The 46,358-nt window shown below is 64.3% G+C and carries 33 protein-coding genes and 1 tRNA gene; 18 read left to right on the top strand and 16 right to left on the bottom strand.

Annotated features, from left to right (window positions below; translation table 11 throughout):
* Positions 1-117: 117 nt before the first annotated feature.
* The 4 genes from NFV80_RS01455 to NFV80_RS01440 all read right to left on the bottom strand — a co-directional run bounded on the left by NFV80_RS01455 (position 118) and on the right by NFV80_RS01440 (position 4,638).
* The gene (locus tag NFV80_RS01455) at positions 118-909 is read right to left on the bottom strand and encodes a PEP-CTERM sorting domain-containing protein (RefSeq protein ID WP_296757600.1); all 792 of its coding nucleotides are present in this window, start codon (positions 907-909) and stop codon (positions 118-120) included.
* 332 nt (positions 910-1,241) lie between these two features.
* On the bottom strand, positions 1,242-2,621 hold the full coding sequence (radA, locus tag NFV80_RS01450) for a DNA repair protein RadA (protein WP_296757599.1): 1,380 nt from the start codon (positions 2,619-2,621) through the stop codon (positions 1,242-1,244).
* Between the two features lie 2 nt (positions 2,622-2,623).
* A complete protein-coding gene (alr, locus tag NFV80_RS01445) occupies positions 2,624-3,736 on the bottom strand; it encodes an alanine racemase (protein ID WP_295325223.1) in 1,113 nt (370 codons plus the stop codon).
* Positions 3,736-4,638, bottom strand: a complete 903-nt coding sequence (locus NFV80_RS01440) for a LysR family transcriptional regulator (protein WP_295325220.1) — start codon at positions 4,636-4,638, stop codon at positions 3,736-3,738. The genes alr and NFV80_RS01440 overlap by 1 nt, the downstream gene beginning before the upstream one ends.
* A 195-nt stretch (positions 4,639-4,833) precedes the next feature.
* Between NFV80_RS01440 and lplT the strand changes: the two genes are divergently transcribed.
* Positions 4,834-6,096, top strand: coding sequence for a lysophospholipid transporter LplT (gene lplT / locus NFV80_RS01435; RefSeq protein WP_295325218.1), 1,263 nt, complete (start codon positions 4,834-4,836; stop codon positions 6,094-6,096).
* A 24-nt stretch (positions 6,097-6,120) separates the two neighbouring features.
* On the opposite strand, the gene ipdC is transcribed toward lplT, so the two are convergent.
* Positions 6,121-7,743 (bottom strand): indolepyruvate/phenylpyruvate decarboxylase, encoded by a 1,623-nt coding sequence (ipdC, locus tag NFV80_RS01430; protein WP_295325214.1) that lies wholly within the window; start codon positions 7,741-7,743, stop codon positions 6,121-6,123.
* Positions 7,744-7,865: 122 nt separating this feature from the next.
* Here ipdC and NFV80_RS01425 point away from each other — a divergent pair, with 122 nt between their 5' ends.
* On the top strand, positions 7,866-8,387 hold the full coding sequence (locus tag NFV80_RS01425) for an Lrp/AsnC family transcriptional regulator (protein WP_295325213.1): 522 nt from the start codon (positions 7,866-7,868) through the stop codon (positions 8,385-8,387).
* A 36-nt stretch (positions 8,388-8,423) separates the two neighbouring features.
* On the opposite strand, the gene NFV80_RS01420 is transcribed toward NFV80_RS01425, so the two are convergent.
* The 6 genes from NFV80_RS01420 to tsaB all read right to left on the bottom strand — a co-directional run bounded on the left by NFV80_RS01420 (position 8,424) and on the right by tsaB (position 12,505).
* On the bottom strand, positions 8,424-8,921 hold the full coding sequence (locus tag NFV80_RS01420; RefSeq protein WP_295325210.1) for a TPM domain-containing protein: 498 nt from the start codon (positions 8,919-8,921) through the stop codon (positions 8,424-8,426).
* Positions 8,921-9,805 (bottom strand): TPM domain-containing protein, encoded by an 885-nt coding sequence (locus tag NFV80_RS01415; protein WP_295325231.1) that lies wholly within the window; start codon positions 9,803-9,805, stop codon positions 8,921-8,923. Before NFV80_RS01415 ends, NFV80_RS01420 begins: the two co-directional genes overlap by 1 nt.
* Positions 9,805-10,461: a LemA family protein gene (locus NFV80_RS01410; RefSeq protein ID WP_295325207.1), complete on the bottom strand. Its 657-nt coding sequence runs from the start codon at positions 10,459-10,461 to the stop codon at positions 9,805-9,807. Before NFV80_RS01410 ends, NFV80_RS01415 begins: the two co-directional genes overlap by 1 nt.
* A gap of 96 nt (positions 10,462-10,557) precedes the next feature.
* On the bottom strand, positions 10,558-11,358 hold the full coding sequence (locus tag NFV80_RS01405) for a uracil-DNA glycosylase (RefSeq protein ID WP_295325205.1): 801 nt from the start codon (positions 11,356-11,358) through the stop codon (positions 10,558-10,560).
* Positions 11,355-11,831: a ribosomal protein S18-alanine N-acetyltransferase gene (gene rimI / locus NFV80_RS01400; protein ID WP_295325201.1), complete on the bottom strand. Its 477-nt coding sequence runs from the start codon at positions 11,829-11,831 to the stop codon at positions 11,355-11,357. Before rimI ends, NFV80_RS01405 begins: the two co-directional genes overlap by 4 nt.
* Positions 11,828-12,505: a tRNA (adenosine(37)-N6)-threonylcarbamoyltransferase complex dimerization subunit type 1 TsaB gene (gene tsaB, locus NFV80_RS01395; protein WP_296757593.1), complete on the bottom strand. Its 678-nt coding sequence runs from the start codon at positions 12,503-12,505 to the stop codon at positions 11,828-11,830. Before tsaB ends, rimI begins: the two co-directional genes overlap by 4 nt.
* Positions 12,506-12,697: 192 nt before the next feature.
* On the opposite strand from tsaB, the gene glgA reads away from it, so the two are divergent.
* Both glgA and NFV80_RS01385 read left to right on the top strand, forming a co-directional pair.
* Positions 12,698-13,906: a glycogen synthase gene (gene glgA, locus NFV80_RS01390; protein WP_295325196.1), complete on the top strand. Its 1,209-nt coding sequence runs from the start codon at positions 12,698-12,700 to the stop codon at positions 13,904-13,906.
* Between the two features lie 132 nt (positions 13,907-14,038).
* Positions 14,039-15,997, top strand: a complete 1,959-nt coding sequence (locus NFV80_RS01385; RefSeq protein WP_295325194.1) for an alpha-1,4-glucan--maltose-1-phosphate maltosyltransferase — start codon at positions 14,039-14,041, stop codon at positions 15,995-15,997.
* An 87-nt stretch (positions 15,998-16,084) separates the two neighbouring features.
* Here NFV80_RS01385 and NFV80_RS01380 read toward each other — a convergent pair whose 3' ends face one another.
* Positions 16,085-18,676 carry a glycogen/starch/alpha-glucan phosphorylase gene (locus NFV80_RS01380; RefSeq protein WP_296757589.1) on the bottom strand — a complete coding sequence of 864 codons (2,592 nt, stop codon included), beginning with the start codon at positions 18,674-18,676 and terminating at the stop codon, positions 16,085-16,087.
* A 371-nt stretch (positions 18,677-19,047) separates the two neighbouring features.
* Here NFV80_RS01380 and NFV80_RS01375 point away from each other — a divergent pair, with 371 nt between their 5' ends.
* Positions 19,048-20,274 carry a benzoate/H(+) symporter BenE family transporter gene (locus NFV80_RS01375; protein ID WP_295325191.1) on the top strand — a complete coding sequence of 409 codons (1,227 nt, stop codon included), beginning with the start codon at positions 19,048-19,050 and terminating at the stop codon, positions 20,272-20,274.
* On the opposite strand, the gene NFV80_RS01370 is transcribed toward NFV80_RS01375, so the two are convergent.
* Positions 20,271-22,187: an ATP-binding cassette domain-containing protein gene (locus tag NFV80_RS01370; protein ID WP_295325190.1), complete on the bottom strand. Its 1,917-nt coding sequence runs from the start codon at positions 22,185-22,187 to the stop codon at positions 20,271-20,273. The two genes, NFV80_RS01375 and NFV80_RS01370, sit on opposite strands and share 4 nt — an antisense overlap.
* Positions 22,188-22,440: 253 nt before the next feature.
* Between NFV80_RS01370 and NFV80_RS01365 the strand changes: the two genes are divergently transcribed.
* The 3 genes from NFV80_RS01365 (at position 22,441) to NFV80_RS01355 (ending at position 23,776) form a co-directional block, all read left to right on the top strand.
* A tRNA-Arg gene (locus NFV80_RS01365) sits at positions 22,441-22,512 on the top strand.
* Between the two features lie 57 nt (positions 22,513-22,569).
* Positions 22,570-22,833: a hypothetical protein gene (locus NFV80_RS01360; RefSeq protein WP_295325188.1), complete on the top strand. Its 264-nt coding sequence runs from the start codon at positions 22,570-22,572 to the stop codon at positions 22,831-22,833.
* A gap of 421 nt (positions 22,834-23,254) precedes the next feature.
* Complete coding sequence (locus NFV80_RS01355) at positions 23,255-23,776, top strand: PEP-CTERM sorting domain-containing protein (RefSeq protein ID WP_295325186.1); 522 nt, start codon at positions 23,255-23,257, stop codon at positions 23,774-23,776.
* Between the two features lie 188 nt (positions 23,777-23,964).
* Here NFV80_RS01355 and NFV80_RS01350 read toward each other — a convergent pair whose 3' ends face one another.
* The gene (locus tag NFV80_RS01350) at positions 23,965-27,279 is read right to left on the bottom strand and encodes a VanZ family protein (RefSeq protein WP_295325184.1); all 3,315 of its coding nucleotides are present in this window, start codon (positions 27,277-27,279) and stop codon (positions 23,965-23,967) included.
* Between the two features lie 408 nt (positions 27,280-27,687).
* On the opposite strand from NFV80_RS01350, the gene NFV80_RS01345 reads away from it, so the two are divergent.
* Complete coding sequence (locus tag NFV80_RS01345) at positions 27,688-29,478, top strand: asparagine synthase-related protein (RefSeq protein WP_296757585.1); 1,791 nt, start codon at positions 27,688-27,690, stop codon at positions 29,476-29,478.
* 16 nt (positions 29,479-29,494) lie between these two features.
* Here NFV80_RS01345 and NFV80_RS01340 read toward each other — a convergent pair whose 3' ends face one another.
* Complete coding sequence (locus tag NFV80_RS01340; RefSeq protein WP_295325180.1) at positions 29,495-35,392, bottom strand: CHAT domain-containing protein; 5,898 nt, start codon at positions 35,390-35,392, stop codon at positions 29,495-29,497.
* Positions 35,393-35,760: 368 nt separating this feature from the next.
* On the opposite strand from NFV80_RS01340, the gene NFV80_RS01335 reads away from it, so the two are divergent.
* The 6 genes from NFV80_RS01335 (at position 35,761) to NFV80_RS17410 (ending at position 41,435) form a co-directional block, all read left to right on the top strand.
* On the top strand, positions 35,761-38,496 hold the full coding sequence (locus NFV80_RS01335) for a nitrate reductase (RefSeq protein WP_295325177.1): 2,736 nt from the start codon (positions 35,761-35,763) through the stop codon (positions 38,494-38,496).
* Between the two features lie 17 nt (positions 38,497-38,513).
* A complete protein-coding gene (ybiB, locus tag NFV80_RS01330) occupies positions 38,514-39,497 on the top strand; it encodes a DNA-binding protein YbiB (RefSeq protein ID WP_295325174.1) in 984 nt (327 codons plus the stop codon).
* Positions 39,498-39,644: 147 nt separating this feature from the next.
* Positions 39,645-40,067: an NUDIX domain-containing protein gene (locus NFV80_RS01325; RefSeq protein ID WP_295325172.1), complete on the top strand. Its 423-nt coding sequence runs from the start codon at positions 39,645-39,647 to the stop codon at positions 40,065-40,067.
* 130 nt (positions 40,068-40,197) lie between these two features.
* Positions 40,198-40,719, top strand: a complete 522-nt coding sequence (locus NFV80_RS01320; protein WP_295325170.1) for an META domain-containing protein — start codon at positions 40,198-40,200, stop codon at positions 40,717-40,719.
* Positions 40,653-41,012 (top strand): META domain-containing protein, encoded by a 360-nt coding sequence (locus tag NFV80_RS01315; protein WP_366143385.1) that lies wholly within the window; start codon positions 40,653-40,655, stop codon positions 41,010-41,012. Before NFV80_RS01320 ends, NFV80_RS01315 begins: the two co-directional genes overlap by 67 nt.
* Before the next feature lie 75 nt (positions 41,013-41,087).
* On the top strand, positions 41,088-41,435 hold the full coding sequence (locus tag NFV80_RS17410; protein ID WP_366143383.1) for an META domain-containing protein: 348 nt from the start codon (positions 41,088-41,090) through the stop codon (positions 41,433-41,435).
* On the opposite strand, the gene NFV80_RS01310 is transcribed toward NFV80_RS17410, so the two are convergent.
* Positions 41,417-41,974 (bottom strand): YbhB/YbcL family Raf kinase inhibitor-like protein, encoded by a 558-nt coding sequence (locus NFV80_RS01310; RefSeq protein ID WP_296757581.1) that lies wholly within the window; start codon positions 41,972-41,974, stop codon positions 41,417-41,419. The genes NFV80_RS17410 and NFV80_RS01310 overlap by 19 nt on opposite strands.
* Positions 41,975-42,338: 364 nt before the next feature.
* Here NFV80_RS01310 and nirB point away from each other — a divergent pair, with 364 nt between their 5' ends.
* From nirB to NFV80_RS01295, 3 genes are all read left to right on the top strand, one after another.
* The gene (gene nirB / locus NFV80_RS01305) at positions 42,339-44,768 is read left to right on the top strand and encodes a nitrite reductase large subunit NirB (protein WP_295325165.1); all 2,430 of its coding nucleotides are present in this window, start codon (positions 42,339-42,341) and stop codon (positions 44,766-44,768) included.
* Positions 44,769-44,785: 17 nt separating this feature from the next.
* Positions 44,786-45,094, top strand: coding sequence for a nitrite reductase small subunit NirD (gene nirD, locus NFV80_RS01300; RefSeq protein ID WP_295325162.1), 309 nt, complete (start codon positions 44,786-44,788; stop codon positions 45,092-45,094).
* A 140-nt stretch (positions 45,095-45,234) separates the two neighbouring features.
* Positions 45,235-46,358 (top strand): nitrate/nitrite transporter (locus tag NFV80_RS01295; RefSeq protein WP_296757578.1); only part of this gene is annotated, 1,124 nt, incomplete at its 3' end.

Raw genomic sequence — 46,358 nt, 5'->3', positions numbered from 1 at the left:
GGGAACAGCCGGGCCAGCAGCCGGCCCTGGCGCCTGCTCCGACAATGGAAACCAAAGTGCCCCGGCACGCGACGTGCGCGGGGCACTCCGATTCCCGAAAGTGTAGCGCCGAGACGATCAGGCCGCCTTGCGACGACGAACCATCGCCAGCGCACCAATGCCGAGCAGCGCCAGAGTGCCCGGCTCCGGTACGGCCGAGATCGCCATTTCGCCAGACAGGGGATTGTTGAAACCGCCGGCGACCACGTCGTGCTCGAGGATGGCGCCGGCCGTGCTGAACTGGTAGAGATCCAGGCTGCCGCCAGGAAATGCTTTGTAGCCCCAGAGCGTATCGGTCGCCTGCTCATAGGCCAGGCCCGCAATGTCGAGACCAACGGCGTAGCTGTTCAGCAGGTTGCCAGCCAGATCGTACTCGTTGATGACGCCGCCGGAACGCAGCGTGGAAACGAACAGATGCCCGGTCTTGGTGTCGTAGGCGATGCCGGCTGCTTCAACACCGATGTTGAACAACGCTGCCTGATTCGACCAGTCGGCGTTGGCAGATGTGACCACATTCTGACCGGCGCAGCAGGTCGCGCCGTAGTTCGTTCCCTTGCCGTTGGTCGTTCCGTCTAGCAGTTCCGAGATTCGAGCGCCGCCAGGGGAGGTATTGCCGGTCGCCGTGCCGTTCAGATTGTATTCCCTGGCACCCCGGTTGTCGCGATCACCCAGCCAGATGGTGCTGCCAATCGCCACCGGGTAACCGATGCTGAATGTCGAAAACGTATTCACCAGCGTCGCATTGAGAATTTCATACCCGGTCTGACGGTCGCCATCGAAAATGTAATAGGGAGTGGAATTGCCCGCGGCAACGGCCGAGCCGGCAGCGAATGAGCCGACCAGGGCGGCGCAGAGGATTTTCTTCAACATTTGTTACGTCTCCAGAATGGTTAGAGAAAAAGATACAGGTAAGCGGATCATCGCCGTTAACCCGTGCCGCGCTAGAAGCGAAATCCATGCCATACATTCAACTCCCTGTTACGTAGACGTTTTCCTGAACCTTCCCGTACCCCCTGTAAAAAAATTCGACAAGCGGCACGGCTGCGCACGACGTGCGGGAGGCGTCGCATCGGGGATCGTTGCGACTACCAGCAAACTCCGTCTCTTGGGCAGCAGCGCGCACTGCCGCCGCGCCACCGAGCAGCACACGCGGCAAGCATCGCGCCGGCAGACCGCTCGGCAGACGCCGACGCGGGCAAATCTCATTCGATCTCGCGCAGCTTCGCGACCGCTTCGTCGACCCGCCGCACGGCGATCGCCTCGATGCCGGCAATCGGCTGCCTCGGCTGGTTGGCTTCGGGAATCAGCGCACGCGTGAAACCGAGCTTGGCGGCTTCGCGCAGGCGTTCCTGGCCACGCGGCGCCGGGCGGATTTCACCGGCCAGCCCGACTTCGCCAAAGACCACGAGCTTGCCCGGCAGCGCCCGGTTCTTCAGCGACGAGACGATCGCGAGCACCACGGCCAGGTCGGCCGCCGGTTCAACGACCTTGACGCCGCCGACGGCGTTCACGAAGACGTCCTGATCGAAACAGACGATGCCGGCGTGGCGGTGCACCACCGCCAGCAGCATCGCCAGGCGCTGTGCATCGAGCCCGACCGTCAGCCGACGCGGGTTGCCGTGCGCCTGATCGACCAGCGCCTGAATCTCGACCAGCAGAGGGCGCGTCCCTTCCTGGCTGACCAGCACGCAGGAGCCGGGGACATCGGCGCCGTGCTGCGAGAGAAAGATCGCCGACGGATTGCTGACTCCCTTCAGACCACGATCGGTCATCGCAAAGACGCCGATTTCATTGACCGCGCCGTAGCGGTTCTTGACCGCGCGAATCAGGCGATAGCTCGAATGCGTGTCGCCCTCGAAGTAGAGCACGGTGTCCACGATGTGTTCGAGCACGCGCGGCCCGGCCAGCGCCCCTTCCTTGGTGACGTGACCAACCAGGATCACCGTGATGCCTGACGCCTTGGCCAGGCGCGTGAGCTGTGCCGCGCACTCGCGTACCTGCGCGACCGAGCCGGGCGCCGGACTCAATTGATCCGACCACAGGGTCTGGATCGAGTCGATCACCGCCACCCGCGGCTGCACCGACTGCAACGTCGCGAGGATCCTTTCCAGATTGATTTCGGCGAGCAGCTTGAGCCCGCCGGTGACGAGCGAGAGCCGTCGCGCGCGCAGGGCAATCTGCTGGCCGGATTCTTCGCCGCTGACGTACAGTACCTCGTGCGTTGACGACAGGATCGCCAGTGCCTGCAGCAGCAGCGTGCTCTTGCCGATTCCCGGGTCACCGCCAAGCAGCACGACACCGCCGCGGACCAGGCCACCGCCGAGCGCCCGATCGAACTCGCCGATGCCGGTCGGCAAGCGGTCCTCTTCGCGCGCTTCGATGTCCGACAGCGTCTGCAATCCGGCTGCTCCGGCGAGCGCCGCGAAACGTCGCTGGCTGCCGACCGCAGGCGCTTCGGCAACCGTCTCGACCAGCGTGTTCCACAAGCCGCAACCCGGACATTGTCCCTGCCACTTGGCGGCGCTGGCGCCGCACTCGCCGCAGGTGAAGATCGTCTTCGCAGTACCGCCGGCGCGAGCCATGCTCAGACTTCGACGACCGGGACGCGTCGCGCCAGCGCGCAGAACAACTCGTAGCTGATGGTCCCGGCAGCGGCCGCCACTTCGTCGGCCGGCAGGCCCGCGCCCCAGAGGACGACCGGACTGTCCACCGCCGCCGCCGGCAGGTCGGTCAGATCGCAGGCGAGCATGTCCATCGACACCCGACCGAGCGTGCGCGTGCGCTGACCGGCGACGAGAATCGGCGTACCGGTCGGCGCGTGCCGCGGATAGCCGTCGGCATAGCCACAGGCGACGACACCGACGCGCGTCGGCCGTGGTGCGACGAAGGTGCCGCCGTAACCGACCCGTTCGCCGACCTCGATTTCCTGCACCGCCAGGATGCGGCTGTACAAGGTCATCACCGGCTGCAGGCCGAGGCTCGCCGCGTCCTGATCGGCGAAAGGGCTGCCACCGTAGAGCATGATCCCCGGACGTACCCAGGCGTGCGCCGTCTGCGGATATCGCAGGATGGCCGCCGAATTGGCGAACGAAAGCGGCAAGTCTGCCGCTTCCGGCCAGTCGGCGATAATGCGGGCGAAACGATCGAGTTGCCAGGCGATGCAACTCGCACCGCCGGCAGCATCGGCTTCGGCGAAATGCGTCATCAGCGTCACCGGTCCGAGCAGCGAGGCAGCCGTCAGTTCTGCCAGTTCGCGGCGAACGGCAGGCAACTGCTGCCGGTTCAGGCCGAGGCGATGCATGCCGCTATCGAACTTCAGGTAGATCGGCAAGCGCACTGGCAAGGCAGTGCGGCGCAGCATCTGTAGCTGCTCGATCCGGTGGATGACGACGCTGAGCCGGTGCGCGGCACAGACCGCCAGATCATCAGCTTCGAAAAAACCTTCGAGCAGCAGAATCGGCTGGCGAATGCCGGCTTCGCGCAGGGTCACCGCGTCGTCGAGATCAAGCAGCGCGAAGCCATCGGCGACTTCGCCGAGGACGGCCGCGGCGCGCAGCAAACCGTGGCCGTAGGCGTTGGCCTTGACCACCGCCCAGGCCCGTGCACCAGGCTCCTGCGCGCGCGCGCGTCGTCGGGCAAGCAGGTAGTTGTGACGCAGCGCGGCGAGATCGATGCGCGCTCCGATCGGACGCGGCATCAGGCGGAAAGCTCGTGCAGCTTGTTCCTGGCGAAATCGACGAAGGTGAGGACCACCCGCGAGCGGAAGCGCTCCTTCGGGTAGACCAGCGACAGGGTGCGCTTCAGGCGTGGCCGCAGCGGAATGGCAACCAGCGTTCCCAACTGGCGTTCTTTCTCGAAACTCGCCCGCGACATGATCGAGCAGCCCAAGCCTGTCGCAACGACGCCTTTCAGGGCTTCCGGGCTGGACAATTCCATGAGGATCTTGAGCTTTTCCGGCTCCACACCGCACGCGCGCAGGTAATCGTCGGTGACTTCGCGCGTTCCCGAACCCTGTTCGCGGCCGATGAATTCATGCGCCAACAGGCTGCGCGCGTCCACCTCGGTACGCTTGGCGAGCGGGTGGCTCGGCGTGCACGCCACCTGCAATTCATCGTCACCGCACACCTCGCACTGCAGGTTTGGATGATCGGTGGGCGATTCGACCAGGCCGATGTCCAGCGCATGCGCGGCGATTGCATTGCTGATGGTTTCCGAATTGCCGACGGTCAGCCGCGCGCGCACCTGCGGATAACGCACGTTGAATTCGCCGAGGATCGGCGGCAGCATGAACTCGGCGATCGTCGTGCTGGCGCCGACCAGCAGGCCGCCGCTCATCTGCCCGGTCATCTCCGCAACGCGAATGTCGAGTTCCTTCGCCAGCCCGAGAATGCGCTCGGCGTAGTCCAGCACGATCTCGCCGGCCGCGGTGAGCGAGATACGCCCGCCGCCGCGCTCGAACAGGCGCGTGTTGAAGTGCTCCTCGAGTTGCTTGATCTGAAAGGTCACCGCCGGCTGCGTCATGTACAGAGCCTCGCCCGCCTTGGTGAACGAAAGGTGTCTGGCCACCGCATGAAATACCTGTAATCTTCGATCAGCCACCAGATCACTCCCTTCTCGATGCAGCCTTAATTCAACCACAAAACCGTTGTGCCGACCAGAGTGCAGGCGGCGAAGTGCAGGCCGCCAAGCCGCGCCCGCCGAATTGGGCATGTGGAAATGCCGCCGGCTAACAACTTGCTGCCTTTCATGGTATAAGGCCAACACGCATAGAACGGCTGTATTCATAACTATCCAATGCCTTTCGGCTTCTACATCATCATGGCGGCGCAGTTCTTTTCCGCGCTGGCCGACAACGCCCTGCTCATCGTCGCCATCTCGGTTCTGCGTGAAATGCACGCGCCGAGCGCTTACGAGCCGCTTCTGAAGACCTTCTTCACGGTATCCTACGTGGTGCTCGCGGCCTTCGTCGGCGCATTTGCCGATTCGATGGCGAAGGGACGGGTGATGTTCATCAGCAACGGTATCAAGATCGCCGGCTGCGCGATGATGTACTGGAACGTCCACCCGCTGCTGGCGTACGCCGTGGTCGGGCTCGGTGCCGCTGCCTATTCGCCGGCCAAGTATGGCATCCTCACCGAATACCTGCCGCACCGTCTGCTGGTCGTCGCCAACGGCTGGATCGAGGGGCTCACGGTCGGCGCGATCATCCTCGGGGTGGTCCTTGGCGGCACGCTGATCGAGCCCGAGATTGCCCGCGCCCTGCTCGAATTCGATTTCCCGTTCATCGACACAGGGGTGGACACCACGCACGAAATGGCCCTGTGCTTCGTCGCCGGTTCGTATTTTCTGGCCGCACTGTTCAATCTTTATGTTCCGGACACCGGCGTCGATCACCGCGCCCTGCACAAGAACCCCTGGTACCTGTTGCGCGAATTCGGTCACTGCCTGACGCTCCTCTGGCGTGACCGTCTGGGCCAGGTGTCGCTGGCGGTGACCACGCTGTTCTGGGGCGCCGGCGCCACCCTGCAATTCATCGTCATCAAGTGGGCGGAAAGCTCGCTGCACCTCGACCTCTCGAAGTCGAGCATGCTGCAGGGCGTGGTCGCGATCGGCGTGGCGCTGGGAGCGGCCGGTGCGGCGAGAATGGTCACCCTGCGCAAGTCGGTGCGCGTGATCCCGCTCGGCATCGCCATGGGGATCATCGTCCTGGTGATGAACTTCGTGCACTACCTGTGGCTGGCGGTGCCGCTGCTGGTCCTGATCGGCGCTCTCTCCGGTTTCTTCGTCGTCCCCATGAATGCCTTGCTGCAGCACCGCGGCCACATCCTGATGGGTGCCGGTCACTCGATCGCCGTGCAGAATTTCAACGAAAACCTGTCCATCCTGGCAATGACCGGACTCTACTTCCTGATGATCCGCGCCAATGTCTCGATCCCGTTGGTGATCACGCTGTTCGGCATGTTCGTCAGCGCCACGATGTGGCTGGTCAAGGGCCGCCACGAGGCCAATCAGGAATTGCGCGACGACGTGAGCCAGCTCGACGACCAGGCGCGCTGAAGCGCCTCCCCTCGCGAGAAGGGGCTACTTCGCTGCGCTGAGCTGCTTGATGCCAGCCACGAAGCGCGTCAGGGTGTCGGAAATGACGCCACGCGGAATCGTCAGCTCGATCAGCTGGAAGCGGCCACGCGTTGCCACGGCGCGATCGAGCGCCGCCTTCAGTTCGCCGCGCGTCGCCACCCGGATTCCGTCCCCGCCCAGGCCAGAAGCCATTTCGGCAAAGCCCCAATGACCGAGGTCGTTGAACGACGACTGCGGCTGGAATACGCGCAGCATTTCCCAGCTGGCGTTATTGAAGAGCAGGACGATCGGATCCCAGCCGTAGCGCCGACAGTTCCCCAGCTCCCAACCGGTCATCTGGAAAGCGCCGTCACCGACCAGGATCAGCGGCCGCTGTCCGGTTGCGGCTTGCAGGCCGAGGCCCGCCGGCACGCCGAAGCCCATCGTCGCGTAATAGCCGGGAGCGACCAGCGCCGTGTGCTCGACATCCATCGCAGTAAACAGACAGTCGCCGACGTCGGAGGCAATCGGCAGTTTGCCGTGTTCGGCCATCAGATCGTTGATCGCGGCCGCGATGTCGGACGGCGACAGCTTCTCCTGATCGGCAATCATTCCGCGCGGGAACGGCGGGCCCGCCAGCGGCTCGCTGCGCGAACCGACGGGGACGCTTTCCAGCAGGCCCTCCACCAGTGCCGCCAAGGGAATCCGCGGGTAGCTGTGATAGCCCATCGTCACCTGGCCGTCGAGCGCCTGAATCGTCTTGCGCAGGTCGATCTTGCTGGCCGAGACGCCGAAATTGGTGTCGCACACGATCACCCCGAGCAGGAACAGGCCGTCCGAATTTTCGACCGTTTCCGTCACCTCGGGCAGACCGGCAGCCCCCATGTAGGTACCGAGCAGCGGAACGTCGGCGTCGGCGAGCAGGCCACGACCCATGAAGCTCGTGACCACCGGCATCCCGAGCCGGCGCGCCAGTTCGGCCACCCTCGCCTCCAGCCCGTAGCGGCGAACCTCGACGCCGACCATCAGCACCGGCCTCCGCGCTCGTGCCAGGCGCTGACGGATTTCCTCGACGCAGGCGGCGAGCGCTTCCGCATCAACCACCGACGGCTGTTCGGCGCGTACCGGCTGACACGGCACGCCGACCATGTCGCGCGGCAGTTCGATGTACACGGGCCGTGAGTGGCGCCGGCAATTGCCGAGAACGCGCGCGATGTCGGCTGGCGCGCGGGCGGCGTCGTCGAGGCGGACCTGATCGCAACTGATCTCCTTGAAGATCTGGAACTGCGAGTCGAGCGTCTTGGCCTGGTGGTGCAGGAGCAATCCGCTCTTCCCTTCGTTCCTGCCCGGCCCACCCGAGAGGACCACGAGCGGCGATTTCTCGGCATAGGCGGCGGCGACCGGGTTGATCATGTTGAGCGCGCCAGCGCCGTAGGTCACCGCAGCGACGCCGACGCCGCCGAGCATGCGGGCCGCGGCATCGGCGGCAAAGCCGACGGCCGGCTCGTGCGACAGCGTGAATAGCGGCAGTATCTGCGATTCCTCGATGACCCGGAAATACGGCAGCGCGAAGTCGCCGGGAATGCCGAAGATTTGTCGGGCCCCGTGTTCGCGGAGTGCCAGCAGCAGCGATTCGGTAAGATTCATGGTGCGCACCTCCCATTGCTTGGGAAAATACACATGATGCCACCTATGGCGCACAAGAGGTGTTTGAAATGACCGCGAAAAGCCCTAAACTACGCACATTTCATGCACAAAAACGGCGATAAATGTCCAAAATCACCATTGATCGCTACGATCTTGCATTGCTCGACGCGCTCCAGCGCAAGGGTAACGCGACCAACGCAACGCTCGGCGAACAGATCCGCCTCTCTGCGTCGCAAATCAGCCGCCGCATCCAGCGACTGGAGGAAGATGGCATCATCACCGGCTACGTCGCGCAGCTCGCTCCGGCGGCACTCGGCCTGGGCGTTACCGCATTTGCCCAGGTGATCCTCGAACGCCATGGCGATTCGACGAGCGATGCATTCGAAAGCGCGGTGGCGACGATGCCCGAAGTCACCGACTGCTTTTCCGTCAGTGGCGATGCCGACTACATGCTGCGTATCGTCGCTCCCGATCTGGCTGCGTTTTCGCAATTGATGATGAAGCAGCTGCTCCGCCTGCCGGGGGTTGCCCGCATCAAGACCAGCATTGCCCTGCAGACGGTGAAGCAGACGCACGCCCTGCCCCTCGACCACCTGACACAGCCGAGCAAGCCGCGTCAGCGCGTGCGCTACGCGGAAGGCTGACACTGCTCTCCGGCAGGACGCCGGAGCCTGACCGGCTCACAGCAGCAGCGGCGCGTCGGGTAGCTCGTCGTCGCGCTGCGCGTCCGCCGGAAAGTGTTCGCTCAGCGCCTGCGTGATCGTACTCAGCGCGAACAGCGTGCCGCCCTCAAAATCCCCGGTGCGGAAAGCCGTTTCCATGCGTCGGCAGACATCTTCCCAGAACTCCTGGCCGACGCGCGCACTGACCCCGCGATCGGCGACGATTTCAACGCGCCGGTCGATCAGCTGCAGATAGATCAGCACGCCGCTGTTGCGCTCAGTGTCCCACACCCGCAACTGTGCAAACAGGTCGATGGCCCGGGCGCGTGCCGATTGACCGTGCAGCAAGGCGGGCAGCGGCAGGTTGGCTTCGACCACGACGCGCAATTCCCCCTGATGTGTCGACTCCGATGCCGCGATCGCCCGCTCGATCCGCCGCAGCGACGCGACGGGAAACGCGCGCAGCACCCACCAATGCGGCAGAAGCAGATGGCGCAAGAGTCTCGCCAGGCGCATCACCAGTCTCCCGAAGCGCCGCCGCCGCCGAAGCCGCCACCACCGCCGGAAAAGCCGCCCGAGATACCTCCCGAGCCGCCGCCACGGCCCCACGAAATTCCGCTCGAGGACCAGCCGGAACCGCCCGCCATGCCCAGAAACAGCGAGATGACCGCGGCCACGATGCCGAGAACGACGGCGATCAGCAGCGATGAAACGAGCAGGGAAGCGATCACGCCGGCGGTCACGCCGACCACGCCGGCCGCCAGAAATCGCCCGAGAATCGCCCGCAGGACGCCACCCACGACGAAAACCAGAATGAAGCCAATGAACAGAACGGTCTCGAAGCGATCTTCGCCATCCGCCTGCCTGCCGCCCTCGGCACGCGGCGCCGGCAGCGACTCGCCCCGGATCACCTGGAGCATCGTGTCGACGCCGGCGTCGATGCCGCCGGCGAAGTCTCCCTGCCGGAAGCGGGGACTGATCACCTCGCTGATGATCCGCTTGGCGACGGCATCGTTGAGCGCGCCCTCGAGACCGTAGCCGACCTCGATGCGCAGCTTCCGATCGTCCTTGGCAACCAGCAGCAGGGCGCCATCATCGACTCCCTGGCGACCCAGCTTCCACGATTCGACGACGCGCAGCGCGTACTGCTCGATACCCCCGGGCTGGACCGTCGGCACGATCAGCACCGCGATCTGTGACCCCTTGCTGCGCTCAAACGCCGCCAGCTTCGCCTCAAGTGCGGCTTTCCGTTCGTTGCCAAGCGTACCGGTGAGATCCGTCACCCGCGCCGTCAGGGCGGGCACCGCCGGTTGCCGTTCGGCGTCGGCGAAGCCAGCCCCGCAGAACAGCAGCGGGAGCAACAGCCAGGCTGCCAGGCGAACGGCAAGGCGCTGCACGATCAGTAGCTGGGCGCTGGCGAAGCTTTGTTGGAAGCGGTCGCTGCCGCAGGCGCCGGGTGGGTGAAATCGACCCTCGGTGCGTTTGCAATCGCCTTCTCGTTGTCGACGCTGAAATTCGGCTTCGCCGAATAGCCAAAGATCATCGCCGTCAGATTGTTCGGGAAAGTGCGCACCGAAACGTTGTAGCCCTCGACAGCCTTGATGTAACGATTGCGGGCGACGGTGATCCGGTTCTCGGTGCCTTCCAGTTGTGCCTGCAGATCGCGGAATGCCGCGTCGGCCTTGAGCTGCGGATAGTTTTCGGAGACCACCAACAGGCGCGCCAGCGCACTCGACAGACCCGCCTGCGCCTGCTGGAAGCGCGCGAATGCCTCGGCATTGTTGACCAGTTCCGGCGTCGCCTGGATCGCGCCAACCTGCGCACGCGCCTGCGTAACCTGGGTCAGCACGTCCTTTTCGTGACTGGCATAGCCCTGGACCGTGGCCACCAGATTCGGCACCAGATCGGCCCGCCGCTGATACTGGTTGAGCACTTCCGACCACGCCGCCTTGATCGCCTCGTCGCCGGTCTGAAAAGTGTTGTAGCCACAGCCGGAAAGGAGGCTGGCAAGCACGGCCACGATGGCCACGATTCGTCGTTGGATGGGTAAGAGCATGACTTCTTTCCTCGTTTGCAGGTGGAGTGGCTCACCTCACATGGCGACTCTCGCCGATTTATCAAGCAGGCGCAAGCAGGTGCGCAGCGCGTATCGCTAGGAACTCCGCATCAGCGTGCGGGCGCGACACAGATCCTCCCAAGCCTTCGCCTTGTCCGGATGCGTGCGCAGGAGATAGGCAGGATGATAGGTGACCAGCACCGGTATCGCGCGCCCGCCCGCCACCCCGGCATACTCGAACCGGCGGCCGCGCAGGCTGGCCAGCGAGCCGACGTCGCCGAGCAGTGCATGCGCTGCCGCACGCCCCAGCAGAACGATCAACCGTGGCTGCAGCAGCGCGATCTGCCGCTGCAGATACGGTGCGCAGGCCGCGATCTCGGCGGCATCGGGCGTGCGATTGTTCGGTGGACGACACTTGACCGCGTTGGCGATGTACACGTTCTCGCCGCGCCGCAGGTCGATGGCCGCCAGCATCGCATCGAGCAGCTTTCCCGCAGGGCCGACGAAGGGTTCTCCGCGCGCGTCTTCCTCGGCCCCCGGACCTTCGCCAATGAACAGCCAGTCGGCGGCGACGTCACCGACCCCGAGCACCGCCTGCCGGCGCTGTTCGCAGAGCCCGCAGGCACGGCACGCGCAGGCACTCTGGCGCAGTTCCTCCCAGCCCATGCCGGCGATTTCCTCGCAGCGCGCCAGCGCCGGTGTCGGTCCGCTGGTAGCGGCGGACGCTGCCGACACTTCTTCCGCCGGCGCGCAACGCCGCTCGGCCGCCACCGCCGATGACGGCAACGGACGCGCCAGCGAACGCCGCTCGCGAAGCTGCCATTGCGGCGTCAGGCCAATCTCGTGCAGTACCTGCGCCCGCGTCAATGGCAGGGCGCGTGCCTGGCGCTCGCTCATTGCTCCACCCCGGCGAGAGCATGCCGCAGCACCAGCGCGTCCTCGGCCCCCTGTGCGCCAGGATAGTAGGCGCGCCGCAAACCAATCGGGCGAAATCCGAAACGCGCGTACAGACCGAGCGCGGCAACGTTCGAGGGACGCACTTCCAGCAGCACGCTGCTCGCCCCGGAGTTGTGCGCCACCTGCATCGCGTGGCGCAGGAGATGGCCACCAAGTCCCATTCGCTGGCGCTTTTCGGCAACGCTGATATTGAGCAGGTGCGCCTCGTCGATGACCAGCATCAGCACGAAGTAGCCCGACAGCTCTTCGCCGAAGCGGCAGCCCCACACGCTATAGCCGGCAGCGATCGAATCGACGAAATTCCCGCGCGTCCAGGGAAGCCGGTGGACCTGGTTTTCGATCGCGAGCATCTCGTCGAGGTCGCCATGACCCAGCGGCACGAGTTCGAACCGCGGCGCCAGCACGGCGCTCACGCCTTGCCGCCGACGGCGAGGCGTTCGGCGACGGTCAGCGCGACCTTGTTGCGCACGTACAGCGGTATCGCCCCGGCTGCGTCGACCCCCTCGCCACGCGCCAGACGAGGCGCCGCGAGACGCGCCACGGCTGCGGCGTCTGGCATCAGTTCCGGCTGCCACGACTGCACGCAGGCGGCCAAGCGCTGGCGGAGCACCGGATACGCCGCGAGACCATTGCCACAGGCCAGCCAGCCGGCCGCTTCGGGAAGCGGTAGCGCCGCCGGCTGGCAGAGCTCCGGAGCGGCGAGCGGTACGGCGGCAGCGAACTGTCCGCAATAGACCTCGCCCATGCGCGCGTCGAGCAGCACCAGCACCCGTTCGCCACCGCTGGCCAACGCCATCGCGTCCAGCGTGCCGACCGGAACGAGCGGCAGGTCGTGGGCGAACGCCAGTCCCTGCGCGACCCCGCAGGCAATGCGCAGGCCGGTAAACGAGCCTGGACCGGCGGCGAAAGCGATGCCGTCGAGCGCGGCGAAGGCAAGTCCCGCTTCCGACATCGTCGCGCAGAGCAAGGGCAGCAGGGTCTGCGAGTGCGCCACGCCCGGCGGGCAGGCGCGCCGCAGTACCACACCGTCGCTCCAGACGGCGATCGAGCCCTGTTCGGTGGAGGTTTCGATGGCGACCAGATTCATCGGCCGCATTCTACCCGTGCGCCGCGCCGACGTCGTCAAATGTCGCCGGCAGCGGCCTTCGCGAGCCGGCGGTGCCCCCCGGACGCGCCGCCAGCATGGCCGGCAAATGGCTTTCCCGATACAATGTGAGTGCCTTCCCACGACGCGTCGACGACGCCTCCACCTCACAACCAAAGCTTAGAAAGTGCCGCGATGAAAGTAATGCTATTGACGCGCGAATACCCTCCCTACGTCTACGGCGGAGCCGGTGTTCACGTCGAGTATCTGTCTGGCGAGCTCGCCAAACTGATGCACGTCGAAGTCCGTTCCTTTGGCGACCAGGACACCGTAACCGATGGGGTACGGGTCAAGGGCTTCCCGTTCGGCAAGGGCAGTTTCGCGCACGTGGACAAGAAACTGAGCGGCGCCCTGGATACCTTCGAGACCAACCTCGAGACCCTCAGCGAGCAGGTCGATGCCGATCTGGTACACGTGCATACCTGGTACGCACACCTCGGCGGAATCCTCGCGAAAACCCTCTATGGAATCCCGCTGGTCCATACGGTGCACTCACTGGAACCGCTGCGCCCGTGGAAACGCGAACAACTGGGCTGCGGCTATGACATGTCATCGTGGATCGAACGGACCTCGCTGAGCATGGCCGACGCCGTGATCGCGGTCTCGCAGGGAACCAAGCGGGACATCCTGGAACATTTCGACATCGATCCGGACAAGATCACGGTGATCTACAACGGCATCAACGTCGACCAGTACCACCCGACCGACGAGACCACGGCACTCGAGAAATACGGGGTCGATCCGGAGCGACCGATCGTCCTCTTCGTCGGCCGGATCACGCGGCAAAAGGGCATCGTTCACCTGGTCAATGCAGTCAAGTACATCAACCGCGACGCGCAGGTCGTGCTCTGCGCCGGCGCGCCCGACACCAAGGAAGTGCTCGCCGAAATGGAGGCGGCGGTCAAGCACGTTCGCCACGACGGTTTCCAGAACCTGATCTGGATTCGCGAGATGGTGACCAAGGAAGAGGCCATCGAACTCTACTCACACGCCACCGTCTTCTGCTGTCCGTCGATCTACGAACCCTTCGGAATCATCAATCTCGAAGCCATGGCCTGCCGTACCGCCGTCGTCGCGAGTGCCGTCGGCGGCATCAAGGAGGTCGTGGTGGATGGCGTGACCGGTTTCCTGGTGCCGCTCGAGCAATTGCACGTCGCACCGTTCGAGCCGGTCCATCCGGACGTTTTCTCGCGCGACCTGGCGGCGGCGATCAACAAGGTGCTCGACGATCCGGAACTCGCCGATTCGATGGCGGCAGCCGGTCAAGAGCGTGCGCGTGAAGTCTTCAGTTGGCCGAGCATCGCGCAGCAGACCAAGCGACTCTACGATTCGCTGGTGAAGTAGCAGGCGCTACGGTCGATCGAACTGGGCACGAGCCTCTTCGGTCGATCGCTCAGTGACGGCCCGCACGGACCGTCCGGTTCAGGACTTGACTGTCTCCGGGATTTGCCCGGGGCAGGATTTAGGAGCAGGATCATGGTTCCCCAAGAATATCCCCGTCTGATCATCGAAGCCGTCGAGCCGCAGGTAGACGGTGGCCGTTTCCCGATCAAGCGCGTCGTCGGCGAGAAGGTCACGGTCAGTGCCGACATCTACAAGGAAGGGCACGACAAGCTGGCGGCCGTGCTCAAGGCGCGCCCGGTCGGTGACCGGCAATGGCGGGAGAGCCCGATGACGCAGGGCGACAACGACCGCTGGTTCGGCGAATTCATGGTCGACGCGATCGGACGCTGGGAATACACCATCGAGGCATATGCCGAGCGCTATCTGTCGTGGGTAGACGAGATCGGCAAGAAGAGCGTGCCGGGAGCCGACCTCCGGAGCGAGTTGCTCGAAGGTCTGGCGGTTCTGAAGAAATCTGCGACGCTGGCGGAAGGGGAAGACCGCGACCGCATGGCGAGCATCATCAATGCGATCGAAACGGCGTTGGCCGCCGGAGAACAGCGTGGCGCGATCGATCTCGGCATCGGCAAGGTGATGAACACGATGATGGCCACTTACCCGGATCGCAGCGAGGGATATCAACTGGCGCCGGCACTGACCATCATGGTGAATCGGCCGATCACCCGCTTCGCCGCCTGGTACGAGTTCTTTCCGCGCTCGCAGGGCGCCGTTCCCTATCGGCACGGCACGCTGCAGGACAGCATCCGGCGCCTGCCAGCGATCAAGGCAATGGGTTTCAACGTTGTCTACCTGCCGCCGATCCACCCGATCGGGCACCGCTTCCGGAAGGGCAAGAACAACAGCCTCGTCACCGTCCCCGGCGACGTCGGCAGTCCCTGGGCAATCGGCAACAAGCACGGCGGCCACATGGCGCTCGAACCGCAGCTCGGAACCTGGGACGACTGGGACCAGTTCGTCGCCACCTGCCGCCAACTGGAGATCGAAATCGCTCTCGACTACGTGATGAACTGTTCGCCCGACCACCCGTATGTCGCGGAACATCCCGAGTGGTTCTTCCACCGCCCCGATGGTTCGATCAAGTACGCCGAGAACCCGCCCAAGAAATATCAGGACGTCTACCCGCTCAACTTCGGAACCAGCGACCGCGCCGGACTGTGGCAGGAAATGTTGCGCATCTTCCTGTTCTGGATTGACAAGGGGGTCACCACCTTCCGTGTCGACAACCCCCACACCAAGCCTGTGCCGTTCTGGGAATGGGTGATCGGCGAAGTGCACCGCAAACACCCGGAAGTCATCTTCCTGGCCGAAGCCTTCACCAAGCCTAAGATGATGCGGCTGCTGGCCAAGGTCGGTTTTGCCCAGTCCTACACCTATTTCACCTGGCGCAACCACAAGCACGATCTCAGCGACTACGTCGGCGAGCTGACCTGTGGCGAAATGAAGGAATACTTCACCGGCAACTTCTTCGCCAACACGCCGGACATTCTGCCGCCGATCCTGCAGTTCGGCGGTCGTCCGGCGTTCATCATGCGCGCCGTGCTCGCCGCCACACTGTCCAGCGTATACGGCATCTACAGTGGCTACGAGCTGTGCGAAAACGAGGCGATCCCGGGCAAGGAGGAATATCTCGACTCCGAGAAATACGAAATCCGGGTACGCGACTGGAACGTACCGGGAAACATCGTCGACGTCATCACGCGGATCAACGCCATCCGCCAGGAATGCCCGGCCCTCCACTCTTACAACAACGTCGTCTTCCTGGCGACCGACGACCCGAACATACTCGCCTACGCCAAGATGACCGAAGACCGTTCGGACATCGTCATCTGCGTGGTCAACCTCGACCCCTTCCACAAGCACTGGTCGCTGCTGCACATCCCTCTCGACACCTTCGGCATCGGCCACGACGAGCAGTACCAGGCGCATGACCTGCTCTCGGACGAACGCTACCGCTGGAGCGGGCCATCGGTCTACGTCGAACTGACCCCGCCGGACAAGATGGCGCACATCATCAAGGTTCGCCGCTGGTAATCGACGCGCCCGGGCGGGCGGCCACGGCCTGCCCCGATTTGCCGCGCTCCGGTCACCCGCTGGCAACCGGAGCGCAGTCGCCACGACTTAGTCGACTCCGCTGACCGCGCGGCTGAACTTCATGTCTTCACCCGAGAGATTGGTGAGCTCGATGCGAACCGGCCTGACCTTCCAGATCTCTTCGCAATACTCGCGAATCGCCCGGTCGGAAGAGAAGAAGCCGGAACGAGCGACGTTCAGGATCGACATCCGGCACCAGCGATCGCTGTCGAGGTACGCCGCCGAGACCGCTTGCTGACACTCGATGTACGACTGGAAGTCGGCCAGCACCATGTATTCGTCATGGTTGAGCAGGTGGTCGACCAGCGGCCGGAAGACCTCGCGGTCGCCGCGTGAGAAAAAGCCACTGGCGATCAGGTCGATCACCTCGCGCAGGTGCGGGTTGGCCTCGTAGTAGTCGCGCGGCCGGTAGCCCTTCTGCCGCAATCGAACGACCTCGGGCGTCGTCAGACCAAAGAGGAAGAAATTGTCTGCACCGACTTCCTCGCGAATCTCGACGTTGGCACCGTCCAGCGTGCCGATGGTGACGGCTCCGTTCATCTGGAACTTCATGTTCCCTGTCCCCGAGGCCTCCTTGCCAGCCAGGGAGATCTGTTCGGAAAGATCGGCTGCGGGGAAAATATTGTGTGCGCTCTTGACGTTGTAGTTGGGGTAGAAGACGACCTGTAGTCGGCCTCGCATGGCGGGATCGCGCCCGATCAGATCGCCGACGGCATTGATCAGGCGGACGATGAGCTTGGCCATGTAGTAGCCAGGGGCTGCCTTGCCACCGAAGATCACGGTGCGCGGCGCGACGTCCAGATGGGGATTTTCCTTCAGGTGGAGATACAGCGATACCACGTGCAGCAGGTTGAGGTGCTGTCGCTTGTACTCATGCATGCGCTTCACCTGCACGTCGAACATCGTCGCCGGGTCGACATCGAGGTGTGCATGCCGCTTGATCTCGTGCAGCAGCCTGAGCTTGTTGCCTGCCTTGACCCGCCGCCACTCGGCATGGAAGGAGGGATCGTCGGCGTAGGGTTCAAGCTCCCGCAAGCGGGTCATGTCGGTCACCCAGCCCGGCCCGATCGTGTCATCGATCAGTTTCGACATCGTCGGGTTCGCGAGCAGGACGAAACGCCGCGGCGTCACGCCGTTCGTCTTGTTGGTGAACTTCTCCGGCCACATCTCGTGGAAATCGGTGAGCACGTCGGACTTGAGCAGCTGCGTATGCAGCGCTGCCACGCCATTCACCGCGAAACTGCCGACGACCGCCAGATTCGCCATGCGCACGTAGCGAGAACCCGACTCGTCGATCAGCGACATGCGGGAGAGGCGCGCTTCGTCGCCGGGGAAACGAATGCGCACCTCGTCCAAGAATCGGATGTTGATCTCGCAAATGATCTCGAAATGCCGCGGCAGCACGCGCTTGAACAGTTCCAGCCGCCACTTCTCGAGCGCTTCCGGCAGCAGAGTATGGTTGGTATAGGCAAAAGTCCGTCGCGTGATCGACCAGGCGTCGTCCCATTCCATTGAATATTCGTCGACCAGCAGGCGCATCAGTTCGGCGACGGCAATCGACGGATGCGTATCGTTGAGCTGGACGACGAACTTTTCGTGGAAGCGTTCGAGCGAATTCTCGCGCTGCAATTGCAGGCGGATCATGTCGCGCAGGGAGCAACTCACGAAGAAATACTGCTGTTCGAGCCGGAGTTCCTGACCGGCTTCGGTTTCGTCGTTCGGGTAGAGCACCTTGGTGATCGTTTCCGAGCGAATCTGCGCGTCCACCGCCTGATAATAATTGCCGGCGTTGAATGCCGCGAAATCGAAGGATTCCGGCGCCTCGGCGCTCCACAGCCGCAGCCGGTTGGGGGTGTTGACGCCGTAACCAAGCACCGGCATGTCCCAGGCGGTACCGCGCACGACCTTGGCCGGCACCCACTGCACCCGCAGACGGCGATGGCCGTTCGCCTCGTACTGAAATTCGGTATGGCCACCGAGCTTGACATCGAAAGCGATGTTCGGACGATGGATCAGCCAGGGGCTGCCGGCACGCAACCACTTGTCGGTCAGTTCGACCTGCATCCCGTCACGGATCGCCTGCGTGAAAATTCCGAATTCATAAAGGATGCCGTAGCCGATGGCTGGGATTTCGAGCGTCGCCAGCGAATCGAGATAACAGGCAGCGAGCCGCCCGAGGCCGCCGTTGCCGAGCCCGGGTTCCTCTTCCTGATCGATCAGCACGTCCAGGTCGAGACCGAGTTCCTCGACCGCCTGCCGGGCATTCTCGTAGATGCCGAGGTTGATCAGATTGTTGCCCAGTTGCGGGCCGATCAGGAATTCCGCAGACATATAGCAGACGGTGCGGCTGCCCTGGTCCCGGTACGTGCGCGCGGTTTGCACCCAGCGTTGCAGCAGGCGGTCGCGCACCGCCTGCGCGAGTGCCACGAAACAGTCACGCCGCGTCGCAACCTGCGGGAAGCGCGCCTGCACATACACCAGCTTGTCGATCAATGCGCGCTTCAGCGCGTCGACTCCGAGCCCGGTACGGCGGTCCTCGATTCCCGTCAGGAGGTCTCCCTCCGGCTCCGCCTTCGCTTTCCCGAGCTTGGCCGTCGCAGCTCTCGTTTCATCGTTCATGTCAGCACCCTCGCGATCTTCGTGTTCGTGTGAGAAATCGTGAATCAACAGGCACCGATTCACGTCGCCAAGCAGTCTATAGCAATGTACGAATCGGCGCACGCGCACCCGCGGGAGGCCTCGTCCTGCCCGTCGCAAGGCGTCTGCGCCGCTTGTCCGAAGGCCGCTACGGGTTGCCAAGCACTCCCCGCGGAGAGGCGCCTGCTGACCGGTGGCAGCGCCATCGAGGTGCGGTGGACGGCGTTCGTTCGCCAGCCGCGAAGGCATCTGCAGGCGTTGCGAAGCTGGTCGGCTTCCCTGCGAAGTCTTACCATGCGTCCTTGCAAGGAAAACCTGCAAGACCGAAACAACCACCCGGGCAAAGACGATTGATGCGACTACTCGATGATTTCTCGGCTTCCGCACTGATCGCCGGCTTTGTCGCCGTCCTCGTCGGCTTCACCAGTTCGGCGGTGATCGTCCTGCAGGCCGCGCAGACGCTGCAGGCAACGCCGGTCGAGATCGCCTCGTGGATGTGCGCGCTCGGATTGGGAATGGGGCTGACCAGCATCGCGCTGTCACTGCGCTACCGGGTACCGGTGCTGACGGCCTGGTCCACACCCGGCGCGGCCATGCTGATCACCAGTGCAGCCGGCGTTTCGCTGCCCGAGGCAATCGGCGCCTTCCTGGTTTCGGCCACACTGATCACGGTTTCCGGTTGCAGCGGCTGGTTCGAACGAATGATCGACAGGCTCCCCCTCTCGCTGGCCGCCGGCATGCTCGCGGGGGTGCTGCTGCGCTTCGGCGTCGACGCCTTCGTGGCGATGCACAAGCAGTTTGTCCTGGTCTTCCCGATGTTCTGCGCCTACCTGATCTGCCGCCGCCTGCTGCCACGCTACGCTGTCGTCGTCACCCTGCTGCTCGGCACCGTCCTCGCCGCCGCGGCGGGACAGCTGCACCTCGAAGGGCTGCAACTGGAACTCGCGATACCGGTATTCACCGCCCCGCAATTCTCCTGGCGGGCGCTGGTCGGCGTCGCGCTGCCCCTCTACGTGGTCACCATGGCCTCGCAAAATGTTCCTGGCGTCGCCGTCATCCGCGCTTCCGGCTACCGCCTGCCGATCTCCCCACTGATCGGCTGGACCGGCGCAGCCAATCTGCTCCTCGCCCCGTTCGGCGGCTTCGCGCTGAACCTGGCGGCGATCACGGCTGCCATCTGCATGGGCCGCGAAGCGCACGAGGATCCCGGTCGGCGTTACTTCGCGGCGATCGCCGCCGGCGGCTTCTATCTGCTGATCGGCCTTTTCGGGGCGACGGTCGGCGCGATCTTCCTCGCCTTTCCCAAGGAACTGGTTGTGGCAATCGCCGGTTTCGCGCTGCTCGGCACCTTCGGCGGCGCGCTCGCCACGGCTACTGGCCGGGAAGCCGAACGCGAGCCCGCCCTGCTGACCTTCCTGGTCACTGCCTCGGGTATCGCGCCGGGCGGGGTTGGCTCCGCATTCTGGGGACTGCTGGCCGGACTCGCCGGGCTGCTGATCCTGCGCGCGACACCACCGCAGTTCCATCGTCCGACAGCAACGCCGGACCCGGATCCATCGACGCCACGTCGCACCGGTTAACCTTCGAGCGCCTCCCAGCGTTCGAGCAGCGCCAGCAACTGTTCGTCGATTTCGCTCAGGCGTCGCGCCAGCCGTTGCGCTTCCTGCGCCTGCGACTGGTACAACGCCGGATCGGCGAGGCGCTCGCCGATCGTCTTCTGCTCGGCCTCGAGGGCGGCGATGCGTCCCGGCAGTTCGGCCAGTTCCTGCGTCTCCTTCCAGGACAGCTTGCCGCCGGTCGCCGGCTTCGGGTGGGCCGGCCTGGTCTGCGACGCCTGGCGCGCTTCGCCGCGGCGGACGGCACTCGTCGGAGCAAGCTCCTCACGGCGGCGAGCTGCGTGATACTCGACCCAGTCCTGGTAACCGCCGGCATATTCGCGCCAGACACCGTCGCCCTCGGCGGCGATGGTCTGCGTGACGACGTTGTCGAGGAAAGCGCGGTCGTGGCTGACGAGAAACAGAGTGCCGTCATAATCCTGCAACAGCTCCTCGAGCAGTTCGAGCGTCTCGATGTCGAGGTCGTTGGTCGGTTCGTCGAGCACCAGCACATTCGCCGGCCGGGCGAACAGACGCGCCAACAGGAGACGGTTGCGCTCACCGCCGGAGAGCGAGCTGACCAGCGAACGTGCGCGCTGCGGGGCAAACAGAAAGTCGCCGAGATAGCTGATCACATGCTTGCGCTGGTTGCCGATGTCGACGAAATCGGATCCCGGAGAGATGACATCGATCAGGGTCGCCTGTTCGTCGAGCCGACTGCGGAACTGGTCGAAGTACGCCACCTGCACTTTCGTTCCGAGTTGCACCTTGCCCTGGTCGGGCGGCAATTCCCCCAGGATCAGGCGCAGCAGCGTCGTCTTGCCGGCACCGTTGGGACCGATGACGCCGATCTTGTCGCCGCGCTGGATGCGACACGAGAAATCCCGCACCACGAACTTGTCGCCAAAGCGTTTGCCGACGTGCTCGATCGCCGCGACCAGCCTGCCACTGCGCTCGCCGGCGTCGAGCGCCATTTCCACCCTGCCCTGACGCTCGCGTCGCGCCGCACGCTCCCGGCGCAGGCGTTCGAGGCGCAATACGCGGCCTTCGTTGCGCGTCCGCCGCGCCTTGATCCCCTGCCGAATCCACACTTCCTCCTGGGCAAGGAACTTGTCGGCCCGCGCATTGCTCAACGCCTCTTCGTGCAGCATCGCCTCCTTGCGCGCCTGATACTCGCGGAAGCTGCCGGGACACGAAAGCAGCCGGCCGCGGTCGAGCTCGACGATGCGCGTGGCGACGCGTTCAAGGAAGCGACGGTCATGAGTGATGAACACCAGCGTCACACCCGACGCAACCAGCATTTCCTCCAGCCACTCGATGGCGCCAACGTCAAGATGGTTGGTCGGCTCGTCGAGCAGCAACAACTCCGGAGAAACGGCCAGCGCCTGCGCCAGCGCCAGACGCTTCTTCTGGCCACCCGAGAGCGTTCCGACCAGCGCATCGGCATCCAGCGAAAAACGCTGAATCACCCGTTCCGCCTGCGCCTCGAAAGACCAGGCGTCACGCGATTCGAGTTCGCTCTGCAGCGCATGCATGCGCTGCAACAGGTCTTCCTGGTCGGCCCCGGCTTCGCCAAGAGCGTGCGAGACAGCGTGGTAGTCGCGGAGCAGGGTCGACACCTCGCCCATGCCGGCGACGACCGCGTCAAATACCGTGACTTGCGGAGCAAAGGGCGGCTCCTGCGGAACGTAGCCGATGCGCAGGCCGGGCTGGATCCATACCTTGCCCTCGTCGAGCCCGCCACAACCGGCGAGAGCGCTCAACAGCGACGACTTGCCGGTGCCGTTGCGACCGATAAGCGCAACCCGTTCTCCCGGATCGAGCTGAAAATCCGCATGATCGAGCAAAGGCACATGACCGAAGGCGAGGGAAGCATCGGAAAGCATGAGGTACGGCATGGTTGTGCGTGCGCATGAAGGTTGGGCAAGGCGTCGCCGCGAATCGCGCCGATTGTGCTGCTGCGGCAGTCGCGGACGACCGCAGAAGGGCGATTCTACCGCGCGCAACGGACGCACGGATCGACACGTGAGCGAACTTCGATCGGCGCTCACTCCCGGCGTCGCCCCGGAGATGCCGGCAAGTTTGCTTGGCGGCTACGGCCAATCGCCCAATTGGCGCATTCGCGAGGCAGCGGCTACAATACGCCCCCGGCTCCTCGTAGCATAATGGATAGTGCACGCGCCTCCTAAGCGTGAGATACAGGTTCGATTCCTGTCGAGGGGACGAAGAACCTCTGGTTCCTCGACAATTCCGGCGTCGAGCGGCGAGACGGGCAGTCCGATGGATGAGGGCATGTTGCCGAAGCACGTAGCGATCCCGGAATGCCAGAAGTCGGCAGTCGAGCGGAAAACCAGCCGGTTCCGGCATCTGGAAACCACCATTGAGAAGGGAATGCGCGGCCACCTTGTGAACCGTCCTGGCGAACTGCAGCCGTCGCAGCGCCGCTCGGCACCCGTGTGCGCCGCATCATTCGCACCAGCGCGGAATCCGGCTTTCCTGTCGAAAATTTTTACATTTTCCTTCAAAATCGCCGCACGACAATAGGAAATATTTCACAACAATCTGTTCTTATTGAAAAAAACAGTTTCCGGCATAAAATTTGCTTGTAGACTTTTGGCTTGCTTTTCCCATGGTAGTTTTGGCAATCGACGCTGTTGTGCAGACTACGAAATCTCCACAAGAGGACCACGATGATACATATGACTGCACGTTGCTTGTTGGCTGGGCTGCTGCTCACGGCGCCAGCATGGGGGTTTGCTGACCCCATTACGTTTACGATGACAATTGATGGAGTTGATCCGACCACCCCTCCGGCCGAGAGCGACCCACATCCGGTTCGTCCCGGAATGTTCGTAGGGCTGGGCGACTGCAGCGCTGATACCGCCGCCGACAACCATTGCACCGGCAGCCCGCCAGTCAGCAAAAACCGCTTGGCACGCCCGATAAAGTGAGCTCAGCCAACGCCATGAACGGGACGAATCTCTCGAACGCCGCGATATACGGATACGGGCTGCCTCTGGACCAGGTAATTTTTCACGCGTTCTCGGCGCAATTCACCGTCACGGGTGGCGCGATCGACGGCCCCAACATCTTTTCGCAAGCGTTCGATTTCATCGTAGGCAATACTGGCGGTGGTTCGAACGGATTGGGAAACTACACGGCAGGCCTGTTTCTGGCTCGCACCGTACGCATTGTCGGTACCAATGGAGTCGATGTCTCGGCAGTCATAGCGCAGGAGGCAGATCTGACCATCGGGACATTTGTCGATACACTGAAGATATTGGAGATAAACCACCAGTTTTACCTCGGACCGGGAGTGGGGTTCGTGCGGGTGGTATTGTCCGGCGAAGGGCCGGTTACCGAAGGGGACCCCGGAGTCGACGTCGGTATTTCTCTTGACGATGTGGCACTGCCGTTGCCATCTACACTCCCATTACTGGGCTTGGGTCTGGCCGTGATGGGTTCGATGCGGCGGTGGCGCCGGTGAACAAGTGGCATTCATGGCCTGAGCACGAAATCGGCGACTAAGGCACCTCGAAACGGAAGGCGCCATTTCCGGAGAGAATGAAGTCCGCCGTTCGCACGCCAAGACATCCTGGCCCGCGCGTGTGTGGACTCCCTGGGCGAAGAGGGTGCTTCGTCCGGTCGCGCGATCGACGGGCAACGACACGGAAGCTATGACGAGTTTCGTGAGTTCCGGAACGATCTTGCGTTCGCCGGCGGAGCAATCCGCGAATCCATAAGCTGCGACGCATCGCTTGCCTTGGCCCCAAACCGGGCGAGCAGCAAGACCAACAGCAAGATCCGTGGAGAATCCACGACACTGTTGAATAAGCCGAGCACCATCACTCCTGTGAGAGACGCCAGAACTGCTCCAGCATATACGTTACCTCGCCAGGCAGCACGCGTGGCACGGCCGAGTGCCAAGGCCGCGAGCAATCCGAGACTGACGACACCCAGCCAGCCTTGATCGAAGAGAATACCGACCGGCAGACTAAAGATGTGCCAGGGCTTATGGTCGTCGGCAGAGAAAAACCAGTGGTCCAGAGCATGCGAGAAGTTGCCATTGGCCACCAGCTGCCTCCCGTCCGGCGCTACCAGACTGACGTTATCGACATCTACCGGGAACTCGCCACCGGCATTGTGCAGGGCCAATCTTACTGGTCGGCGAGAGTACCAATGGCCACTCCCCACCTCGCCGGAGGCGACGCTCTTTTCAAAGTGCACCCACGTATTGACTTCCGTCTCACTACCGAACGTCGTAGACACGCAGTTATAGGACGCAAACAGCCATTTTTCGCATATCGACACACCGATTCTGGCGCCCGGCTGGTGCGCGCGCAGATCGAGACTGAGCAGATAGTTGTCGTTTGGCGACACCGCCACTCCCTGCTCCAGGAAGATCGGGTTGCCCGCAGTGAGCCGGAGAAACGTTTCGCCCTCCTCGTTTACCAACCGATAGGTCGCCGAGCGATTGTTCTCTCGGCTGCGCCAGTAATGCATTTCCGGGTAGCGCCCGACACCCACTCCCAACAAGGCAGCCATGCCATCCGGATCACGCATGCGCAGCGCATCGGCCCAGTGATTACGGCGCACTCCCAGGTCGTCGCCCGATATCGACAGGCGCGCCTGGGCAAACTGCCCGAGAAAGACGGGCACAGCCACGACGAGCATTACTGCCAGCGCCACCATGGAAAATGCCATGGCAGCCAGCCGCTGCCGTGCCGTCACAGCGCGTCTTGCCAGCGTCTCGCGGACTGATGCGAGAACGACGATCGCCACAGCCAGCACGAAGGCAGCATACGCACCACGCGAGAAAGTGACCATTAGCGCATAGGTGGCACCGATCAACACGGCTACACCAGCCAATCGCACGAGCCAACTCCTGATTTGCAGTAGCAGCAAGACGAGAAAGGGAAGCGCCGCTATCAGGAAGACCTCCATGTCGGCCCCGCCGTTATGCAGTTGGGAGAACGGGCCGGTCACCCGGTAATCGCTGGCAAAGTTCAACAAGCCCGGGAACGTCAGGCGCTCCCAGCAAATCACACCGACAGTCCCCGACAGGCCAATCACCATCCCCCATGTGAACGAACGGCCAGTTGTCCGGCCAGCAGCCTCCAGACGGCGTAGCAAACCAAAGAGCAGGAAGGCCCAGAAGGCACCCTTGGCGATCCGCAGGGCGTTATACGGACTGTAATAGTTCGTCAGAGAATTGACGTCCAGTCCTTGCCATGGAAGCAATCCGCGCAGGGTGCCAATGATGTAAGAGAGAGCAACGAGCGCGATAATCCCCTGGAACAAGGCGTCGCGATCGTAACCGCGTGGCGCTGGCGCTACCCGCGCGTAGCCCAGCGCAAGGCTGAGCGCAAGAAAAACGTCGAATTCATCGAGGTAGAATCGGCCGCTCCACGGAGCGAGGTCGAGGAGTGGCAGCGTTGCAGGAAGCAATGCAACCAGCAGCACGGGCCACCGCCACGCGAAGAACATCACACCCATCAAGAACACGGCGAGAACTCCCGCATACACGGGAAACGAGGCAAGCCAGAAGGCCGCGGCAACGACGGCCAGCAGCATCGTCACCAGGCCAGTGGCTGTCGGTCGATGCGCCGTGCAGGCGACTGTGCCGGAAGTAGTTGCGGCCGGTGCGACTCGCTGTTGCTTCGCAGCCACGGGCGCCGCTGGCAAACGCTGCGGTACTGTGTCGCTTGCTTCCTCGCGCAGCAAGCGGGCAAATCGATAGGCGAGCGCCGCGGCAAGCCAGGCGCCACCCGCCGCTACCAGCAAATTGGTCGGGTCAGCGTGGGCACCGACAAGAAACAAACGGCCGACCTCCACTGCCAGTGCCAGCCCGAAAGCCATCGAGGCGGCTCGCAATGGCGATCGGTCAAAGGCCCAGACAAATACGCCGACCGGCGCATACTGCAGCGCCACGGAAACAACACTGACGAGGGCGAGCGCTTCGCTAGTGAAGTAGTGGTAGTAAAAGGGGACGAAATGCACTTCCGCCAACGCGACCATCGCGCTCGCCGCTCCCTGGCGTGGTCGAGTAAACCAGCCATTGACCGCCAACACAGTGGTCAGGTAGATCGGGGCCAAGAGCAATGCCAGGCGACGCGCCGTCGCCGCAACCCTTATCTCGGTCCAGGCAGCGCGACGCTCCCAGAGCAGGGCTCCCAGCCAGCAACCGATCGCCCGGGCCAGCACCGAGAGCCCTTGGCTGACGCCAGAATACAAGAAGAACTGTGCCACTTCGATGAGCAACCCGAGAAGAAGTCCGAGGAAAAACGCTGACCAAGCGCGACCTGTCCTCGCCGGCCGCCGAGCAAGGAGCAAACCGATCGGAAGCACGGCTGCCGCTTCAATCGTGGTATGCAGCAGCGACCACAGACGGCTCCCTCGAGTCGAGATTGCCGCCTGCCACCAACCCCAATTGCCTGAATTCGCCCGGATCGCGAGTTCGTCAGCGGAAAGGACGAAGTCATAGGGGTAGAGGGAATAGGCGACGAAAAGGAACAGGTAGAACTGCAGCGCCAGATTGATGTACCGCGCCGGATCGTCAAGTCTCCTGCCGATCAACTGGCGAAACCAAGTGGTCCCGCGCGCGGCAATCAGAACGCCAACGACGCTGCCCAAACACTCGGACAGAATGTCGTTCAGTGACACCGTACGGGGCGGAAAGAATATCTGAAGGAACTCGATGGTCACTGCGAGGCAGCATGAAAAGCCAAGCGCAGTGACCCGAGTCCACAGCATACCGGCGCCGTGCCTCCCTCCGGCCAACACGATCGCAGAGAGAAAGCCCACCGGCACAAAGAGGACGCCGTTCGCGATCGCATCCGCCCGACTTTCGATCCCGACCGGCAACATCGAAATTTCCTGAAAGCGTGCCCAGGCCCACGTCAGCGAATGCGGGTGGAAATCGAGCGGCACCAGCATGCCATAAACGATGAAGGCGACGTAGGCCAGCAACCAGTATATTGGTCGCGTCATGCTTTCGTAGTGGACCGCGTCAGGACTTTTCGACAGACTTCCCATTGCTTGTGCCCTCGAGCCTTTTCGGGCAACCGTGACCGAGCCGGTGCGTTTGCCAAAGGCGGAACCGGCGTTCAACGTCACGCGTTTGGCACCCCAAATTGCCTGCAAATTTGGCGGTCAGCGGCGCGCGCCATAGTCGCGCATTCTGCCATACACTCCGGCACAGGATCCGAAAGGCAAGTGAACGCGACAGCCCCGTGAAATTCGACATGGCCGAGGCCCGGAAATTAGCATACCATTTGCTCGATACTGCTACTACGTTGGCATTCTCGTGGGCAATTGCATTCCGTTCTTTCCTACGAAGCCGACAGGAATCATGTCCAGAACAAGTCTCATCAACCGATCGCTACCAGTAAGGAACCGATGAAAGACAGACTTGCCGGTCAGCTCGACCTGACCCGCCTCTTCGACCCCCTTGCCGCGCGCGCACTGCCCGCCTCGCTCGTCCTGCGGGGCAATGATGTCGCCCGTGATGCAGACGCCACCTGCGCCGTAATCGGCTCCCCCTCTCTCAAGAATGACCTCGTCGGCAATGCGGCACGAACGACGGCATCGGCTGGCCAACTGCTGCGGGCGTGGCACGAGCACGGCGCCGAGGTCGCGGCGCGCATCGGAGGTTCGTACGCACTGGTGATCGTCGATGCAGCGCGGCAATGCGTTTTCCTTGCGGTAGACCGTTTCGCCGTCGAAACTCTTTGTTATCGGACCGATGGGGAGACGCTTGCCTTCTCCGATCGCGCCGACTGCGTCGAGGGACGCGGCAACGAACTCGATGCGCAAGCGATCTTCGACTACCTGTATTTCCACATGATTCCGGCGCCGCGCACGATTTTCCGTCGGGTACGCAGACTGCCGGCAGCGCACGCACTGCTCATCGACCGGTACGGCGTACAGGAGACTCGCCACTGGCGGCTGGATTTCGACGAACAAAATCGGCCACCCTTCGCGGCCGCGCGCGAAACGTTCCGCCAACTGATTCGTGAGAGCGTCGCCGAACAGTTGAGCGGTCAGTCGCGCGTTGGCGCCTTTCTCTCGGGCGGCACCGACAGTTCGACCGTGGCCGGAATGCTTTGTCAGATCACCGGCACTGCGGCGCCGGTTTTTTCCATCGGCTTCGACGCCGAGGGCTACGATGAAATGGAGTACGCCCGTATCGCCGCCAGGCACTTTGGCTGCGAACACCATGAATACTATCTGACGCCCGCCGACCTGCTGGCCAGCATGCCGGCGGTGGCGCAGCACCACGACCAGCCTTTCGGCAACTCGTCGGCACTGCCGGCCTACTACTGCGCGAGAATTGCACAGGCCGACGGTTGCACCAGGATGCTTGCCGGTGACGGCGGCGACGAACTTTTCGGGGGCAACTCCCGCTATGCGGTGCAGCGGCTGTTCGAGTTCTACCATGCGCTACCATCGGGAATCCGCCGCCGTATCGAGCCCGCCTGCGCTGACGACAGCCCAATGCGGCGAATACCGGGCCTCAAGCAGGTATGCGGTTACGTGCGCCACTCGCGCGTGCCGATGCCGGATCGCCTGCAGACATTCAATCTGATCATGCAGCTTGACCCCGCTCAGGTACTTGGCGCCGAGCTGCTTGGCCAGGTCGATCTTGGCGAACCGTCACGACACATGCAGGCCACATGGAATGAATGTCTGGCCCCGAGTCTGATCAATCGAATGCTTGCCTACGACTGGCGATACACGCTCGCCGACAGTGATCTGCCGAAAGTACGGGGCGCCACCGGGATGGCCGGCATCGCCGTCGCGTATCCCTTGCTGGCTGATCGCCTGACGGATTTTTCGATGTCGCTTCCGCCCGACTGGAAGCTCCGTCGCTTCAAGTTGCGCTGGTTTTTCAAGGAGGCGCTGCGAGGCTTCCTGCCCGACGAGATCCTGATCAAGAAGAAAAAGGGCTTCGGACTGCCATTCGGCGTTTGGACGGCACGCACCCCGGCCCTTCGGGAACTCGCCGCGGATTCGTTGACGACGCTCGCCACGCGCGGAATCGTTCGCGCCGACTTCGTCAGCCGGCTGATGACCGAGTACCTGCCCGAACACCCTGGCTACTATGGCGAGATGGTGTGGATCCTGACCATGCTCGAACAATGGCTGCGCGGGCAGCCAGAAAGCTCGTCCCTGACCTGGGCGAACTGAGACCGGTTACGGCGACTCAGCCAGCGCTCGCAGCCGTGCACCGCGGGGGACGGTCGTCACGCGGGCAGGGACCCGGCGAGATGTGCTCGGCCAGGCTGACCAGGCGATCGGCGGCGAGCCGCCAACCGGGAGCGCCGGTGGCGACGTCGCGGGCCTCGCAGAATCTCGACAACAGGCAGAATTGCGCCACTACCGAGTCGAGCTCGCGCGGTTTGAGCGTGAGCTGCGACAGTGCCTCGTCGTAGCCGCGCGCGACTTGCTCGAATGCCAGCTCACCGGCTTCTCCCTCCTCCAGCAGAAGGCGGTTGAGCAGCGACTCGACGAGCATCGCCTCCGGCGCCATCACCGCGTCCCAGACACTGCCGCCGCTACGATAGGCTTCGCAGGCAGCCGACTGACAGTAGCGCACCAGGCCGATCGTCTCCGGTGCCGCCGCTGCGTCCATTGTCAAAACAGCCTCCAGCGCCAGGCGGTTGAGGGCATGGTAGGGGCGGAAATCCGGCTCGCCCGGCAACCCCTCGCCCTTGCGATAGGCGGCGGCGCTCTGTCGCCCGGCGTCGCCCATCGCCACGGCAGCGGTCTGGCGAATCTCCGCGCTCGCGTGTGGATCCAGTACTTGCCGCGCATGCAGGCTGGCCAGACGCTTCGCCGCGCTGCCGAGCAAAGCGCTGCGTTCGGCGTTGATCGCCGTCCGCGTCTGATCGGCTGCGGCACCGCCGGAAACCAACTCGTCGAGACGCTGCAAGCGGGTCAACGCCGATTCGATCAGTTCCCGGTCTGCGACTTTCTCGCCCAGCCGCGCTTCGACATTCGCAAGCTGCTCGATGTCGCGAATCGGCACCTGGCCGCTGCCGTCCTCGGTCTGGATCGCCACCAGGTAGGCTTCGCGCGCCTGCGTCAGCGCGCCCAGGTCGGACCACAGTGCGGCGAGCGCCGATTGCAGCGCGGGCAATCGCAACCAGCCGGCCGGGCAACGATCCTTCAGCAGCGTTTCGAGACTGCTCCTGGCCGCTTCGAGATCGCCCGGGGACTGCCGTTCGCTGGCGCGCGCGAGACCCGCTCGCCGGCTGCTCAGCTCGTCCAGCAATTCCACTGGCGACGCATAGGCAGCGCTGCCGCCGCCGTCTTCGTCGACTCGCGCTTCGGCACGCCAGCTGGGATCGCCGTAGGCCTGGAAAGCGCCCCAGGTGATGTCCGCGCGATTGGACTGCCAGACCGCCTTGCGGGCTTCGAAGACCGCCTCACCGAACGTAAGACGATCGAGCAGCAGGCTGCGGTAGAACGTATGCCCGAAGATCATTGCACCGCGGTCATCTACCGCCCAGCCGGCGACCACGACGCAGCGCACCCCGATCGCCATCAGCTCGCGCGCAATGCTGGCCGCCAGCCGGTTGCCGTCGCGCACCGTGCGCTCCGCCGCCGGCCGGTCGGCGGGGTCGTCTATCTTGCCGAGGTGGCAGCAGTTGAGAAAGACGAGGTCGGGGACGATTTCCATGGCATCGATCTCGGCAGCGGTGATCAGCAGGCCATCCGACAGGACGACGCCTGTGCGACCACCGCCATCCCGGTGCGGCTGATCGAAGACACCGTGCCCCGAGACATGCACCAGCCGATACGCCTGCTGGTACAGGCTGGTCAATACCTCCGCCGCGGAGCAGTCGCTACCGATGGCCCGCACTACCTGATAGCCCAGTCCCTGCACCAGGCTTGCCACTTCGTTGGCCTCGGTCTCGGCTCCGGGCAGCGTCGGCGGATCACCTGCCTGCGGCCAGTCGGGGTCGGGGAAAGCCTGCGCGAAGCCGGCGACCGACGGATTGCCGACGACGAACGCCCGCGACTCGTGCCCCTGCCGCACGCGGCGGCGAAACTGCCCGGTAGCGAGCTGCCGCACCACCGGTGTGCGCACCGCCAGCGGCAGCCTCTCTCCAGCCGTGCCGGGGTCGTCGGCACACATCAGTTCCCACGGCAGATTTGCCGTATAGTCGTCAACCACTAGGACGACGCTCTCCAGTTGCCTGGCCGCATCCTTGAAGTCCGGCGGCACCAGCAACTGGAACAGGACGCGGCCGAAGTCCTCCTGCCAGACAGCGTTGGCAATCTGCTGGCGAACCAGGGTTTCGACCAGGCCCGGCTGGCGCTGCTGAACAACCGTCTCGGCACGCGCACGCTGCCCGACGTAGAGGAAGCGCAGACGCTCGGCAATCGTCGTTCGTCGCCGGGAGGCCATCGATTGCGCTCCGGCAGCGGGCGCTTCGCCGACGGGCAGCAGCGCGCGCTGCGAAGCGCCATCGAGCGAATCGGCATCACTGACGATCAGGCGCGGCCAATAACTTGGGTTGCCGCTGTCAAACAGGCGCCGCCGCCATCCTTCCCCCTGCACCAGTTGCGGCCGACAAACCAGCACCACGCGGTGGCGACCGGTCAGGTCGGCCAGCCGATTCGCCATCTGGCGCAGCGCATAAACGGCAGTGATCGCGGTGTCCTGGTACAACTCGACGATTTCGAGCCGGCTGACACGAATGTCGAGCCTGGTGATTTCGTGAAAGCGGGCGTTGGCTTCGAGCACTCCACGCAACAGCGCTTCCACCGACGCCGCGACCGACAGGTTGGCCGACGAGTTGTAACCGAGCAGCAAAGTCGCCAGCGGCAACTCGCGCGCTTCCTTGCCGAGGACGTCGATCACCTGCAGCAGATAGCGCAGGACACCGGCCCGCACGGCTTCGGTCAGGTCGCCGACGGTGAGGTTGCCGTCGTAGTCGCCAAGACCGCTGACCACGGCACCGGTCAGGCTGCCGCGACTGCGCTCCTGTTCGTTGGGCACGCGCAACACCACCGCCGTGCTGCCACGCGGGCCCGCGTAGAGGCCGAGGCTGCGCCGCTGGCTGAGATCTCCGTCGAGCAGTTCACGGTCGACCAGGGCCTCGGCGCCGGCAATCGGGTCGTGTTCGTAGTGGCCGAGCAGAATCGGCTGATTCAGGAAGCGGAGATCCATCGCCTTGACGCTGACTTCCAGCCGACGCTTCGAGCGGGGCGCGACGCGATTGCGTGGCGCCCCGCCGAGCAGCCCGCGCGCCAGCGCCTCGCCACCGTCAAGGGTCGGTGGCCCGGCGTCGTACGCCAGCGGCCGTGCCGATTCGCCGCCACGCACCATCGGTGGACTGGTCAGCAGTGCGCCGGAAGCGCCGCCGTGGAGCAATTCGGCCAACGCCGGGAAATACGCAGCGGTCGAAGCCAGATCCCCGTGTTGGGCCGGCAGATAGTAATGGCTGCCGACATTCCCGATTCGCCCGGACGCCCAGGTCACGGTGCCGTCACCCTGTGTGGTGCCCACCATCTTCAGGCGGCCGTTCTCGTCGCGAACGCCACACGGGGTATTGCCAGCGACACCGAAGACGTAGACCGACTTGCTCTCGTAGGTCTTCGGCAAGGCTGGCGTCGCCTCGCGCTCCTGTTGCCACAGCCAGCTGCCGGCATCGAGTTGCGCCTGCGTCGGCGTCGCCGAGTTGCCGGCGCCGAACCACGGGTCGCTGACCTTCGCCCGATACTCCTGCCAGGTGCGGTCACTCTGGAAGTCCTGCCCCGGATCGCCACCGCCGGCTTGTCCCTGGAAGGTATCGACAAAACCCGGTTTGGGCAGCAGTTGCAAGGCACCGGGAAAGCCGCCGACGATCTCCAGCACCTGCCGCAAGTCATGACCGAGATCCAGGCGTGCCAGCGAACGCAGCGTATCGCCCTTTCCCAACAGGTTCTCGACCATCGAATAGGCGCCCTGATTGGGCGTGCCAAGCATGATCAGGCGCGCGCCGTCGCGCGCCATCAGCGCATCCATCACGGCCCGCCGTTTGTGGATGCACGCGCGCACGACCAGTCCACCCATGCTGTGTGCGAGCAGGCGCAGCGGCTTTCGCGTCTCGGAAAGCAGGCGATCGAGGAACTCGGCCAGTCGCTCCGCCAGCACGTCGAGCGGCTGCCGCCAGTCGTAAGCGAAAGGCTCCACCCGGTGGCTCGTCGCCAGAAACTCACATAGATCACCATAGAACATGCCGAACAGCTTCTCGGCCTCGACCCCGGACTGCCCCCAGGCGATCTTGGCAAGGCCACCGCTGGCGATGTCCAATGGATCGAACCAGACGCGGTCCCGCCGATTCACCCACAGATGCGAACCCATGATTCCAGGAAGCACGACGACCACCGGCAGATCGGGCGCCGCACGACCGGCGGCTGTTTCTCGCCGGCTCGTTGCCGCGAGCGGCCCGTCGCTTTCGGCAAACAGCCCGGGCAGCGGCTGAAAGGCGGCCAGCGGCAGCACATCCCTGACCACCAGCCAGTCGCGCAAGGCCGCGCGCGTATCGAGGTTGCGGAAATAGCGGAAATGCGACACATCCGCGCCGCGATCGAAGAGCGCCCGCGCGCCCGCCTGCGGCGCGATCCCGGCGAACATCGAAGCGGTATTGACGATCCGGTCGTTGGCGACGCTGTCGAAGAGCAGGAAATCGGTCAGCATCACCCCGAGTTGCTGCAGCAGATTGCCGCCTTGGCTGTCGCCGGCGATCACTGCCATCTCGATACCGGCACGCACCGGCGCGTTGCGCAGAAAACGAGCCATCGGCGAGTCGGGCAACATGGCTTCGATGCCAGGCACGAGGTGGGCATTGGTCCGCTGCCGCGCAATTTCCAGCACCACCCGCTTGAACGCCGAGTAGTACGGACTGCCGAAAAAGAACGGCAGTTGTCCGATCAGCGTCAACAGACCGGAGAGAAACAGGTCGAGGTTGGCGCTCGCGAGCAGGGTTCCCTGCGCCGGGCTGGCCACCCGCACGTAGCGCTGCAGCACCAGCTTCTTCGCCGCCAGTTCGCCAGCCAACTGGCGCAACAGTTCGCGCTGCGCCGCGTGCGCCGTCTTGAGTTCGTCGCCGACGCGTCCGGCCTCCGCTTCGTCCGCGTCGCCGGTACCGGGCAGATCGGAGCGATACTGTTCGATCAGGCCATCGAAATTTTCGATACACAGCAGGTCGGCGACGAGACCGCCGCGCGAGTGTGAGACCAGGCTCAAGCGAAGTCCGACCGGCAGCGCATCAAGCAGTTGCTGTGCGTTCTCGATCGGGCTCTCGGAGAGGGTATGGTGTTCGAAGGCGTAGATCCCACCGGTAAAATGCCGCTCGAGAACGCTCCACAACTCACTCTCGTCGAGTTGCAGGTCGCCAAAGCTGCCAAGCGTGCTCGAACCCGTACCGTGGACAAAGATCAGTGCCGGCAACTGCTCGTTGGCCGCCCCGAGCAGGCGTTTCTTCGCCAGCGCCTGCGCATCGTCATCGTCCTCGGCGTGCACGCCACGCCGCCCTTCCCAGCAATAGACACCCGGCTTGCGATCGAGTCGCTGTTCGATCGCCGACATCAATGCCCTGGTCCCGGCCCGGGTGACACCAAGCTCGGCAACACTTCCGCCGGACGCTGCCAGTTGCGCCGTAGCGGCATCGCGGATCGTGTCGCCACCTGCCAGCGCCAGCACGAAAATACGGCGGATCAATCCTCCGGTGGCTGCGGACAGGCCACGAGCGGCAGCCCCTTCACGCTGCAAGTGGTCGAACAGAATCTGGCCCTCGTTGCCGATCAGTTCGGGCCGACTGCGTTCGAGCGAAGCCTTGAACCTGGCCGCGCTGCTGATCAGGACGCCGCCATCGGCCAGCTCGATGACCAGCACTTCGTCATCGGCGGCGGTGTACTGCTGCGCGCTTGCCCCGCCCCCGCGCGCTGCAGCACCGATCTCGAAGCATGCTCTGGGCTGCAGGAAACCAGGTGGCAGAAAGCGATCTTCCGCTTTGTCGGCCGCGCGCCGGCTTCCCTGCAGCAGCGCCGGCAACTGTTCGCTTGCGCTCGGGCGGCCGGTCAGATCGAGAATGGTGCTTCCGGGCATCGTCGTCTCCTTTGCGCTCCCTGTTTCTCGTCGCGGCATCCCCGTGCCGGCGAGCCGACCTTCGCCGACGCTGCAAACTGCGGCGCCAACCCCCCGTCGGCAACGCGCTGCCGACGATCTACGCGAGCGCGATGCGCTCCTCCAAACATCTTACACGCGTTGTCCGGCGAGCAATACGGCGCGACGCCCGCTCCGCTGCCGGCACCAGCGCTGCCGCGCCGCGCGAAGTACGCCCTGCCGTGAGGCAAGACTGCGGCCCACCGCACCAAAGAGAGGCGTGCTCGGCGGCGAATGACCGCGACCAGAGCCGAACGGCAGACTTATTGCCTTGGCACGTCCATTGCTTTGCACGATCAGGAACCATGGCCATGAACAAGTCAGTCAAATCCACCTGTTGTTACTGCGGCGTCGGTTGCGGTCTGCTGATCGATACGCTTGCCGGTCAGATCGTCGGCGTGCGCGGCGATCCCGAGCATCCGGCCAATTTCGGGCGCCTGTGTACCAAGGGCGCCACCTTGCATCTGACGGCCCGCCCCGACTATCGCCTGTTGCATCCCGAATTGCGTCGGGAACGCGGTCGACCCCGACAGCGGGTCCACTGGGACGAGGCGCTCGAACACGCCGCCGGACGTTTTGCCGAGATCATCCGGGCGCATGGACCGGACAGCGTCGCCTTCTACGTTTCGGGACAGTTGCTGACCGAGGATTACTATGTCTTCAACAAGCTCGCCAAGGGTCTGATCGGCACCAACAACATCGATACCAACTCGCGCCTGTGCATGTCATCGGCGGTCGCCGGCTACAAGCAGACGCTCGGGGCCGATGCACCTCCCTGCTGTTACGAAGACATCGCCCTCGCCGACTGCCTGCTGATTGCCGGCGCCAACCCCGCCGTCGCCCACCCCATCGTCTTTCGTCGCATCGAGGACGCGCGCGCCGCCAACCCGGAGTTGCGGATCATCGTCGTCGATCCCCGGCGCAGCGAGACCGCCGAAATCGCCGATCTGCACCTGGCGCTGCGTCCCGGCACCGACATCGCGCTCTACAACGGCCTGCTCAACGTCCTGCTCGCCGAGAAACTGATCGATCGTGACTACATCGCTGCACATACCGAAGGCTTTGCCGAGCTCGAAGCGATCATCGCCGCCTATCCATCGGCGGCGGTAGCCGAGATCTGCGGCTTGGCCAAGGCCGACATCATCCAGGCGGCGCGCTGGTTCGGCGGCGCCGCCGCGGCTCTGTCACTGTACTGTCAGGGACTCAACCAGTCGGCACACGGCACGCACAACAATGCGGCGCTGATCCACCTGCATCTGGCGACGGGTCAGATCGGGCGACCGGGTGCCGGCCCGTTTTCCTTGACCGGACAGCCGAATGCCATGGGCGGTCGCGAAGTCGGCGGCCTGGCCAACCTGCTCTCGGCGCACCGCGATCTCGCCAACCCCAGGCACCGCGACGAAGTCGCCGCCCTCTGGGGCGTTCCGTCGGTACCGGCAGCGCCCGGGAGAACCGCGATCGAACTGTTCGCGGCGATGAAAAGGGGGCTGATCAAGGCGGTCTGGATCGCCTGCACCAACCCGGCGCAATCGCTGCCGGAGCAGAACGAAGTACGCGCTGCGCTCGCCGCAGCCGAATTCGTCGTGCTCCAGGAGGCCTACGCCAATACCGATACCGCCGACTACGCGGATCTGATGCTGCCGGCGACCACCTGGGGCGAAAAGGAGGGAACCGTCACCAATTCCGAACGGCGGATCACCCACGTCAACGCCGCCCTGCCGGCGCCCGGCGAGGCACGTCACGACTGGCAGATCGCCGTCGACTTCGCGCTCCGCCTCGGCGCTCGGCTCAAGAATTCGCTGACTGGTCACCTGTTCCCTTACCGCTGCCCGGAAGCGATCTTTCTCGAGCATCGCGAGAGCACCCGCGGACGTGATCTCGACATCACCGGCCTCAGCTACGCTCTGCTCGACTCTTCCGGTCCGCAGCAATGGCCGCTGCCCGCTGAAGCGAATCGCGGCCGCCAGCGTCTGTACGCCGACGGCGTTTTCCCGACGCCGAGCGGGCGAGCCCGTTTTGTCGAGGTCGAGCATCGGCCGACCGCCGAGAGCACCGACACGACGCGGCCGATCAGCCTGCTTTCGGGTCGTCTACGTGACCAGTGGCACGGCATGAGTCGCACCGGCACGGTTGCCCGCCTGTTCAACCTCGACGAGGAACCGCTGCTCTCGATGCACCCCGACGACCTGCGCGGGCGTGGCCTCGAAGCCCACGATCTGGCCCGCGTGCACGGCGCGCGCGGCGAGATCATCGTCCGCGTCGCGTCCGACCCGAACCTGCGGCGCGGTTGCGCCTGGCTGCCGATGCACTGGGGCAACCGCTTCATGAACAGCGCCGGAGCAAACGCACTGACGACATCGGCCCGCGACCCCTACTCGCAGCAGCCCGAACTCAAGCACGCTGCGGTCGCCGTCGAGAAAGCCGGGCTGGAGTGGCAACTGGTGATCCTGCGCAGGGCCGAATCCGGCGAACTGGCCGCCCTGGCCCTGCTCGACCGAGTGCGGCGGCTCCTGCCCGACTTCGCTTTCGCCAGCGTCGGTCTGTACGGTCGCAGCGAACCGCTGGTCCTCTTCCGGGCAGCGCACCCGCAGGCGCTGCCCGAGAGCCGCCTGCGCGAGATCGACAGCCTCTTCGGTCTCGGCGACGACGCGGCGGCGATTGTCTATGCTGACCACCGTCGCCAGATCAGCAAACGTGCAGTGGCGCCCGACGGCAGGCTGATCGGCGTCCGCCTGGCCGGCGAGACGCTGGCGCAGACCTGGCTCAAGGAGGTGATGGCCGACGACACACTGGATGCCGAACTGATCCGCTGGGCCGTCGCGCCGATAGGCCAGCGCCCCGGCAAATTGCCGCAGCGCAGCCGGATCGTCTGCAAGTGCGCCGACGTCAGTGAAGCACAGATCGTCGCCGATCTCGCGGCCGGCGCGACCGTGGCGACGCTGCAGGAAAAGCGAAAGTGCGGTACCTTTTGCGGTTCGTGTCTGCCGGAACTCCGACAGATGGTTTCTACTCGGGCGCCGCTCGTGGACGGCACGGCAGTCGCCTGACGATCGCAGGAGGAGGCATGGATTTCGCGCTCATCATCAGGGAGATCGGTCGCGGCGCGACGGGTGCGCGCGACATGTCCCGTGCCGAGGCGCAAGAGCTCTACGGCATGATGCTCGACGGCAGCGTGCCCGACCTCGAAATGGGTGCGATTGCCATCGCGCTGCGCATGAAGACCGAGACGGTCGACGAAATGATCGGATTTCTCGCCGCGGCCAGCGAGCGTCTGCCAGCCGTGCGCCCTCCCCGTGGCCGCATCCGCCCGGTGGTCATCCCGACCTACAACGGCGCCCGCCGCACGGCCAACCTGACACCGTTGCTCGGCCTGCTGCTGCAGCGCTACGGCGTGCCGGTGCTGATGCACGGCCTCGGCGACGATTATGGGCGCGTCACGAGTGAGCAGATACTGCGCGAGTATGGTCTGTTGCCGAGCGACAGCGTGCAGCAGGCGCAACTCGTGCTTGATGAACACGGCCTGGCGTACCTGCCGCTCGGGCTTCTTTCCCCGGGTGTCGAGCGGCAGCTCGCCCTGCGCAGCCGCCTCGGCCTGCGCAACAGCGCCCACAGCCTGGTCAAGATGCTCGACCCCTTTCACGGCGACGCCCTGCTGCTCGCCGCAGCGACCCATCCCGACTACCTTTCGAGCATGCGTGCCGTGCTCTCTGCCATCGGTGCCAACGCCTTGCTGCTACGCGGCACCGAAGGCGAGCCCTTCGCCAATCCCAAGCGCCGCCCGAACATCGAGCACATCCACGGCGGTGTCAGCGACCTCCTCTTCGAAGCCGAGCACGACAGCCTCCGCAGCCTGCCGCAACTCGCCGAGAATCACGACCCGCGCAGCACGGTCGCCTGGATGCGCCGCGTCCTCGCCGGCGAAGTGGCGCTGCCTTTGCCGCTCGCCAACCAACTCGCCTGCTGCCTGCACGCGTGCGGTCGGGCAACCGATCTTCACCAGGCCAAGGCGTTGGTGGCGGTGGAAAGCAACGGACTGGCGCTGGTCTGATTTCCTCGATCGTCTCTCCTGGGGCCGCATCACTGATCCTGTGGAATGCGACCCGGGGTAGTTTCCAGCGCTCTCCTCGGGTATCGTGACGAAAAGGCCGCGCGACAGCGATGCGCGTCGTGTCTTTCGCAAACCGGGGCAAGGGAAATGAAACGACAAAGAGCCACCATCATCGTCGAGATCGACCAGCGCATTCTGCTCGTGGAAAACCGCAGCGGGCTGGTGCTGCTACCGGGCGGCGGCATCCATCCCGAGGAATCACGCGAGCAGGCAGCGGCGCGCGAATTGACCGAAGAGACCGGGCTGCTCGCCGAATCGCTTTCCTTCCTTTTCTGCCATGAGTCGGCGACCAATCGCCACAGCGTGTTTCGGGTGCTGGCGTCGGGATCACCGTTCGCCGGCGACGACGCGGCCCGGCTGCATTTCTTCGACCCCGATGACCTGGCCCTGACCGAAAGGATGTCGGCGGCAAGTCGGCAGATCGTCGATCGCTTCCTCGGCATGCGCCGCGAGGCGACCGCCGCAGCGCAATCGACGGGTGTGGTCGGCCAGATTTCGCCTGTCCGGTAGATGCGCTTCGGGCATCGCCTGATGATCGGGCCCCACGGTGTCCGGCGACCGGAGAGGTCCCCGATCTGCCGAAATTGCCGGGGCGCCTGGCGTGCGCTGCGCAGTCGGCGCAAGCAGTGTGGAGGGTGAAATGGATTCGCGGAGAATGCAAAGCTCCTGGCGATTGTGCCTGCCGCTGGTCGTCAGCCTGTTGCTGCTGACCCGCGCGGCGATCGCTTCGCCGGCCGGACCCGACGTGCTGAACGACACCAGTTGGACCCTGTCGGTCCTGCCGGGACAATCACTAATTGCCGGTCGTGCGGCCACCGTGCATTTCACCGACGGCCGCATGCATGGCAATGACGGTTGCAACAGTTTCGGCAGCAGCTATGCCGTCGTCGGCGATCGACTGCGGATCGACGGACGCCTCTTGTCAACCCGGATGGCCTGCCCCGCGGCGATCATGCGCCAGGCCGACGTCTTCACCAGCGTCCTGGCTAGGGCAAGCACCTTTCGCAGCGACGCCGGGCGACTGGTGCTGCTCGCCGGCGACGGTGAGGAGCTGGCAATTCTCGACGCGCAGCGCCGCGACCTCGCCGGCACCGGCTGGCGAGTGACCGCCTACAACAATGGCAAGCGGGCGGTGGTCAGCGTCCTCGACGTTCAGTTCTGACTGTCGCTTTCGCTGCCGACGGAGAACTTGCCGGATCGGCGGGTTGCAACCACTTCAGCGCCTCCTATTCGACTTCGGGCCGGAGCATCCGGATCGGCCAGGTGGTGGCAACGCGAAAGTTGTGCGACGAGCCACGCGGACTGATGAAACAGGAAAGCCGTTTTCTGCAGGCGCTCGCCAGCGCCGATACCTGGCGGCTCAATGGCGACCGTCTCGAACTGCGTACAGCCACCGGCGCTCTGGCCCTGACCTCGTCAGCCACAGACACGGTTGCGGAACCGTCGATCAGGTAATCGGCAAGCCTTGCCCTGGGCTGCGGCGATCAGCCGATCGCGGCAAGGCTCGCAGGCGAGTGCGTCGTCGAGGGCATGAACCAGGCGGGATCATCGTCAACTCGTGCGACCCTCCACTTCTCTACCGGCCGGGGGATCTCCGGGCAATCGATCTGCAACGGCTACGCCGGCGATTATCGCTTGCACGGCGAAACCCTCGGAATTTCCATTGCGAGCACGACGAGGAGAGCCTGCACGCCTTCCCTGATGCGGCAGGAAAACGTATTCCTCGACGTGTTGCGAGCCGTGCGACACTTTTCCCTAGGCTTCGACGGAGCGCTCGTTCTGCGCACCGACGACGGCCGAAGCGTGGTCACGCGCCGTGGACGAGCCGAGGAGAGCGCTAGCAGGCGAGAATCACTGCCTCACTTGTTGCGTCCGTAGCGGCCGGTCAACGTTGCCCTGCCGATGCTGTTGGCGTTGACCAGGAAACCCGCCAGCGCGGCGGTGGCGCCCGGCGGAAGCTCGAGTTGATCGACCTTCAGGGCGTAGACGGTGAAGCGGTAGCGGTGCGGTCTGTCGCCGACGGGTGGGCACGGGCCACCCCAGCCAGGGCCGCCGAAATCGGTGGCAATCTGCGTCGCGCCCGCGGGCAGCGCCGATCGGTCAGACCTGCCTGCGCCGAGCGCGAGCCCGGTCGTTTGCGGCGGCAGGTTGATCACCACCCAGTGCCACCAGCCGCTGCCACCGGTCGGAGTGTCGGGGTCATGGACGAGAACGGCAAAGCTTCTGGCTTCCTTGGGGGCATTCTTCCATTCGAGTGCCGGCGAGACGTTGTCGCCGGTGCAACCAAAACCGTCGAACACCTGCTCATTGCGGATCGTGCCATTCGGCGCGATATCCGGCGACTCCAGCGTGAACCCGGCGGCCTGCGCAGCAAAACCGACGGTGGCGAGGCAAGAGGCGACGACGATCTTCTTCATGCGCTTGCTCCAGGACCGGGAACGACCATGTTGAGTTCATTGTAGCCCCTGGTTGTCCGGTGGCAAGCATTCGTCGTCGAGCAATGTTGGCTGTGGCGTCCTGGTGCACAAGTGCCCGGCACAGCTCGTGCTGGCCAGACCGGCGATCGCTGGCGACGCGCGCTATCGCGCGAGCAACCGCGCCCGGCGCCAGAACGCGGCCGCCACTGCACCAAGACGGCGATCTCGTCGCCCCAAGATTGTGCGCCGCACCATCGGGAGCTTCGCTGAAGCGCGAAAACCATCGACAAAACAGGCTGCTGAGCCGTTGGCACGACGATTGCTTCGATCCGATCATCAGGACGCATCCGAGGGAATCGTGAACATGGGCAGAAAGAAACTGGTGATGGTGGGTAACGGCATGGCCGGCGTACGCACGCTCGAAGAGTTGCTGAAAATCGCTCCCGACCAATACGAGATCACCGTTTTCGGTGCCGAGCCGCACCCCAACTACAACCGCATCCTGCTCTCGCCGGTGCTTGCCGGCGAAATGACGATCCAGGACATCATCCTCAACGATCACCAGTGGTACGCCGATCACGGGATCACGCTGCACCTGGGGCGCAAGGTCAAGCGGATCGATCGCACGCAGCGTCGCGTGCTTGCCGAGGACGGCACCGAGGCAGCCTACGACCGTTTGCTCCTGGCCACGGGCTCGAACCCGTTCATCCTGCCGGTGCCGGGCAACGACCTGCCGGGAGTCATCTCCTACCGGGACATCGGCGACACCGACGCCATGATCGACGCCGCGCGCCGCTACCGGCATGCGGTGGTGATCGGCGGTGGCCTGCTCGGTCTCGAAGCGGCCAACGGGCTCAAACTACGCGGAATGGACGTGACCGTCGTGCATCTCGCCGACTGGCTGCTCGAGCGGCAACTCGATCGGACTGCCGGCCAGATGCTGCAGAAATCGCTCGAAGACCGCGGTCTGAAGTTCCTGCTCGGCAAACAGACCGAGATGCTGATCGCCGGCGAGAGCGGGCGCGTTGCCGGCGTCCGCCTCAAGGACGGTCTGCAGATTCCTGCCGAACTCGTGGTGATGGCGGTCGGCATCCGCCCGAACACGGCGCTCGCCGAATCGGCCGGCATCTACTGCCACCGCGGCATCGTGGTCAACGACACGATGCAGACCTACGACCCCAAGATCTACGCCGTCGGCGAATGCGTCGCGCACCGTGGGATCGCCTACGGACTGGTGGCGCCGCTTTTCGAGCAGGGCAAGGTCGCCGCCAACCACCTCGGCAACTACGGCATCAGTCGTTACACCGGTTCGGTCACCTCGACCAAGTTGAAGGTCACGGGCATCGACCTGTTTTCCGCCGGCGACTTCTTCGGCAATCAGGAAACCGAGGAAATCGTGCTCAACGATGCCGCCGCCGGGGTGTACAAGAAACTGGTGATCAAGGACAACAAGCTGGTCGGCGGCGTGCTCTACGGCGACACGGCCGATGGTCCCTGGTACTTCCAGTTGCTGCGCGACGGGCAGGACATCCACGAGATCCGCGATCACCTGTTGTTCGGCCAGTCGCACGTGGGCGACGTCGGCCATCAGGGTCACAGCAAGGCGGCGGCGATGGCCGACAGCGCCGAAGTGTGTGGCTGCAACGGCGTGAGCAAGGGCAGCATCGTCAAGGCGATCAAGGAAAAGGGCCTGTTCACGCTCGACGACATCAAGAAACACACCAAGGCAGCTTCTTCCTGTGGCTCGTGCGCCGGGCTCTGCGAGCAGATCCTCTCGGCGACGATCGGTGGCGCGTACACGCCGGCGGCGTCGAACCGCAAGGCGGTCTGTGGTTGCACCGATTATTCGCATCAGGAGGTGCGCGACGCGATTCGTGCCAAGCACCTGCTGACCGTCCCTGAAGTCATGCGCTTCCTCGAGTGGCAGACTGCCGACGGCTGCGACAAGTGTCGCCCGGCGATCAACTACTACCTGATTTCCACGTGGCCGCAGGAAGCGCGGGACGATCCCCGTTCGCGGCTGATCAACGAGCGGGCACACGCCAACATCCAGAAGGACGGCACCTATTCGGTGGTGCCGCGCATGTGGGGTGGGCTGACGACGGCCTCCGAGCTGCGCCGCATCGCGGACGTCGCCGAGAAGTACCAGGTGCCGACGATCAAGGTCACCGGTGGCCAGCGCATCGACCTGCTCGGCATCCGCAAGGAGGACCTGATCGGCGTCTGGAAGGATCTCGGCATGCCCTCCGGCCACGCCTACGGCAAGTCGATCCGCACGGTCAAGACCTGTGTCGGCAAGGAACACTGCCGCTTCGGCACGCAACTGGCGATGAACATGGGCGTCAAGCTCGAAAAGATGCTGTTCGACATGTATGCGCCGCACAAGGTCAAGCTTGCCGTCTCGGGTTGTCCGCGCAATTGTGCCGAGGCCGGCATCAAGGATGTCGGCGTGATCGGCGTCGATTCGGGCTACGAGCTCTACGTCGGTGGCAACGGCGGGATCAAGACGGAAGTGGCGCAATTCTTCGTCAAGGTGACGAGCGACGAAGAGGTGCTCGAATACGGCGGCGCCTTCCTGCAGCTCTACCGCGAAGAAGGCTACTACCTCGAGCGCACCTGCCACTATCTCGAACGGGTCGGCCTCGAGCACGCCAAGAATCGCGTCGTCGAAGACGAGGAAAACCGCAAGGCACTCTACGGGCGCCTGCTGGCCGAGCTGAAGGACCGCCCCGATCCCTGGGCCGAACGCATCCGGGGCGTCGAAAGGAACGAGTACGAAATGCTTACGCTATGACGGACTGGAGAACGGAAATGGCTGAATGGAAATCGATCTGTACGCTTGAGGAGATCCCGCGACTGGGCAGTCGCGTGGTGCGCTCGACCAGCGGCAACATTGCCGTGTTCCGCACCTCGAGCGGCGAAGTGTTCGCCCTGCGTGACCGCTGCCCGCATCAGGGCGGCCCGCTGTCGCAAGGCCTGGTGCATGGCAATCAGGTGACCTGCCCGCTGCATGGCTGGAAGCTGCGCCTGGACTCCGGCGAAGCAGTCGCCCCGGATCAGGGCTGTTCGCGCCGCTACCCGATCCGCGTCGAGAGCGGCACCGTTTTTCTCGAAATCTGACTGGCAAACGGTCATGACTGGCGAGACACGCCTGATGATGAAAGTCATGACCGTTGCCCTCATCCCCGGCCCTTCTCCCGCGCACGGGAGAAGGGAGATTCGAGAGTCGCAGACGCGACTTTCACAGTTAGGACAAGACGATGAACAACGACTTCTGGAAGGCCGGACATCGGCCGACGCTCTTCGCCGCATTTCTCTACTTCGACCTGGCCTTCATGGTGTGGGTGATGCTCGGCCCTCTCGGTGTGCAGATTGCCAAGGATCTCGGTCTGACGCACGCCCAGAAAGGCATGATGGTCGCCACCCCGGTCCTCGCCGGCGCGATCCTGCGCATCGTCATGGGCGTTCTGGTTGACCACCTGAAGCCGAAACTGGCCGGCGCCATCGGCCAGGTGATCGTCATCGTCTCGCTCTTCTGTGCCTGGTACTTCGGCATCCACAGCTACGAGCAGACCTTGCTCCTCGGCTGTTTCCTCGGCGTTGCCGGCGCCTCGTTCGCCGTCGCCCTGCCGCTCGCTTCGCGCTGGTACCCGCCGGAACATCAGGGAACCGCGCTGGGCATCGCCGGCGCCGGCAATTCCGGCACAGCCCTCGCTGCGCTGATCGCTCCGAGCCTGGCCATGGCTTTCGGCTGGACCAACGTTTTCGGACTTGCGCTGATCCCGCTGATCCTGGTTTTCGGCTTCTATCTGCTGGCGGCCCGGGATGCGCCGGATTGCCCGCCGCCGAAGTCGCTGGGCGAGTACCTGAAAGTCCTGCGGGACAGTGATGCATGGTGGTTCATGTTCTTCTACGCCGTCACCTTTGGCGGCTTCGTCGGACTCGCATCTTCCCTGACCATCTACTTCAACATCCAGTACGGACTGGACGCCAAGACTGCCGGCTTCTTCACCGCCGCCTGCGTGTTCGCCGGCTCGCTGGTACGTCCCATCGGCGGCAACGTCGCCGACCGCATCGGCGGCATCAAGAGCCTGTCGGTGATGTACGTCCTGGCGGCTGTCTTTCTCGGCATCGTCAGCATCGGTCTGCCGGCGGCGTGGATGGCCCTGCTTGCCTTCGTCGGCGCGATGCTGGCGCTGGGCATGGGCAACGGCGCCGTCTTCCAGTTGGTGCCACAGCGCTTTCGCAAGGAGATCGGCGTGATGACCGGGCTGGTGGGAATGGCCGGCGGCATTGGCGGCTTCTATCTGGCGTCGTCACTCGGATACGCCAAGGAAATCACCGGCAGCTATCAGCTCGGCTTCGTGATCTTTGCCGCCCTCGC

The sequence above is a fragment of the Accumulibacter sp. genome, from assembly GCF_023806565.1.
Taxonomy (GTDB): Bacteria; Pseudomonadota; Gammaproteobacteria; order Burkholderiales; family Rhodocyclaceae; genus Accumulibacter.
Note: the sequence above shows the minus strand (reverse complement) of the source record. Positions and strands in the feature narration are given on the sequence as shown.

Bases quoted from the DNA above. Each gene is read 5' to 3' on its own strand.
- NFV80_RS01455 (WP_296757600.1), bottom strand. From the start codon at position 909: ATGTTGAAGAAAATCCTCTGCGCCGCCCTGGTCGGCTCATTCGCTGCC.
- radA (WP_296757599.1), bottom strand. From the start codon at position 2,621: ATGGCTCGCGCCGGCGGTACTGCGAAGACGATCTTCACCTGCGGCGAG.
- alr (WP_295325223.1), bottom strand. From the start codon at position 3,736: ATGCCGCGTCCGATCGGAGCGCGCATCGATCTCGCCGCGCTGCGTCAC.
- lplT (WP_295325218.1), top strand. From the start codon at position 4,834: ATGCCTTTCGGCTTCTACATCATCATGGCGGCGCAGTTCTTTTCCGCG.
- ipdC (WP_295325214.1), bottom strand. From the start codon at position 7,743: ATGAATCTTACCGAATCGCTGCTGCTGGCACTCCGCGAACACGGGGCC.
- NFV80_RS01425 (WP_295325213.1), top strand. From the start codon at position 7,866: ATGTCCAAAATCACCATTGATCGCTACGATCTTGCATTGCTCGACGCG.
- NFV80_RS01420 (WP_295325210.1), bottom strand. From the start codon at position 8,921: ATGCGCCTGGCGAGACTCTTGCGCCATCTGCTTCTGCCGCATTGGTGG.
- NFV80_RS01410 (WP_295325207.1), bottom strand. From the start codon at position 10,461: ATGCTCTTACCCATCCAACGACGAATCGTGGCCATCGTGGCCGTGCTT.
- NFV80_RS01405 (WP_295325205.1), bottom strand. From the start codon at position 11,358: ATGAGCGAGCGCCAGGCACGCGCCCTGCCATTGACGCGGGCGCAGGTA.
- tsaB (WP_296757593.1), bottom strand. From the start codon at position 12,505: ATGAATCTGGTCGCCATCGAAACCTCCACCGAACAGGGCTCGATCGCC.
- glgA (WP_295325196.1), top strand. From the start codon at position 12,698: ATGAAAGTAATGCTATTGACGCGCGAATACCCTCCCTACGTCTACGGC.
- NFV80_RS01385 (WP_295325194.1), top strand. From the start codon at position 14,039: ATGGTTCCCCAAGAATATCCCCGTCTGATCATCGAAGCCGTCGAGCCG.
- NFV80_RS01380 (WP_296757589.1), bottom strand. From the start codon at position 18,676: ATGAACGATGAAACGAGAGCTGCGACGGCCAAGCTCGGGAAAGCGAAG.
- NFV80_RS01375 (WP_295325191.1), top strand. From the start codon at position 19,048: ATGCGACTACTCGATGATTTCTCGGCTTCCGCACTGATCGCCGGCTTT.
- NFV80_RS01370 (WP_295325190.1), bottom strand. From the start codon at position 22,187: ATGCCGTACCTCATGCTTTCCGATGCTTCCCTCGCCTTCGGTCATGTG.
- NFV80_RS01360 (WP_295325188.1), top strand. From the start codon at position 22,570: ATGGATGAGGGCATGTTGCCGAAGCACGTAGCGATCCCGGAATGCCAG.
- NFV80_RS01355 (WP_295325186.1), top strand. From the start codon at position 23,255: ATGAACGGGACGAATCTCTCGAACGCCGCGATATACGGATACGGGCTG.
- NFV80_RS01350 (WP_295325184.1), bottom strand. From the start codon at position 27,279: ATGACGCGACCAATATACTGGTTGCTGGCCTACGTCGCCTTCATCGTT.
- NFV80_RS01345 (WP_296757585.1), top strand. From the start codon at position 27,688: ATGAAAGACAGACTTGCCGGTCAGCTCGACCTGACCCGCCTCTTCGAC.
- NFV80_RS01340 (WP_295325180.1), bottom strand. From the start codon at position 35,392: ATGCCCGGAAGCACCATTCTCGATCTGACCGGCCGCCCGAGCGCAAGC.
- NFV80_RS01335 (WP_295325177.1), top strand. From the start codon at position 35,761: ATGAACAAGTCAGTCAAATCCACCTGTTGTTACTGCGGCGTCGGTTGC.
- ybiB (WP_295325174.1), top strand. From the start codon at position 38,514: ATGGATTTCGCGCTCATCATCAGGGAGATCGGTCGCGGCGCGACGGGT.
- NFV80_RS01325 (WP_295325172.1), top strand. From the start codon at position 39,645: ATGAAACGACAAAGAGCCACCATCATCGTCGAGATCGACCAGCGCATT.
- NFV80_RS01320 (WP_295325170.1), top strand. From the start codon at position 40,198: ATGGATTCGCGGAGAATGCAAAGCTCCTGGCGATTGTGCCTGCCGCTG.
- NFV80_RS17410 (WP_366143383.1), top strand. From the start codon at position 41,088: ATGAACCAGGCGGGATCATCGTCAACTCGTGCGACCCTCCACTTCTCT.
- NFV80_RS01310 (WP_296757581.1), bottom strand. From the start codon at position 41,974: ATGAAGAAGATCGTCGTCGCCTCTTGCCTCGCCACCGTCGGTTTTGCT.
- nirB (WP_295325165.1), top strand. From the start codon at position 42,339: ATGGGCAGAAAGAAACTGGTGATGGTGGGTAACGGCATGGCCGGCGTA.
- nirD (WP_295325162.1), top strand. From the start codon at position 44,786: ATGGCTGAATGGAAATCGATCTGTACGCTTGAGGAGATCCCGCGACTG.